The sequence below is a fragment of the Nocardioides agariphilus genome (genome assembly GCF_015352445.1).
GTDB classification, from domain to species: Bacteria; Actinomycetota; Actinomycetes; order Propionibacteriales; family Nocardioidaceae; genus Nocardioides; species Nocardioides agariphilus.
The window spans coordinates 171,826-229,161 of the sequence record NZ_JADKPO010000002.1 but is presented as its reverse complement, the minus strand read 5'-3'; the positions used below and the strand labels follow the sequence as shown (position 1 = coordinate 229,161).

Sequence of the window (57,336 nt, the reverse complement as noted above, 5' to 3'; positions counted from 1 at the left end):
GATGCTGCGCTCCTCGCTGCTGGCCGGTGGTCTCCTGGCCTTCGCGCTCAGCTTCGACGAGATCATCGTGACCACGTTCACCGTCGGCCAGGGCATCCAGACCCTGCCGATCTGGATCTACCAGAACCTCTTCCGCCCCAACCAGGCTCCCGTCGTCAACGTGGTCGCAGCAGCCCTGATCGTGCTGTCGGTCGTGCCGATCTGGATCGCCCAGAGGCTCGCCGGCACCGACGAGAGCGTCGCCGCGGCCCACTGAGCCCAGCCGTCAGCGCGGCCACGGCTGGTCTGCACCTGTCCATTGGTACGACAGCGCTGCTGGTCACCTGCTCCCTACGCTCAGGCGTTCACCCCCCACACAACTGGAGCACCACATGGAACTGATCACCACCGGACGACGCCTCAGTGCCGTCCTCGCCGCGCTCGCCGCAGGCGGCCTGCTCACCATGGCCCAGCCGGCGAGCGCCGCCAGCCGGGACTCCGACCACGACGGGATGCCCAACCGCTGGGAGGTCCGTCACCACCTCAACCCGCTGCGCGCCAACGCCAACGGCGACCGCGACCACGACGGGCTGCGCAACCTCGGCGAGTTCCGTCACCACACCGACCTGCTCGACGTCGACTCCGACGACGACGGTCTCGAGGACGGCGACGAGTCCCACGACTGCACCACCGCCACCAACCCCGATGACGCGGACACCGACGACGACGGCGTCGAGGACGGCGACGAGGACGGCGACCACGACGGTGTCGACAACGCCGACGACGACTCCGACGACGAGTGCGACGACTCCGGCGACGACTCGGGCAGCGACTCCGGCGAGTGACCCTGGCAGTGACCCTGGCAGTGACCCCTGGCCGGTGACTCCGTGGAATGGAGGGTGAAGTGATCCGTCCCCTCCCCTAACCTGAGCGAGGTGCGGCTCGACGTGGTGGGAGGTCCCACGGTCACCGGTCCGGGCGGGATCGTGGCGGGTGGTCAGCTCGGTGGTCGTCGCGCGCACGTGGTGCTGGTCGCGCTGGCCCTCGAGGGCGGCATCCTCTCCGGGGAGCGCCTCGCCGACCTGGTGTGGCACGACCGGCCGCCGACCACGTGGCCGGTCGCACTGCGTGGGGTCGTGGGCGGACTGCGCGCCGTGCTCCGGACCGTCGGCATCGACGACTCGGCGTTCCTGCAGACCGTTCCCGGCGGCTACCGGCTCGCGCCGGATGTCACCGTCGACGTCGTCGAGGCCGACCTGCTGCTCGACCGGGCAGACGAGGCGATCCGGGACGGACGACCCCGAGCGGCCCGAGACGTCGTCGCACGACTCACCCGCTGGCGCGGCGCGGACGTGCTTCCCGACGCGGAGTCCGGCTGGCTGCAGGTGCACCGCGAGCGGGTCGACACGGTGGCCCGGCGGGCCTGGGACCTCACGGTCGAGTCCGCGTCGGCCGACGGCGACCACCGACAGGCCGTGGCCTCCGCCCAGCAGTGGGTGAGCCTCGCACCACTCGACGAGCGAGCCCATCGCGCCCTGATCGCCGCCCTCGACTCCGCCGGTGACCGGGCCGGTGCGGTCCGTGCGTACGAGGCGTGCCGCAGCCTGCTGGCCGACGAGCTCGGCGTCGATCCCACGCGGGAGACGGTCGAGGTCTACCTGAAGGCGCTCGGCGACCAGCGCAGCCTCTCGCAGGCTCCGGTGCCGCGGGCGACGACCACCTTCCACGGGCGGGCCGACGAGGCCGAGGAGCTGTCCGGACACCTGCTCGAACCCGGGCTCGTCACGGTGGTCGGGCCCGCTGGCGTGGGCAAGTCCCGGGTCGCCGCTGAGGTCGCCCAGGCGCTGGTCGCCAAGGGCGCGCGCGAGGTGCGCTGGGTGCCGCTCGAGGTCGTCGCCGAGCAGGAGCTGGTGGGGGCCAGCGTTGCCATGGCGCTCGGCGTCCCACCCGGTGATGACCCGGTGCAGTCGGTGGTGGGTGAGCTGTCGCCGTACGGTCCGCTGCTGCTGGTGCTCGACGGCTGCGAGACAGCTCTCGACGGCGTCGCCACCCTGGCGGGTGCGCTCGTGGCCGGCTGCCCCCAGCTCACCCTTCTCACCACGAGCCGGATCCCGCTGGGCCTCCAGGACGAGGTCGTCGTCCGGCTCGCCCCGTGGCCCGTGCCGGACGTGGAGACCGACGTACCCGCCGCGGGACCGGCGCTCGACCTGCTGGTCGCCCGCTCCGGCGAGGGCAGCGACGCGGTCCGTCACGCAGACGCAGCGATCGTCGACAGCCTCCTGCGGCACTGCGGCGGGATCCCGCTGGCTGTCGAGCTGGTCGCCGCACAGCTCTCGACGATGGCGCCGGGCGACCTCGCCGACCGCCTCGACCAGCTCCTGCACAGCGATGACGACCCGGTGCGCGGCGTCGCGAGCAGCAGCTACGCCTTGCTGTCGGACGAGGAGGCCGAGGTCTTCCGCCGCTTCGCCGCGCTCGACGGGGAGGTCGGGCTGGGTCTGGCCACGCAGGTGCTGGCCGGCGGATCCGTGACCGGCCCGAGAGTGGTGCGGATCCTCGGCCAGCTGGTCGCCTTCGGGCTGCTGCGCGTGGACCGTGGCTCCGAGCGCTGGCGATGGAGCCAGGACGACGAGCTGCACCGCTACGCCCGCGAGCTGCTCTCCGGCGCCGACCAGGCGGACGAGGAGGCGGCGACGTTCGCGCGCCTGGCCGGCGCCGTACGCGCGGTGCTGCCCGACGACCCGCGCGCGGCCCCGGGAGCGTACGCCGAGCAGGTCACCGCGATGCTGGCCTCGGTCCGGTCGCTTCTCGCGGCCGCCGTCGACGGCCGGGCCGACGGGGCAGCGGGGCTCGAGCTGGTCTTCCGGCTGCACCGCTACTGGGCGGCCACGAGCCTCGGCGAGGGGCGGTTCTGGCTCGGCCGTCTGCTCGAGGCCGAGAGCACGCGCGAGGAGTCGACCTGGCGTCCCTACGCGACCTACGCCCTCGGCTACCTGGAGTACTGGGCCGGAGACAGCGACCAGGCCATCCCGCGCCTGCGGCTCGCTGCCGAGCTGCTCACCGGCGTCGACGACCAGTACGTCGCCAGGACGCTGGTCTTCCTCGCCGGGCTCCTCGACGACACCGACCATCCGGCCGAGGCGGTCGCGGTGATCCGGCGATCGATCGGGATCGCCGAGCAGTTCGGGCCCGAGCTCCGGATGCCGACGCTGATGGGCCTGGGCAGTCTCCTGTCCGAGCGAGGGGACCCGGAGGCCGCCGAGCACGCCGCCCGCGCGATCGAGGTGTGCCGCGCCTCCGGAGAGGCCGACCAGCTCCGGATGGCCCTGCCGACGGCCGCGATGATCTGCTGGATGGTGGGCGCCGACGACCAGGCCCGCGCCTACGTCGCCGAGGCGATGCCCCTGCACGACGCCGGTCCGCGCATCGCCAAGGTCGTGCTCTACTCCGCAGCCGCCGGTCTCGCGCTGGCGTCGGGCGACGCGAGCACCGCCGCCGAGCTCGCCGCGACCGCCGACGCCGACGGCACCGAGCTGGGCGTCGAGCGCGAGCTGCCGCTGGCCAGGGCCATCTCGGCGCGCGCACTGCTGGAGCTCGGCGACCTGGTCGGCGCGGCCGACCGCGCCTGCGCCGCGCTCGAGGCCGCGATGACGATCTCCTACGACTTCCCGCTGGCCATCGGCCTGGAGACCGCAGCCCTGGTCGCCGACGCAGCCGCTGCGGGAACCCCCGAGCAGCGGGCCTGGCTGCTCGACAACGCGGCCGAGCTTCGTCGGCGAGGCGACCGGCCACCCCCGGCGAGCATGCCGACGCCGGCACCTCTCGACGACGTCGCCGCGGCGTCGTACGAGCCTCTCGACGCGCGAGCGGCAGCCTCTTTGGCCCGCAAGATCCTGGCGGACCTCTGAGGCTCACTGCGCAGAGGCCGTGAGCCGAGGCGTTACTCCGGCATTACGCCCGCGAGGTGGACTGCTCACCTGCGGTGGTCTCGACCGGGGCGCGACCACCGACGCAGCCCGTCACGCCAGGAGGAGCCATGCCACGTACGACCCGAAGGTCTCGGACCGTCGCCGCCGCACTCGCCGCGATCCTGACCACCTCGATGTTGAGCACGTCCATGCTCGGCGCGCCGGGGGCTGACGCCGCTCCACCCGGGCCGTTCGGCTCGAGCATCACGCTGGAGAGCCAGTCGTCCTACGCGGGCGTCGACGTCGCCGTCGATCCATCCTCCAACACGGCGTACGTCGCCTGGATCGGCGACGACAACGGGCCGAACCCGCGCCAGGTGCACCTGTGCGTGGTCCCGCTCAAGGCGTCGAGCTGCTCGGGCGGCATCAAGACGATCAGCGCGATCGACGGGTCGTCGGCAGCGGGCATCCAGGTGGAGGTGACCGCGCCGGGAGTGGCGACGCTGGTCTGGTGGCACCAGTCCGGGCTGAGCAACGCCAAGGTGGCCACCGCGACGTTCACCGGTGGCGTCCTCTCCCCCGGCGTCGACGTCGCGGATGCTCCCAGCAACGGCGTCCTCTTCGATGTCGTGGCCGCCCCCGACGGCCAGCTCTGGTCCGTGACGCGCGACTTCGGCAGTGGGCAGACCCTGCAGCTGCGGCCCGGCCTGACCGGCTCGCCGCAGAACGTCACCGCTCCCTGGATGGTGGGTCAGGCCTCGCTGGCGTTCTCCGGCACGACCCCGATCCTGCTGATCTCCCAGTACGGTCCGATCTCCGACCCGGTCTACTTCTCCACGGGCCCCGCCTGGGGCCCCTTCAAGGCCGTGCCGAAGACCTGGAACCTCGGCGTCTTCAGCGACATCGTCACCACCAAAAGGGGTGTGCGGATGATCGCCTCGGAGTCCAACGCGAACTACCGTCCGGTCGTCGGCAAGTGGACGGGCACGGCGTTCACCACCCCCGCGCTGATCGGCGAGAACAAGTCCTGCCCGGCCCTGACCTTCGACCTGGTCGCCGACGCCAGCGGCCGGATGGCCAACGTCAGCGAGCGCTGCGGCAAGCTCGGCATCTACAACCACCCGCTGACCACGAGGGCTGCGGTCACCTACTTCAGCTCAGGGGGCACCATCTCCGGCGCACCCCAGATCAGTACGACGGTGCGCGGCTACGCCTTGGTGGCGTGGGCGGTCCTCGACAACACGATCGGCGCCAACCTGCGTGCCCGGTGGGTGCGACTGCCCTCGCTGCTGGCCGTCAAGTCAGCCAAGGCCAGCGGCAACAAGGTCTCGGTCAAGGCGCCTGTCGGCTGCCTCACCCCGGTCTCCTACAAGGCCATCGCCAGGGCCACCGCGGCCCGCGGCTGGAGCGTCGTCTCGCGGTCGCTGAAGCTGGACGGCGTCAACAAGGGCGCCGACGAGGTCATCGACGGCGAGAAGCTCTCCTCCGGCAGCCACACGCTGATCGCCAAGGCCGTCTTCCGCAAGGGCGGCCAGCGGGCGACGGCTACCAAGAAGGTCACGTTCAAGGTCTGCTGACCGACCCGTGACGGGGACTCCCGGCCCGGCCACCGACCCCACATCGGTTGCCGGGCCGGGTGTGTCCCGACAACCGAGTCTCAGACGGCGAAGGACGCCAGCTCGCCGGCGAGTGCCTCGGTGGCACGGCCGGTGACCCGGGTGCCGTCGCCGGTGTGCTCCATCGACTCGATCTCGCCCTCACGGTGGAGGCGGTCGAGCAGGTCGCCGCGGGCATAGGGCACCAGCGCCTCGAACTCCACGCCCGGACGCGGCAGCTCGTCCTCGACCATGCGGAGTACGTCATCGACGCCCTCGCCGGTCTTGGCCGACACGACGACCGAGTGCGGCTCGCGCTGGCGCAGACGGGCGACGACCATCGGGTCGGCCGCGTCGACCTTGTTGATGACGATGACCTCGGGCACCTTGTCGGCGCCGATCTCGCCGAGCACCTGCCGGACCGCCGCGATCTGGCCCTCGGGATCGGGATGCGACCCGTCGACGACGTGCAGGATCAGGTCGGAGTCGGCGACCTCCTCGAGCGTCGAGCGGAAAGCCTCGACGAGTCCGTGCGGGAGGTCGCGGACGAAGCCCACCGTGTCGCTCATCGTGTAGACGCGACCGTCGGCGGTCGTCGTACGCCGCGTGGTCGGGTCGAGGGTCGCGAACAGCGCGTCCTCGACCAGGACGCCCGCCCCGGTCAGCCGGTTGAGCAGCGAGGACTTGCCGGCGTTGGTGTAGCCCGCGATCGCGACCGAGGGGATCTCGTTGCGCTTGCGCTCCTGGCGCTTGGTGTCGCGGGTGCCCTTCATCTCCTTCAGCTCGCGGCGCAGCTTGGCGATCTTGGTGTTGATGCGGCGCCGGTCGGTCTCGATCTTCGTCTCGCCGGGGCCGCGTCCGCCGATGCCGCCACCATCGGCACCGACCCGTCCGCCGGCCTGGCGGGACAGGTTGCCGCCCCAGCCACGCAGGCGCTGCTTCATGTAGTTGAGCTGGGCGAGCTCGACCTGCGCCTGGCCCTCGGCCGACTTCGCGTGCTGGGCGAAGATGTCGAGGATGAGGGCCGTGCGGTCGACGACCTTGACCTTCAGCCGGTCCTCGAGGTTCCTGAGCTGGCTGGGCGCGAGCTCGCCGTCGCAGATCACGGTGTCCGCGCCGGTGGCCTGCACCATCTCCTTGAGCCCGTCGACCTTGCCGCGACCGATGTACGTCGCCGGGTCGGGCTTGTCGCGCCGCTGGTAGATCGCGTCGAGCACCGTCGAGCCGGCCGTCTCGGCAAGCAGCGCGAGCTCGGTCATGGAGTTCTCGGCGTCCTCGACCGAACGGCTGGTCCACACCCCGACGAGGACGACGCGCTCGAGCCGCAGCTGGCGGTACTCGACCTCGGAGATGTCCTCGAGCTCGGTCGAGAGGCTGGCGACCCGGCGCAGCGCGTGGCGCTCGGCCAGGTCCTGCATGCCGACGGTGAGCTCTTCGGGTTCCTCGGGATCCGGCTCGTCGGCGTACCCGGACTGCCACCCGTCGTCCGCTGAGTCGAGGTTGATCTCGGACGCGGGGTCGTCGAGGTCCCACCCCGCCGTCTCGTCGAGCTCGGCCTGGAGGGAGAAGTTCTCGTTCTTCGCGTTCGTCATACCGTCCTCCAGGGTAGGCGCGAGTGCCTGACCGGAGCGAACCATTAGCCAACGGCCGCCCGACACTCGGCCACCAGGGTCGCGAGCGAGCCGGTGGCATCCCAGTCGTCCGGCTCGTGGACCGAGGGCCACGAGTCGACCTGCGCCCGCGCCCACCTGGCCCAGCGCAGGACCGTCAGCTCCTGCTCGACCTGCAGCCGCACGGCCAACGCGTTGAGGTGCATCCGCGTCGGGAAGGCCGGGTCGGCCACCCCGACGTCCACGTTGTCCGCCAGGTCCGAGACCCGCTGGACGGACTCGGCGACGATCCGGTCCAGCGTGGTCCGCAGCTGATCGAGGGTGCCAGCGTCGGCGAAGAACACCTTGACCAGCGCCTCGAACTCGCTGGACCGTGCCGCCGACGGCTCGTCGAGCCAGCGCGCGAGCTCGGTGCGCCCGGCGTCGGTGATGCCGTAGACCGTCCGTGGGCGCTTGCCCGTCGACCCGGAGGTCGCGGTCGCCAGGCCGTCGGCGACCAGCCGCTTGGGCTCGTCGTACAGCTTCCGCTCGGCCCGGGGCCAGAACCAGTGGAGGCTGCGCTGCACCTGTCTCGCCAGCTCGTACGTCGTCCAGTCACGCAGCCCGAGCAGGCCGAGCAGGGCGTACGACGTGGTGGTCCGCGGGCTCGTCACCCGCGCATCTTGACATAGTGCCCGGGGCAGTATCTACTCCTCTCAAATACTGCACAGGGCAGTATCTTGCGAAGGAGGCCCCGATGCCCACGACCACCTCTGCTCCACTCGCCGTCACCGACATCGGTACCGGTGGACCCGCCCTGCTCCTCATCCCCGGCTGGTGCGGTGACCGCACCGTCTTCGACCCGCTGCTGGCCTCGGCCGGCGGCCACCGGCGCGTGGTCAGCGTCGACCTTCCGGCACATGGCGGGTCGCCGGCGCCCGACGGCGACTTCGGTACCAGCGAGGTCGTCGACGCTCTCGTCGCGACCATCGAGGCGCTCGGCATCGACACCGTCGTACCGGTCGGCCTCTCGCACGCGGGCTGGGCGGCCCTCGAGCTCCGGCGGCGGCTCGGCCCCGACCGGGTGCCGGGCGTGGTGCTGCTGGACTGGATGGTCCTCGGGACGCCCCCGGGCTTCGCCGACGCCCTGGCCGGATTGCAGTCCCCGGCGTGGGCCGACGTACGCGCCGGCCTCGCGGCCATGTGGACCGACGGCCTCGACGTGCCGGCGCTCACCGAGTATGTCGCGTCGATGACCACCTACGGCGAGCGGCACTGGCAGCGCGCCGGCCGGGAGATCGCCGCGGCGTTCGAGGAGCACCCGGTGCCGCTGCAGGCGCTGGAGGAGCTGCAGCCCTGCCCGGCGCTCCACCTCTACGCCCAGCCGGCCGCCGATGAGGTGCTGGCCGCACAACAGGAGTACGCCGCGACGCACCCGTGGTTCTCCGTGCAGCGGCTCGACGCCCGCAGCCACTTCCCGATGTTCGAGGTGGCCGACGACATGGTCGCCGCCATCGAGGCCTTCGTTCCGGGAGTCGTGCACCTGAGCGTGAGCGTGAGCGCACCCTGAACCGCACGACCCTCTGAGAGAGTGCTCCCGTGGCTGCCGAACTACCCGCTCGCGCTCGCGTCGTCGTCATCGGGGGCGGCGTCATCGGCGCCTCGATCGCCTACCACCTCGGGCACCTCGGCTGGGGCAGCGACGTGGTGCTGCTGGAGCGCGACCGGCTGACCAGCGGTACGACGTGGCACGCAGCGGGACTGATGACCTGCTTCGGGTCGTTCTCCGAGACCTCGACCGGGATCCGGCTCTACTCCCGCGAGCTGTATGCCCGTCTGGAGGCCGAGACCGGCCAGGCGACCGGGTTCAAGCCGGTGGGGCTGATCGAGGCGGCGGCCGATCGCGACCGGCTCGAGGAGTACCGACGCGTCGCGGCGTTCCAGCGCCACCTGGGCCTGGAGGTCGAGGAGATCTCGCCGGCGGAGATCGGCAAGCTGTTCCCTTGGGCGAGGACCGACGACCTCCAGGCCGGCTTCCACGTGCCGGGAGACGGCCGCGTCAACCCCGTCGACCTGACCACCGCACTCGCCAAGGGCGCCCGGATGAAGGGCGTCCGCGTCGTCGAGGGCGTCACCGTCACCGACGTGGTCACCGAGCAGCGCGGGCAGCTCGACTCGGTCACCGGGGTGCGGGTCGCAGACAGCGTCATCGACTGCGAGTACGTCGTCAACGCGACGGGGATGTGGGCGCGCGAGCTCGCCCTCAGGTCGGGTCTCAACGTGCCCAACACCGCAGCGGAGCACTACTACCTGATCACCGACACCATCGACGGGCTCGGCCCGGACACCCCGGTCTTCGAGGACCCCGCGGCGCACGGCTACTACCGCGAGGAGGGCGGCGGGATGATGGTCGGGCTGTTCGAGCCGCGGGCAGCCGCGTGGCACCCCGAGGGCGTGCCGGCCGGGTCGTCGTTCACCAAGATCCAGCCGGACTGGGACCGGATGGGACCGTTCCTGGAGACCGCGATGGCGCGCGTGCCGGTGACGCTGGAGGCCGGAGTACGCACGTTCTTCTGCGGCCCCGAGTCGTTCACCCCAGACCTGTCGCCGATCGTCGGCGAGGCCCCCGGGACCCGCGGGTACTTCGTCGCCGCCGGCATGAACTCCGTCGGCGTGCTGTCTGCCGGCGGCCTGGGCCGCGTGGTCGCGCAGTGGATCGTCGACGGCAAGCCCGACGTCGACGTGACCGGCTTCGACGTCGACCGCTTCCGTGACTACCAGGCCGAGCAGACCTACCGGGCCACGCGCACCACCGAGATCCTCGGCACGGTCTACGCCGCCCACACGCCCGGCAAGCAGCTGTACTCCGCCCGCGGCGCCAAGCTCTCCCCCGTCCACGACCGGCTGGTGGCCAACGGTGGCTACCTGCGCGAGGTCTCGGGCTGGGAGGGCGCCGACTGGTTCGCGGGACCCGGGGTGACCCCGACCGCGACGCCGACGTGGGGGCACGCCGACTGGTTCGCGCAGTGGCAGGCCGAGCACCGCGCTGTCCGTGAGCGCGCCGGCCTGATGGACATGTCGTTCATGACCATGCTCCGGGTGACCGGCGCCGACGCGGGCCGCGTGCTCGACCACGTCTCGGGCGGTGCCGTCGACGGCGAGTCCGAGCAGATCACCTACACCCAGTGGCTCGACGACGCCGGCAAGCTGCAAGCCGACCTCACCGTGACCAAGCTCGCCGACGACGACTTCTGGGTGGTCGCGTCCGACACCGCCCACGGACACGTCCTCGCCTGGCTCCGTCGCCACATCGGCGACGGTGACGTGACGATCGACGACGTCACCGAGCAGTGGGCGCAGCTGAACGTGCAGGGGCCGCGGTCCCGCGAGCTGCTCGCCACCCTCACCGACGCCGATCTGTCGAACGACGCCTTCCCCTTCCGCACCGCACGCTTCGTCACGCTCGGCGGAGTGCGGGTGCTGCTCGTGCGCATCACGTACGTCGGGGAGCTCGGCTACGAGCTGTACCTCCCGTCCGCCGGCGCGCTCACGGTGTACGACGCCGTCGCCGCGGCCGGCGCCGAGCCCGTCGGCCTCAAGACGCTGGCCAGCTGCCGGATGGAGAAGGGCTATCGCGACTTCGGCCACGACATCGACAACACCGACAACGTGATCGAGGCCGGCCTCGGCTTCGCCGTCGACCTCGACAAGCCGTCGTTCATCGGTCGCGAGGCCGTCCTCGCCATCAAGGCCGCGGGCATCCCGCACCGCCGGCTGGTCCAGGTGCGGCTGACCGACCCCGACCCGTTGCTGCACCACGGCGAGCTGGTCCTCCGCGACGGCGAGGTGGTCGGGTACGTCCGCGCCGCGTCGTACGGCTGGACCCTCGGCGGCGCCGTCGGCCTCGCGCTCCTCGACGCCGGCGAGCAGCCGCTGACCGCCGACTGGCTGAAGGCAGGCACCTGGACCGTCGACGTAGCCGGTACGACGCACGACGCGGTCGTCTCGCTGCGCCCGATGTACGACCCGACCAACGAGCGCATCAAGTAGCCGAGTCGGCGCAGATCGCCCCTTCTGTAGCGCCGAGTCGGCGCAGACAGCCCTCCAATGGGGGCGATCTGCGCCGACTCGGCTACTTCGGGGGCATGCGGATGCCGCCGTCGACGCGGACGGTCTCGCCGTTCATGTAGGTGTTGGTCAGGCAGGCCACGATCATGGTGGCGAGCTCGTCGGGGGTGCCGAGGCGCTTGGGGAAGAGCACGGAGGCGCCCAGCTGCTCCTTGAACGCCTCGGGTTCCGGGGCGAAGTCGTAGATCGGGGTGTCGACCAGGCCGGGAGCGACCGTGTTGAGCCGGATCGCCGAGGCGGCGAGGTCGCGCGCCACCGGCAGCGTGAGGCCGACCAGGCCGCCCTTGGACGCGGCGTATGCCGCCTGGCCGATCTGGCCGTCGAAGGCTGCCACCGATGACACGTTGACGATCGCGCCGCGCTCGCCGTCGGCGTCGAGGTCGTTGCGGCTCATCGCCGTCGCGGCGATGCGCACGGTGTCGAAGGTGCCGACCAGGTTGATGGCGACGACCTTCTTGAACACCTCGAGGTCGTGCGCCGACTCGTAGGCCCCGTCGCGACCGACCGTGCGCTGTGCGGACCCGATGCCGGCCGAGCACACCAGGGCTCGCAGGCTCCCCAGCTCGGTCGCGCGCTCGACGGCCGCGATGATCTGGTCGGTCCGGGTCACGTCGACCGAGACGAACACCCCGCCGATCTCTTCGGCCAGCGCCTCACCCTTCTCGGCATTGAGGTCTGCGATGACAACGGCTGCGCCGAGCGCTGCGAGCTGCCGCGCGCTTGCTGCGCCGATGCCCGACGCGCCTCCGGTGACGACGGCGGATGCTCCCTGGAAGTCCATGGGTGGACCCTATGGGGTGTGGTTGCGAGGCTCGCAGGCTCGCACCTCAACCACCGATCACAAGCTCGTCCTCCCGGTGGCCACGATGACGGCCGGTCCGGTCAGCAGCACGTGGTCGTCCTCGGTCCAGGTGAGCGAGAGGGTGCCGCCAGGGACGTCGAGCTGGTAGGTCGCGGGCCTGGGTGCGTTGTCAGCCTGCGCTGCTGCGACCAGCACGGCGCCGGCCCCGGTGCCGCACGAGCGCGTCTCGCCGGAGCCGCGCTCGTGGACGCGCATCGCGACGTGCCGCTCGCCGCGGCGCACGACGAGCTCGACGTTGACTCCGTGGGGGTATGTCGCCTCGTCGTGGCCAGGAGGCCGCGTGAGGTCGAGGCCGGCCAGGGTCTCCTCGTCGTCGACGAAGGCAACCGCGTGCGGGTTGCCCATGTCGACGTTGGTGGCCGACCAGGTGCGGTCGCCGATCGAGACCGAGGTGGCGGTCAGGACCTGCGGGATGCCGAGGTCGACGGTGACCCGGTCGCCCTCCACGAGCAGGGTCTTGTTGCCGTCGCGCGTGCCGACGTCGATCGGGAGTCCGGGGGTGACCAGGCCCTCGTCGACCAGGTAGCGGACGAAGACGCGGATCCCGTTGCCGCACATCTCCGCGATCGACCCGTCGGCGTTGCGATAGTCCATGAACCACTCCGAGCGCGAACCCTGGGTCGCGACGAGCTCGGCCGGCCTCATGCGGCTGGTGCGGACGACCCGCAGCACACCGTCGCCGCCGATGCCGGCGCGGCGGTCGCACAGGCGCCGAACCCGCTCGGCCATCTCGTCCTCGCTGAGGCCACCATGGGTGTCGCCCTCGAGGTCGGGCAGCAGCACGAAGTCGTTCTCCGTGCCGTGTCCCTTCAGGAACGGGTAGTCACTGGCGGCCTGGCCCACCTGCCCATGGTCCCACGGCGGCAAGAGCCTGCTCGACGCGTCGAGGGTCGTCGTACCTCACCCAGACGATGCGCGGATCCTTGCGGAACCAGGAGTCCTGCCGCCGGGCGAACCTGCGGGTCGCCACCACGGTCCGCTCCCTCGCCTCGTCGAGGGACAGCTCGCCGTCGAGGTACGCCGCGACCTCGCGGTAGCCGATGGCCACGGCAGCCGTGCGTCCCTCACGCAGGCCCTCTCCGATCAGCCGCTCGACCTCGTCGACGAGACCGTCGGCAAACATGGCGTCGACGCGTTGTCCGATCCGCTCGTGCAGGGCTGGTCGGTCGATGTCGACCCCGATCTGCACGGTGTGCGCGTCGAGGTACTCCAGCTTCGGCAACGTCGCGGAGAAGGGCCGGCCCGTCAGCTCGACGACCTCGAGGGCGCGCACGATGCGGCGGCCGTTGTCGGGCCGGATGTTGGTGGCGGCCTCGGGGTCGAGCCGGCCGAGGCGCTCGTGCAGCGTTGCTGGGCCGACCGCCGCCAGCTCGGCCTCGAGGCGGCCGCGCACCTCCTCGTCGGTGCCGGGGAACTTGAACCGGTCGAGCACCGCCCGGGTGTAGAGGGCAGACCCGCCGACCAGCACGGGCACCCGCCCTCGCGACCGAACCTCGGCGATGACGGCGCGGGCGTCCTGCTGGAACTGCGCGACCGTCAACGGCTCCTTGACACCGAGGTAGTCCAGCAGGTGGTGCGCGATCCCACGCCGCTCGGCGACGGGCGTCTTCGCCGTACCGACATCCATCCCCCGGTAGACAGCCATCGCGTCGGTGTTGACGATCTCGCCCCCGAGCGCCTCAGCCAGGTCCAGGGCCAGCTCACTCTTGCCCGAAGCCGTGGCGCCGACCACGGCCACGATCGGTGGCTCCACCCGTTGGTTGAGGAGGTCACCCGGCGACCGTCTCGACACCACCTCGTCCGACACGAGCAACAGTCTTCACCCCGGGAGGTGGTTGAACCTGTCGCCGTGGCTGGTTTGGTGGAAGGCAGAGGGAGTGATCAACCAATGACGACGACACCAGCACCAGAGCACGACCCGAGCCAGCCGCGGCCGGACGAGCCGATCGTGCCCGGCCACCCCAACCCCGAGGTCGTGCCTTCGGGCGACCCTGGCGAGCGGCCCTTCGCGGACCCAGAGCCAGAGACCCAGCCGGAGGTCCGGCCGTGATCGACGTCGGCGACATGCCCACGCCTCAGGTCGAGGAGCCCGAGCGCTTCCCGGGGGGCGCCGACGCACTGAGCAACCAGGCGAAGTACGGCGAGATACCCGACGGTCCGATGGGCGTCGACCTGCCGCCGGACAAGAACCCCCTGACGGCGCTCGCCGACGACCGCGTGCCCGAGGTCAGCGAGCCTGACGACAAGTCCCAGGAGCCCGAGACCGCTGGTTGAGGAGGGCGCTCTGGCGCCCGTCTCGAAACCCGGTGGGCAACTCAGGCTCGCCAGTCGAGCAACCTCGCGGTCGCCAGCCTCGTCAGGCGCTCGACGTCCGCGAGATGCGTCGTGCTGGCCTCCCAGCCACGCAGCTCCAGGAACGTCACGGCGTCACCGACCTGCACGACCACCACGTAGGAGTCGATGTAGGCCGGTCCAGAGTCCGGCGGCGAGCCGAAGAGGTACTCGAAGGACGTCGAGACCTTGATCAGCATGGCGCGGTCGGCCCGGGCGCCGGAGGTCGCAGTCGGCGGCTCCTCCAGGGAGTAGCGGACGGCACCGCTCTCGAGCTCGGACTCCTCGGGGCAGTCCTTGACGGCCTCCTGCATGAGGAACCAGAGCGCGGCGGCATCCTTCTCGCTGCCCATCACGACGATGGTCTGGGCGATGGTGCCGTCGGGAGTATTGACGGCTGGAGTGCCCGGAGAGTGGTAGTTCCCCAGCCTCGTGGCCTCCGAGTGCGGGGAGCCATCGAACTGGTCCGACACCAGCGGCGAGCGTCCGCACGGCGCGAGCACGTCGGCGGTGTCGCGGCCCCCCAGGGCGAAGCCCAGGTCGTCCTTGCCCAGCCAGGCCTGCGCCGAGATCACCTCCGGCGGCGGACTCGAGTGGATCGTCTCGGAGACCGTCGGGCTGACCGTGGGCGTGCCCACGGGCTCGAGCCCCGCACTTCTGGTCAGACCGTTGGCGGTGACGGCGATACCGGCAACCGCGACGACGGCCGCCACGGTGCCGACGGCCGCACGCACCGCCGTACGCCGGTCGCTGCGGCGGCGCAGCTCGCCCGGCTCGGGCAGGTGCGCACGGTGGGCGTCGTCGCCCAGGCTGCGGAACAGGGCGCGCTCATCAGGCTCGTGCACCATCAGGCACCTCTCACTTCGGCTGAGTCGTCGGGACCCGCCAGCTGGGCGGCGAGCGCTGTGCGACCACGCGACAGCCAGGACTTCACGGTGCCGACCGGCACCTCGAGCTCGAGCGCGATCTCGCTCACGGGCAGGTCGAGCAGGTAGTGCATCGCCAGTGCGCGTCGCTGGTCAGCCGGGATCTGCCTGAGCGCGGCGGTCAGCGCGACCACGTCCTCGCTGGGCGGGTCGGCGGGGGCGGGCTGGCCCGTGCGGGTCACGGCGCGTCGCAGACCGGCTAGCCGGCGCCAGCGGTCGGTCGCCAGTCGCGACGCCGTCAGCCGCAGCCAGGCCTCGGGCGCCGGGTGCGCCGAGACCTCGCGCCAGTGTCGCCAGGCCCGCAGGTAGGTCTCCTGCGCAACGTCTTGTGCTTCCCCGAGCTCGCCGGTGAGGGCGTAGCAGTAGCGGAGCAGCCGCGGTGACGTCGACCGGTAGAAGTCGTCGTACGCGTTGGCGTCTCGCACCTTCCCACCCTCCTCGGTTCTCACTGTCCTGCCCACGGTCGTGCCCACGGTCGTGCGTGGTCACCCTCTAACACGGGCGACTGTGCACCCAGGTTGCAGCAGGGTGTCGAGGACTTCTGGCGCCACTAGGCTGGCCGGGACGTGGCCATCGGGGCCACCGCACGAGAGGGCGAACCCATGGGTTTCCTCGATGACGCAGTCGACAAGGCCAAAGACCTCATCGACGACAACGACGAGAAGGTGGACGACGCCATCGAGAAGGGCGGCGACCTCCTCGACGACAAGACCGGTGACAAGTACGCCGGCCAGGTCGACAAGGCACAAGACTTCCTGCAGGACAAGACGGGGTCGGGAGACACCCACTGAGCAAGCCTCGTCCAGCGGGCACCATCGGCAGGTTCGTCGTGGTGCCCGCTGCCTATGTGTTCTTCCTGCGCGAGGACCACGTCCTGCTCCAGCTACGCCACAACACCGGCTTCATGGACGACCACTGGGCTGCCGCAGCAGCCGGGCACGTCGAGCAGGGCGAGACGGCCTACGACGCCGCTCGGCGCGAGGCCCTCGAGGAGGTCGGGCTGTCAGACCTCGAGCTGGAGTTCGTGACCGCCATGCAGCGCACGCAGGGCGGCGCGCCCATCGACGAGCGCATCGACTTCTTCTTCACCTGCCGCTCGTGGTCCGGCGAGCCGCGCATCGTCGAGCCCCACAAGTCGGCGGCCATGGGGTGGTTCCCCTTGTCGGCGTTGCCGGATCCCGTCGTCCCGCACGAGCTCGTGGTCCTGCGCGGCCTGACCGAGGGCATCGAGCCCTACTCCACCTTCGGCTTCTGAACGGTGGATCGCTGGTTGAGGTGCGAGCGCAGCGAGCCTCGAAACCAAGATCCTGGGTACCGCACGATGATGAGCGACCTCCAGGACTCCACGCCCGGATCGGCGGGCAAGCACCGCGCCGAAGGCGACATGGGCGTCAGCAGCGAACGTACGGGCCCGACCGGACCCGACCAGCACACCACCGACGGCGTCCGCGACACCTCCGTCGACCGGCCGGACGGCGATGACGGGCCTCCCGAGCAGCGTCCCGGCAACGAGGAGACCAACCCGGAGGGCATCGAGCCCAAGGCGGGCTACCCGTCGAAGGACCCCCGCGACGACTAGGCGGGAGCGCCCACTTTCGGCATCCCCAAGCCGACGACGGGGGCGGCCGGAGCCGCCGTACGCGCCTGCCAGGCATCGCCCGAACGAGTACGCCGAACGGCCAGCACCCCGCCGTCGGCCACGAGGTGGTGAGGAGCGGCCCGGGTGATCTCGACGGTCACCATGTCGCCGGGGCGGATCGGTGCCGTGTCGGCCGAGCCATCGGTGGTCGGGCCAGCGGTGGTCGGGCCAGCGGTGGTCGGGCCAGCGGTGGTCGAGCGTGTCGAGACCACGGGGTCGAAGTGCACGAGCCGGTTGTCGGGTCCTCGCCCGGAGAGCCGGTGGGTGGCGGCATCCTTGCGGCCCTCGCCCTCGGCGACCATCAGCTCGACGGTGCGGCCCACGAGTCGCTTGTTCTCGTCCCAGGCGATGTCGTTGACCAGCTCGACGAGGCGCTCGTAGCGGTGGCCTACGACGTCGGCCGGGACCTGGTCGGGCATGGTCGCGGCCGGTGTGCCGGGCCGGATGGAGTACTGGAAGGTGAAGGCACCCGAGAAGCGAGCCGCCGCGACGACCTCCATGGTCTGCAGGAAGTCCTCCTCGGTCTCGCCGGGGAAGCCCACGATGATGTCGGTGGTGATCGCGGCATCTGGCATGGCGGCTCGGACGCGGTCGATGATGCCGAGGTACCTCTCGCGGCGGTAGGAGCGACGCATGGCCCGGAGGACGCGGTCGGAGCCGGACTGCAGCGGCATGTGCAGCTGCGGCATCACGTTGGCGGTCTCGGCCATGGCCGCGATCACGTCGTCGGTGAACTCGGCCGGGTGAGGGCTCGTGAACCGCACCCGCTCCAGGCCCTCGACCTCGCCGCAGGCGCGCAGCAGCTTCGAGAAGGCCTGGCGGTCGCCGAACTCCACGCCGTAGGCGTTGACGTTCTGCCCCAGCAAGGTGACCTCGCTGACGCCCTCAGCGACCAGCGCGCGCACCTCGGCCAGGATGTCGCCCGGCCGGCGGTCCATCTCCTTGCCACGCAGGGCCGGGACGATGCAGAAGGTGCAGGTGTTGTTGCAGCCGACCGAGACCGAGACCCAGGCGGCGTACGCCGATTCCCGCCGGGTGGGCAGCGTTGAGGGGAAGACCTCGAGCGACTCGAGGATCTCGACCTGCGCCTCCTCCTGCACGCGAGCCCGCTCCAGCAGCGCCGGCAGTGAGCCGATGTTGTGGGTGCCGAAGACCACGTCGACCCACGGCGCCTTGCGGGTGATCTCGCCGCGGTCCTTCTGGGCCAGGCAGCCGCCGACCGCGATCTGCATGCCCGGCGTCTTGGCCTTGACCGGCGCGAGGTGACCCAGGTTGCCGTAGAGCTTGTTGTCGGCGTTCTCGCGCACCGCGCAGGTGTTGAACACCACGACGTCGGGCGTCGAGCCATCGGCCGCGGCGACGTACCCGGCGTCCTCGAGCAGACCGGTCAGCCGCTCGGAGTCGTGGACGTTCATCTGGCACCCGTAGGTGCGGACCTCGTAGGTGCGCGCCATAGCCGGAACAGCGTACGGCGAGCGGCCCGGACCCGGCGTATCGCCGGTCGTGTCCTCAGGCGCCCTGAGCAGCGACCTTGGCGCGGACGTCGTCCATGTCGAGCGCGCGGACGGCGTCGATCAGCTGGTCGAGCATGGGGGCGGGCAGCGCACCGGGCTGGCGGAAGACCATGATCCCGTCGCGGAACGCCATCAGCGTGGGGATCGAGCTGATCTGCAAGACGCCCGACAGGTCACGCTCCTCCTCGGTGTTGATGCTGCCGAAGGTGATGTCGTCGTTGGCCTCGGAAGCCGCTTCGTAGATCGGTGCGAACATCCGGCACGGGCCGCACCAGGAGGCCCAGAAGTCCAGCAGCACGATGCCGTCCTGCTCGATGGTGTCGGTGAAGTTCTCCGCACCGACGGTGACGGTGGCCATGACGTGCTCCTCGGTTGGTGACGCGGTCCATCATGCCAACGCACGACCCTGGCGGATGCTTCCCGGGTCGCGTCCCCGGGGGCCGAGGACGGACGGTCCCACCTCAACCGCCGGAGCCAGAGAGGTGCTGGACCAGGAACTCGATCGCGTCGGGGTAGGCGTCGAGCCGGTTGGCGCGCTTGGCCAGGCCGTGGCCCTCGTCGGGGTAGACCCGCAGCTCGCAGTCGACACCCTTGTCGTCGAGGGCGGCCTTGATCTGCTCGGCTTCCGAGAGAGGCACGCGCGGGTCGTTGGCGCCATGGATGACGAACAGCGGCGCGACCAGGTCGTCGAGGTAGGTCAGCGGCGAGGCCTTCTCGAGGAACTCGCGGTGCTGGTCGAGGAAGCCGTACTCGCGCTCGCGGTAGGCCCGCCGGTAGGCCGAGGTGTTCTCCAGGAACGTCACTAGGGAGGAGATGCCGACGATGTCCACGCCCGCGGCCCAGCGCTCCGGCTGCATCGCGAGGCCGGCCAGCACCATGTACCCACCGTAGGAACCGCCCCACAACGCCGAGCGCGACGCATCGAGGCCGACCGTCGGCAACCAGTCGTGGATGGCGGCCAGGTCGGCCACGGAGTCCAGTCGCAGCTCGACGTCGTCGAGCGAGACCCAGCGCCGCCCGTAGCCCGAGGATCCGCGCACGTTGGGCACGAGGACCTCGAAGCCGCACAGCGCCAGCGCCTGCCAGACCGCGGAGTACATCTGGACCGCCTCGGACTCCGGTCCGCCGTGGATGTGCAGCACCGAGGCCCCCACGGATGCCCGGGCGAGTGCGGCGTCTGACTCGTCACCCGTCGGGGCGGCCGCGAACCGGAAGCACGGCACCTGCTCGCCGTCCGGGGTGGGGATCCGGTGGACCGTCGGGGTGACCAGACGCTCGCGCAGATCCGGCGGGATGCTCTCGCGCCCGTCGACCAGCAGTGTCACCGCACCCGTGTGGGCATCGACGCTGAGGATCGACCCCGGGTCGGTCGGCGTGGTCGCGGCGACCACGAACCGTGAGCCGTCGGCCGACCAGCGCACGATGAGCGGATGCACCGGCCCGAGGTCGACGTCGACCCGGTGGGTGCCGTCGGCCTCGTGGACGGCCAACGTGTCGGCCCCGTCGACGTGGTGCATGACGACCATCGCCGACCCGTCGCGCGACAAGGTCGCGGCCACGTCGTGGTCGTCGCTGGTGACCAGTGACCGCCACGAGCCGTCGAGCCCGAGCGCCCAGACACCGTGGAACTCCTGGGCGTGGTCGGAGCTCACCACCAGGGACTGGTCGTCGGCGGCCCAGCCGGCGACGAAGTGGCTGGCGGGCTCCTCCGCATCGGTGAGAGCCACCGACGACGACGGCCCTGCCACCGAGACCAGCGTCGAGGCCGGCACCAGGGACAGCCGGGTGACGGCCACCGACCGCTCGTCGTGAGAGACCGACGAGCCGATCACGTAGCCGCCGTCGTCGAAGACGACCGACTCCTGCCCCGTGTCGAGGTCGCGCACGACGATGTCCATGTCGACGTCGTTGCGCCGGTTGGTCGAGTAGATGAGGGAGGCCGACGTGACGTCGTACAGGACGTTCATGTGGTCGGGATCGCTGACGACCGGCGTCAGGTCATCGAGCCTCGCGGGTCGACCCAGTGGTGTCGTGAGGTCCAGCAGCGAGATCTGCCACTTCTCGTCGCCGCCGTTGTCGTGCTCGACGAGCACCTGACGACGACCCGGCACGTAGCGGCCCGCACACCGAGAGGGCAGATCGGTCAGGGCGGTGGTGGTGCCGTCGGGGTCCACCTCGACGAGCTGGAGGCTGCCGAGGTCGTCGTTGCCGGCGAGCACGCGACCTTCGGCGTCGATGTCGAAGGCGGCCCAGAGCCGGATGTCGAGCAGGGAGCGCACGGTCCCCGAGACGCCGCTGTCGGTCACCGGGCGACGCTAGCACCGGGGCTGCCTGGCACACTCGGCCCCATGTGCAGCCCCGTCCGCTGCCGCACCTGCGGCAAGATCACCTGGTCCGGCTGCGGCGACCACGTCGACGAGATCAAGGCGATGGTCCCCGACGAGCTGTGGTGCCCGGGCCACGACAACGACGAACCGGCCACCAACCTGTTCGTCTAGCGAGCCGCCAGCACCTCGACCCGGTTGCCGTGCGGGTCGTAGGCGTGGAACCTCAGGAAGCCGGCAAAGCTCTCACGCTCCCGCTCGTCGACCTCGAAGCCTCTCTCGCGCAGCCGAGCAGCCACGGCGCCGAGATCGTCGACCACGAACGCCGGATGAGCCTTGCGGGCGGGGGCGAACCCGTCCTCGACGCCGACATGCAGCTCAGCGACGACCGCGCCGTCCTCGTCGTAGGCACGAAACCACGCGCCACCGCGACCTCGTAGGTCGGCCGGCTTCTCGACCTCGAGGAGCCCGAGGCGTCGGCGTAGAACGCCCGCGCGGCATCCTCGCCCCCTGGCGGGCAGGACACCTGCACGTGATGCAGCGCGATCATGACCCGGCTCCCACGCGGGCGACCACGAAGATCCGGCGGAACGGCAGCACCACGCGCCCGTCTCGTGACGGGTACGCCGCCCGCAGCCGCCGCTTGAACTCCTCCTCGAAGCCCGGCCTCAGGTGGTCGGGCAGCGCTTGCAGCGTCGGACGCGCACCCGTGCCGGAGACCCAGGTGAACACCGGGTCATCGCCCCGCAGGACGTGCAGGTACGTCGTCTCCCAGGCGTCGACCTCGCACCCGAGGCGCTGCAGGGCATCGAGGTAGACGACGGGGTCGTGCGAGTCCGGATGCGAGGCGCCGGCGGTGTGCGCGGCGTACGGCTCCTGTGCCGCGAGCTCGGCGCGGATGGTGTGGCTGGGCTCGTCGAAGTTGCCCGGCACCTGGAAGGCCAGCCACCCACCCGGCCGGAGCCGCGCGACCAGGCTCTCCATGAGCTCGAGATGCTCCGGCACCCATTGGAGCGTCGCGTTGCTCACGATCACGTCGATCCGGTCGCTGGAAGGCGCCCACGCCCACTCCCGGAGGTCCTGGACGCGGAACTGCACCGCTGGCGTCGTCGCGCGAGCCTTCTCGACCATCTCGACACTGGAGTCGAGGCCGACCACCTCGGCTCCCGGCCAGCGCTGGGCCAGCAGCGCGGTGAGGTTGCCGGGGCCACACCCGAGGTCGACCACGGTGCTCGGCGAGGTGGCGCCGATGCGAGCGACCAGCTCGGCGAAGGGCCGCCCTCGCTCATCGGCGTAGGTCAGGTAGCGCTCGGGATCCCAGGTGTGCACGATCCGACCATGGCATCCGAATTATCTTGATGTCAAGATTCTTGACCCATCGCTACACTGCCGCCCATGCGCGATGAGGTCGACGAGCTCGCCGATGCGTGGGCACGCGAGCGCCCCGACCTCGACCTTGCCCCCGTGGCGGTCTTCAGCCGCATCAGCCGGCTGGCGCGTCATCTCGACCTGGCCCGCCGGGAGGCGTTCGAGGCCCATGACGTGGAGTCGTGGGAGTTCGACGTACTGGCCGCCCTGCGGCGCGCGGGGGCACCCTATGAGCTCTCGCCCGGGCGGCTCCTGCGCGAGACCCTGGTGACCAGCGGCACGATGACCAACCGCGTCGACCGGCTCACGGCGCGCGGCCTCGTCGAACGCTCCCCCGACCCTGACGACCGCAGGGGCGTCATCGTGCGACTCACCCCCGAGGGCAAGGCCACGGTCGACGGCGCGTTCACCGCGCTGCTCGACGCCGAGCGCGGGCTCCTGGCCGACCTCCCCGACCGCGACCGTCAGCGGCTGGCCGGCTTGCTGCGCACGCTGCTCGCGCCCTTCGCCCGCGAAGACTGACACGGCAGGACAGGAAACCGGACGGGAAACAGGACGGGAAACAGGACGGGGAAGACGGGGAGGCCGATGGACGACCAGCACTTCTACATGATCCGCGGCGGCGTCGAGGGCCGCGAGCGACTCCGGATGGTGGCCCGCGTGATGCGGCCCGGCACCCTGGCGCTGATCGAGCGCGCCGGCGTCGGGGCCGGACTCCGCTGCCTCGACGTGGGCAGCGGAGGTGGTGAGGTGACCTTCGACCTCGCCGCCGCGGTCGGACCTACCGGGAGTGTGGTCGGCATCGACGTCGACCCGGTCAAGGTGGAGCTGGCGGCTGCGGATGCCGAGGCGGCGGGCGTCGGCAATGTCGAGTTCCGGGTGGCCGACCTGGTCGACGGACTGGGCGAGGCGGAGTACGACGTGGTCTACGCCAGGTTCGTGCTGTGGACCCTCAGCGACCCGACGAGCGCCCTGCGCGACATGGTGCGTGCGCTCAGGCCGGGCGGCCGGCTGTTCGTCGAGGACATCGACTTCGCGGCGTCGCTGTGCTCCCCGACCTCTGCGGACTTCCAACGGTCGGTGGAGGTGTTCCTCGAGACCGCACGTCGCATGGGCGTTGACGCCAACTTCGGCCGCCGTGTGCCCGAGACAGTGCTCGCCGCCGGCCTCGTGGACGTGCAGACCAACATCGTCCAGCCCGGTGGTCTCGAGGGCGAGGCCAAGGTGCTCCACCCACTGTCGTTCGAGAACATCAAGGCGATGGTGGTCCACCACGACGTCGCCACCGCAGACGAGGTCGACCGCATCGTCGATGCGCTCTACGACCTGGCGCGCGACCCCACGACGTACATGCTGTGCCCGCGGATCGTGCAGGCCTACGGCGACAAGCGTTAGTCGAGCAGCTCTGCGGCTGCCAACCACTCCGACTCGACCTCGTCGCGCTGGGCGCCGAGGACCTGGAGCTCGGCGGCCAGGGCGGCCAGGCGTTCGTAGTCCTGGCCCGCTTCCACGATCGCGGCGTTGAGGGCAGCTTCTTGCTCGCCGATGCGCTCGAGCTGCTTGTCGAGGCGGGTCAGGGTCTTGCGTGCGGCTCGCTCCTCCGCGCTCCCCGGGCGCGCCTTGGCAACCGCGGTCACGGGCGCTGACGCAGGGGCTGGAACGGCTGGTACGGCGGCCGCGAGCTCGGCCGCGCGCCGCTGCAGGTACTCCTCCACGCCGCCCGGCAGCATCGAGATCTGCCCGTCGCCGAGCAGCGCCCAGACGCTGTCGGTCACGCGCTCCAGGAAGTAGCGGTCGTGGGAGACCACCACGAGCGTGCCTGGCCACCCGTCGAGGAAGTCCTCCAGCACGTTGAGCGTGTCGATGTCGAGGTCGTTGGTGGGCTCGTCGAGCAGCAGCACGTTGGGCTCGGTCATCAGCAGCCGCAGCAGCTGGAAGCGACGCCGCTCCCCGCCCGAGAGGTCCCCGATCCGGGTGGTCAGCCGGTCACCGGAGAAGCCGAAGCGCTCCAGCATCGAGGAGGCCGTGATCTCGCCGGTCGTGGTCCGGGTCACGCGGCGGACGGACTCGAGCGTCGGCAGCACGCGGCCCTCGGGGTCGAGGTCGTCGAGAGCCTGGGTGAGGTGTTGCAGGGCGATCGTGCGGCCGTGCCGCACGCGGCCCGCAGACGGCGCGAGCGACCCGTCGAGCAGGCCGAGCACCGAGGTCTTGCCGGCGCCGTTGACGCCGACGATGCCGACGCGGTCGCCGGGCCCGAGGCGCCAGGTGGCGTGGCGGAGGAGCACGCGCTCGCCGCGCACGAGGTCGACGTCCTCGACGTCGATGACGTCCTTGCCCAGCCGCTGGGTGGCGAACCGTTGCAGCTCGAACCTGTCTCGCGGCGGTGGCACGTCCTCGATCAGCGCGTTGGCGGCGTCGATGCGGAACTTCGGCTTCGAGGTCCGCGCCGGCGGACCGCGCCGGAGCCAGGCCAGCTCCTTGCGGGCCAGGTTGAGCCGGCGCTCCTCGGTGGCGGCGGACTGGCGCTGCCGCTCGGCGCGAGCCAGCACGTACGCCGCGTACCCGCCGTCGTAGGCGTCCACCGCACCGTCGTGCACCTCCCAGGTCGACTCGCAGACCGCGTCGAGGAACCACCGGTCGTGGGTCACCACCACGAGGGCCGAGGACCGGGCCGCCAGGTGGCGGGCCAGCCAGTCCACGGCCTCGACGTCGAGGTGGTTGGTGGGTTCGTCGAGCACGATGAGGTCGTGCTCGCCCAGCAGCAGGGCGGCCAGCGCGCACCGGCGTCGTTCACCGCCGCTGAGGCCGAGGACGGCGCGGTCGAGACTGACACCGGCCAGCAGCTCCTCGACGATCTCGCGGGTGCGGGGGTCGGCGGCCCACTCGTGGTCGGCTCGTCCCGCCAGCACCGCCTCGCGGACGGAGTGCGTGTCGACCAGGGCGTCGTGCTGGTGGAGGAACCCGACGAGGAGGCCGCGGCTGTGCGACACCCGTCCGGAGTCAGGGGGCACCTGCCCGGTCATCACCTCCAGCAAGGTGGTCTTGCCGTCGCCGTTGCGACCGACGACGCCGATGCGCTCACCTACGGAAATGCCGAGCGAGACCTCGGAGAGCAGTGGGCGAACGCCGTAGGCCTTGGAGACGCGTTCGAGGTTGACCAGGTTGCTCACAGCACGTGGGCCCCGGAGACCGGCCCGTTGGCCACCAGCACGACGGGCAGGTCGTCGCCCTGCAAGCGGTCGGCCAGGGCGCGGGCGTGGTCGCCCGACTCGCACAAGAACAGCACCGTCGGACCCGAGCCGGAGACCAGGCCCCGCAGGGCGCCCTCGGCCTCGCCATGAGCGATCAGCTCGCCGAGCTCGGGCCGCAGGTCGATCGCGGCCGCCTCGAGGTCGTTGTGCAGCGCGGCGGCCAGGTGGGCGGGCTGTGCAGACGCCAGCGCCGAGACGACGGCGGCCGAGCTGGCCGGCGTGGCCGGGGCATCCGGGAACATCTCGTCGAAGCGCCGATAGACGGCGGGAGTCGAGAGCCCCTCGTGCGAGGGGACGACGACCCACCACCAGGTGACGGGGTCACGCAGGGCCTGCAGGCGTTCGCCGCGACCCGTTCCGTGCGCCGTACCGCCGAGCAGCGAGAACGGCACGTCGCTGCCCAGCCTGGCCGCCAGGTCCAGCAGCACGTCGTCGGCAGTCTCGAGGTCCCAGAGCCGGTCCAGGGCCACCAGCGTCGCGGCTGCGTCGGCCGAACCGCCGGCCATGCCGCCGGCGACGGGGATCCGCTTCTCGACGAGGAGGTCGACCCCCGGGAGCTCGGTGCCCTCGTCGGCCGTCTCGGCGAGCAGTCGCGCCGCCGTGCTGACGATGTTGTCGGCGGGGTCGGGGAGGGCTCCTACGGGGAGGTACGACGCGGCCTCGATGTCGATGGCCCCGTCGCCGTCGGCGGCCCGCACGTCGTCGAAGAGGCCAACGGCCTGGAACACGGTGTCGAGCGGGTGGAAGCCGTCATGGCGCGGGCGGCCCACACCGAGGTGCAGGTTGATCTTGGCCGGGGCGCGCACGGTGACCGAGCGCCGCTCCTCGGGCTGGATGGAGAGTGTCATGCCGGCAGCACCTCGACCAGGTTCTCCGCGATCCGGGCGAAGTCCCCGACGACCAGCGACTCGCCTCTGGCCAGCGGGTCGATCCCGGCCCTGCCCAGAGCCTCCTCCGCACGCTCGGCCGACCCGGCCAGGGTGCGGAGAGCTCCCCGCAGGCCCTTGCGGCGTTGGGCGAACGCCGCGTCGACGACGGCGAAGACCTGCTCACGCGTCGCGGTCGTCGCAGGAGGTTCGCGTCGGGTCCACGCGACCAGCCCGGAGTCGACGTTGGGCACCGGCCAGAACACCTGACGACCCACCGCCCCCGCTCGGCGTACGTCGGCGAACCAGGCCGCCTTCACCGAGGGGATGCCGTAGGCCTTGGACCCAGGGCCGGCCGACAGGCGGTCGGCAACCTCGGCCTGCACCATCACCAGTCCGCGCTCCAGGCTCGGCAGCAGCGTGAGCAGGTGGATGAGCACGGGCACCGACACGTTGTAGGGCAAGTTGGCCACCAGCGCCGTCGGCTGGTCCCCCGGGAGCTCGGTGACGCGCAGCGCGTCAGCCGTCACCACCTCGAGCCGGTCTGCGGAGCCGGGGGCCCGCTCCGCCACGGTGCGGGGCAGCAGTCGGGCCAGACGTGGGTCGATCTCGACAGCGACGACGCGGGCACCGACCTCGAGCAGCGCCAGCGTGAGGGAGCCCAGCCCGGGACCGACCTCCACGACCACGTCGTCGGGACCGACGCCCGCCTCGCGAACGATGCGGCGGACCGTGTTGGCGTCGATGACGAAGTTCTGCCCGCGCTGCTTGGTGGGACGCAGGTCCAGCTCGGCCGCCAGCGAACGGACCTCCGCCGGCCCGAGCAGCGTCGAGCCGGCGGCGGACATGGTGGCCAATCTAGTCATCCGTCTGGTCAGCCGCCGGTGGGCGAACGGTCCGCGTCAGGTGGGCAGGCCGAGCGAGCGTGCGCACGCCGGCCACGCGACGTACCCGCCGGAGGCGTCGCGCACCTTGGTCGCGATGGCGATCTGGGTCTCACGGCTGGCCTGGCTGGGCAGCCCGGAGCCGCCGTAGGCCTGCCAGGTCCCGAGCGAGAACTGCAACCCGCCGTAGTAGCCGTTGCCGGTGTTGGTCGCCCAGTTGCCGCCGGCCTCGCACTGCGCGAGGCGGTCCCAGACGGTGCTGCCGCCGGCGAAGTTGGTCGTCGCGACCTCGCGGGTGCCGACCTCGACGATCGCGGCGACGGGGCGGTCGAGCCAGGTCTGGCGCAGTACCTTGCGGACGGCGAGCCTGCCGTTGCGGTAGGTGATCGCGTACGTGACGTCGCGCAGGCCGTCCTCGCCCGAGCGGATGACGGTGGTGTCGCCGACGTAGGCCGAGTCGTCGTCGCGCTCGATCGTGCGGAAGTCGACCACCTCTCGCTTGATGCGCTTGGTGACCTTCTTGATCCGGGTGACCACGACCTCGGAGCCGTCGTCGATGTCGGCGCCGAGGCGGGGCGTGACCCGGTCGTCCCGGTCGACCTGCACACCGAGCTGGTCGAGGAGGTCGCGCACGCTGAGCGCCGCGACCGTGCGCCTCTGGGGCTTGGCCGCACCGATCTTGACCGTGATCGTCTTGGGGGTCGCGACCTCGATGTCGATACCGCCGCGGTCGATGCCCGCGCCACGACTCACCGAGAGGGCCGCGCCGTCGTAGGCACGGCCGATCTGGTCGAGCGCACCGTCGACGTCGGTGGCGGTCACCCAGTACGTCTGGGTGTCACCGTCGACCGTGAGCTCCAGCGGGCGACCGAACCGGACGCTGATCCTGGTCCCGTCACTGACCTCCTGGTCGAGCGACGGTGCTACCTGGTCGTGGGCGCCGACCTCGATGCCCTCGGCGTCGAGCACGTCACCGACGGTGCCGCCGAGGGCGGACACCTCGTGCGCCTTGCCGTCGAGGGAGAGGGTCACCGACTTGCTCATCGCGGCGTAGGCGAGGGTCGTGCCGACGACCGCGGTCGCGACGATGGCCACGAGAACGGCCATCAGGCCACGCTTGCGACTGAGCTGATCCAACTTGAGAAGCAAAACACTCCGAACGTCGAGCTCTCCGGATCGTGTGTCCTGCTTCCCCCGATCGATCCAGCCAACAGTCACGAGACGATAACGACGACCGGATGGGGCGACAATTCGTCAGACAACTTCTCGGCGCTCCCGACGCTTCTCGGTGAGGTTCTCAGCCCTCACCAGGCGCCGCCGTACGCCGCATCCGTGGCGGAGTTCACACTCGCGCAGAGTTCCTCGAGGTCATCCCCGCGCACCTGCGCCATCGCTCGCATCGTGAGCGGCACGAGGTACGACGCGTTCGGGCGCCCGCGGTAGGGAGTCGGCGTGAGGTACGGCGCGTCGGTCTCCACCAGCAGGCGGTCGGGAGGTACGACGAGCAGCGCCTCGCGCAGTGCCGCAGCGTTCTTGAACGTCACGGTGCCGGCGAACGACAGGTAGGCGCCGCGGTCCAGGCAGGCGCGGGCGAAGTCGGCGTCCCCGGAGAAGCAGTGCATCACCCAACGTTCGGGCGGGCCCTCCTCGTCGATGACGGCCAGCACCTCGTCATGGGCCTCGCGGTCGTGGATGACCAGCGTCTTGTCGAGCCGCTTGGCGAGATCGACGTGCCAGCGGAACGAGGCGACCTGCGCCGCCTTGCCCTCCGGTCCGGTGCGGTAGTTGTCGAGCCCGGTCTCCCCGACCGCGCGCACCTTGTCGTGGGCCCGCGCCAACCGCTCGATCTCCTCGAGGGCGGCGTCCAGCTCGCCGCGCGCGGCCAGCCGCGGCGCCTCGTTGGGGTGCAGCGAGACGCCGGCCACCAGAGCGTCGTACCTCACCGCCGCCTCCACCGCCCACCGGGCACCCTCGAGCTCGCAGCCGATCTGGACGATCCGCGTCACTCCGACCTCCGCCGCCGAGGCGATCGCCTCCTGCGTCGGCAGCCACGCCTGGTCATCGGTGCCCCTGGCGATGTCGAGGTGGCAGTGGTTGTCCACCACCGGGTGCGGCAACCCCTCCGGCAACGGCGGCCGCTCCCTGTCTTCGGTCACGCCCGCGACCTTATCCACCGGCCCGCCGGGGTACTCCCGTGCAGTTGACGGGTATGGAAGCGCTTCCAAGGCGTCAACCGCACGGGAGTACGCCGAACGTCAGGGCTTGTGCACAGCGTCGTAGACGAGGCGCTTGGGGACGGCGGCGGACTTTGCGACCTGGGAGATGGCGTTCTTGCGGGGGGTGCCGGCGGCTTCGAGGTCGGCGACGGCGCGGCGCCAGTCGTCGGGGGTCGGGCCGACGGAGGGGGCGGCAGGGGCGCCGGCGACCACGATGGTGACCTCGCCGCGTACGCCACCGGCGGCCCAGGCGACCAGCTCGGCGAGTCCTCCCCGGCGCACCTCCTCATGGGTCTTGGTGAGCTCGCGGCAGACCGCAGCCGCGCGCTCGGGGCCGAAGGCCTCGACCATCGCCGCCAACGCCGCCCCGGTCCGGTGCGGTGCCTCGAAGAACACCATCGTGCGCGGCTCCGTGGCGAGCTCGGCCAGTCGGCGCGACCGCTCGCCGGCCTTGCGCGGCAAGAACCCCTCGAAGCAGAACCGGTCGGCCGGCAGGCCCGACACCGCGAGCGCCGTCAGCACCGCCGACGGCCCAGGTACGGCGACCACGTCGACGCCTGCCTCGATCGCGGCCGCCACGAGGCGGTAGCCCGGGTCGGAGACGCTCGGCATCCCGGCGTCGGTCACCAGCAGCACCCGCTCGCCGGCGACCAGGGCAGCCACCAGGCCGGGGGTACGCGCCGACTCGTTGCCCTCGAAGTACGACACCACGCGCCCGCCGACGCTGACCCCGAGGTCGCGGGCCAGTCGGGCCAGGCGCCGGGTGTCCTCGGCCGCCACGACGTCGGCCGTTGCCAGCTCGTGGGCCAAGCGCGGCGAGGCGTCGTCGACGCGCCCTATCGGGGTCGCAGCCAGCACCAGCACACCCACAGTCTCACCGTAGGCTTGCCGACCGTGACGACCGCCGCTCCGCAACGAGCGCCCGCAGGCGACACGCGGACCGGCCTCTCACGCACCGCCGACGGTCGCGAGGTCCCGAGTGCCGCCGCCCGCACCCGGTCCAGGCTGCGCGGCGAGGACCCCTTCATCGGCTGGGTCACCGCGCTGTCGATCGGCCTCCTGGCCCTGTTCCTGCGGCTCTGGAAGCTGGGCTCGCCCCGGGAGTTCCTCTTCGACGAGACCTACTACGCCAAGGACGCCTGGTCGCTGCTGCACTTCGGCTACGCCCGCGAGTACGTCGACGGCAAGAAGGCCAACGCCGAGATCCTGGCCGGCCACACCGACGGCCTGTGGAAGGACAAGGCCTCGATGGCCGTCCATCCCGACGTCGGCAAGTGGCTGATCGGGCTGGGCGAGAAGGTCTTCGGGATGGACCCGTTCGGCTGGCGGGTCGCGTCCGCGGTCGTGGGTGCGCTGATGATCGTGGTGATGGTCCGGCTGGTACGCCGGATGACGGGCTCGACCTTCATCGGCGCGGTCGCCGGCCTGCTCCTGTGCTTCGACGGCATGCAGTTCGTGCTCTCGCGGCTGGCCCTGCTCGACATCTTCGTCGCGTTCTTCCTGCTGATGGCCGTGCACTGCCATGTGGCCGACCGCGACTGGACCAGGGCACGCCTGGCCACGCTCCTGTCCACCTCGGGTGGGCGAGTGACGAAGGGCTCCGGTCCGGTCCGCGGCCTGCTGTGGCGACCGTGGCTGGTCGGCGCAGGCATCTGCTGGGGCCTGGCGTGCGGGACCAAATGGGAGGCCGTCTACGCGATGGCCGCGTTCGGACTGCTCACCTTCTTCTGGACCGTGGGAGCCCGACGCTCCTTCGGAGTGCGCGGCGCGCTCGCGCGCTCCGTGGTCGTCGACGGGATCCCGGCGTTCGTCAGCGTGGTGCTGGTCGGGCTCCTGGTCTACGTCGCCACCTGGACGGGCTGGCTCGTGCACGCCGGCCAGTACGAGAAGGACCTGTCGTCCTCGCAGTACACCCGCTACTCCGGCCAGGGACACTGCGACGGCAAGACCTACGTCTCGGAGAACCCGAACGACGACGCACGATGGCCGACTGCCAGCGAGCCCGACGCGTCCGGGGTCGGGGAGGTCGTCCAGTCGCTGCGCTCCCTGTGGTACTACCACCAGGACGTCTACACCTTCCACACGCACTTCCTGAACTGCTCGACCCACCCCTACGAGTCCAAGCCGTCCGGCTGGCTGCTCCTGAACCGGCCCGTGGGCGTCGACGCCGACACCAAGATCCAGCCGGGGACCCAGGGGTGCGATGCCCCCACGGGCAGCGACTGCCTGCGGGTCATCACCCTGCTCGGCACACCCATCTTGTGGTGGGGCGGCTGCCTGGCGGTGATCGCCGCCGGCGCGCTCTGGATCGGCACCCGCGACTGGAGGTACGGCGTCGCCGTCATCGGCACGCTCTCGACCTGGCTGCCGTGGCTGCAGTACGACGACCGACCGATCTTCATCTTCTACGCGATCATCACCATTCCGTTCATGGTGATGGCCATCGCGCTCCTGATAGGCGCTCTCTTGGGCCGTACGACGGCCCCCACGCCCCGACGTACGGTCGGGGTGATCGTCTCGGGCGCCTTCTTCGTGCTGGTGCTGCTGAACTTCGCCTGGTTCTGGCCCGTCTACACCGACCAGCTCCTCACCCACCGCGAATGGCTCGACCGGATCTGGTTCACGCGCTGGATCTGACCAGACCAGTGCCGAAAATGACCCAGATCTAGTCCCAACTGACTAGGCGGACACCACCGAGGGGTCAGTCGAATTGACCCGAAATGATTGCCGGTTTGCCCTGCCAGATCCCCCATTCTCCCGCAGGATGGTGCTGCTGTAACGGTTCAGCAGTACGCATCCGCTGGTCTGGACCGTCCCGGGATCTGAGCGGGTCCAGCACCAGAAATCGCGTTTTTGACCGGATTCGCCACGCTTCGGTCACACTGACGCGTATGGATGCCCGTCAGGCTGACCTGCTCAGGAAGCTCGACCCGATCGAGCTCGGTCAACGGCTGCGCGCTGCGCGCGTCGCCAAGGGAATGACTCAGACCGACCTGGCCGGCGCCGACGTGTCGGTCGGCTACGTCTCTCGCATCGAGGCCGGGCACCGACGTCCGAACCTCCAGGTGCTCACCGACCTCTGCGTCCGGCTCGGCACCCCGGTCGAGCAGCTGCTGATGGGCGTCGCCCCGCAGGAGCTCGAGCAGATCAAGCTCAACCTCGACTTCGCCGAGCTGGCGCTCGAGTCGGGCCAGGCCGCGAGCGCCGAGCTCCAGGCTCGCGACGCTCTGGACATGGCGGTGGCCGCCTCGCTCAAGGAGCTGGCCTACCGGAGCCGCTTCCTGCTGGCCCGGGCACTCGAGGCCCAGGGCATGGTCGACGACGCCATCATCGAGCTCGAGGGACTGCTCTCGCCGCGGGTCGGCAACGTCTTGCAGATCAAGGTCGGCATCGCGCTGAGTCGCTGCTACCGCGAGTCGGGCGACTTCTCCAAGGCCGTCGAGGTCGGCGAGATGATGCTGGAGCACCTGGCTGACACACCCCTCGACGGCACCGACGAGGCCGTCCAGCTCGCGGTGACCTTGGCCTACGCCTACCACACCCGCGGCGATGTCTCCCAGGCCGTGCGCGTGTGCCGTCGGGCGGTGGCCAAGGCCGAGACCCTCGACTCATCGGTCGGCCGGGCCTCTGCCTACTGGAACGCCAGCATTCTGGAAGCCGCTCGCGGTTCGGTGCGCGACGCGATCCCGTTGGCCGAGCGCGCCTTGAAGCTGCTATCGGAAGGACAGGACGCTCGCAACCTGGCCAATCTCCGCACGGCGCTCGGCATGATGCAGCTGCGCATGGACCCGCCCCAGATCAGCGAGGCGCAGGAGAACCTGAAGCTCGCGGCGGAGGAGTACCAATGGTGCAGCGCCAGCCCGGCTGACATCGGTCGCAACGAGCTTGCCCAGGCGCGGGCACACTTCCTGGCCGGCGATGTCGAGACCGCCGAGGTGATGAGCCGGCACGTGCACGAGAGCATCAAGGTCTTGTCGCCGCTGACCGCGGCCGATGCGAAGTCGCTCGAGGGCCAGGTGCACGCTGCCCAGGGAGACATCGAAGCAGCCGCGCGCTCCTACCATGAAGCGGTGTTCGCGCTGACCGGTCTCGGATCGGACCGCGAAGCAGCGGAACTGTGGTTCGAGCTCGCCGGCCTGCTCGAGGACGTCAACGAGTTCGATGCAGCACGCCATGCCTACCGAAGTGCGGCAGCGGCATCAGGCGTGCAGAGTCGTCCGAGAGCTACGACGAGAAAGTTGTCAGAGGAACTGCGGTAGAACGGGTCAGCAGCAGGCTGGCCAGTCCGACTTCCTCATCTGCTTGATAGCGGCGTCCGGGGACGCGGCCACCGAGGTGGCACCCAGGGTGGCGACGAGTGCAGCGACAACGGCTGCAACTGCGAACTTGCTGCGACGCATGACGGATCTCCCTCTCACAGGTGACCGGCTGACTAGTCCGGTCGGAGACCATCGTGGAGTGGTCTGGTCAAAAAGTCGATCTTGACTTTTGACGCTCGTCCAGCATCGCTACCCCCAGGCACCCTAGGGCTGCACGTTTTCGCAGGTCAGAGGCCGTTTAACAGTGTGCTAGACCACCTCTTCGAGGGGGCCCCGAAATTCTCGTTTCCGCCCCCGAGAAGTGCCACCGCTGTAAAGTTGAGTCAACATCGGGAGGCAAACCAAGACCCCGCCTCCCGATCGAAGTGAACAAATCTCGCGGGCGTCAAACCCCCCCGGCAACCGTGAGATTCATGCACTGGACTCCCCCCAACCAGTGCTAGCGACCCCCTGTGGCCCCCCGCAGGGGGTCCTTCATATTTCGGGGGTCATGCCTGCGGCGCCGGCCACAGCTGCGTCCAGCCGGCGCCTGGGAGGTCTCAGAGGCAGACTTTAGAGTGTCACTCTAAAGTGGCACTCCAGTAGGCTGGCAGCATGACCTCCCGCGACGACACTCGGCGCCCGATCGACGTCAAACGCCAGCAGAAGCAGGCCAATCGCGACGCCATGGTCGAGTCTGCGGGAGGCCTCTTCGCCACGGTCGGCTTCGCGGGCACCACCATGGAAGCCGTCGCGGCGGGGGCAGGGATGTCGGTGCAGAGTGTCTACTTCGCCTTCGGCACCAAGGCCGCCTTGCTGCGCGCGGCCATCGAGCGGGCCACGCCGGCCCCGACCGGCCGGATCGCCGAGTCCGATGCGGATCGCGCCCTCACGATCCTGGTCGACGAGGCGGTCCGGGCGCTGGACGCCACGGGTGCGCTCGCACTTGCGGCCACCTCGGCAGCTGGAGCCGACGAGGCGGTCGAGGAGGTGTGCGCCTGGCAGGACGCCGCGCGATCGCAGGCGGCCACGCACCTGGTGCACCGGCTACGGGCCCTGCGGCCGTTGGCGCGCGGCGTGACGACCCGACGTGCCTCCGACGTCGTCTACGGCGTGCTCAGCCCTCAGCTGCACGCGGTGCTCGTGCGCGAGCGGGGGTGGCCCTCGAAGAGGTACGCCGCGTGGGCCGCCGACCTCGTCGGGCGCGCACTCTGGGGATGACGCGCTCGTACAGCTCGTGGACGCCGACGCCGACCGCGAGCGCCGCCAGCACCGCCAGGTAGGGATGACCCGCGTCCTCGATGCCGGGGTAGACCTGCCACTGGGTGAGGTAGATCCACAACGACGCGGCGGCCACCACGTGGACCACGCGGCCCAGCAGCCGCGGCACGGGCACGGCCCGGTCGACGAGCAGCAGCGCCACTCCTGTCACGACGATCAGCTCACGCTGGGCGTCGCCGAAGAAGCCGATGGCCGACACCACGGCGAGCACGGCGACCAGCGCCCTGCGACGCAAGGTGCCCGCCACGGCCGCCGCCCAGCCAAGGGCCAGGCACCAGAGCACCGCGGCCGCCTCGTACCGCTCGACGGGCCCGGCCTGCACCCCGACGACCGCGAACCTCACCAGCAGCGCGACTGCGAGCGCTGCCAGCGCCACGCCGAAGGGGGATCGCCGCGACCATCGGAACACGCCTGGCACTGCCATCACCGCCGCGACCGCCAAATAGCTCCACACCAGTGCCTCGAGGAACCAGAACTGCCAGTCGTCGCTCCAGCGCGAGGTGCCGGTGAGCCCGTTGAGGAACAGTGCGGTCTGCCACCTGTACTCGCCGGCGACCACGGCGACGGCACCGATCCACACGGCTGTCGGTATGGCAACGGCCGCCGCCGACCTGAGGATCCCGCGCACGCGCGCCACCCGGTCGGACATCGCGAGCTGGAACCGGGCCAGGTTGTAGCCGGCGACGGCCAGCAGGACGTGGGCGCCCCCTTGTAGCTGGGCGATGTCGGCATGGCTGACCAGGATGAGCAGCACGGCGACCGCACGCAGCACGACCGAGAGGTCGACAGGCATCGTGAAGCGGCGTCGAGGGCGGCGTGCCGTGGAGAGAGCCGTCGGCGAGAGCCGCTGCCAACCCGCGGGCAGCGTGCCGAGCACCCGGCCCAGACGCGTGGAGACCTCCACGTAGGACAGGGAGTCACCCCCGAGATCCACGAAGCTGTCGCGCACGGTCGCGTCAGGTCGGCCCAGGACCACGGCGAAGAGGTCGCGGATGCCCTCGGCGCCGGCACCGGGGTCGTCGGTGCTCGTCTGCGAGGCCACCTGGGTCGCGTGACGGGTCAACGCACCGTAGTCGGGCTTGCCCGAGGTGGTGCGGGGCAGCGACCCGAGCCTGACGACCCGGATGGCCGAGACCGGCAGTCCGGTGAGGTCGACCACCGCGCGCAGGGTGCGCTCGACCGAGCGCGCCTGCTCGGTGAACACCCAGAGACGCTCGTCGTGGACCAGGACGCGGACGGGCCGTCCGCGGTCGGCCAGGACCTGCTCGACCCGGTCGAGATCGAGCCTGAGACCGAACAGCTTCGCGTGCCGGCCGAGCCTGCCGACGACCTCCCACAGCCCGTCGTCGGCCTGCCTGGCCAGGTCACCCGTGCGCAGCTCGGCCAGCTCGGCGCCTCGGGCCAGGTCGGCCGGTGTCTCGGCGTACCCCATCATCACGTTGGGGCCCGTGTAGACCAGCTCGCCGACGTGCACGGGTGTCCCGTTGACACCGGCCAGGCGGAAGCTCCCGCCCGGGATCGCGATGCCCACCGCCTCGGGTCGCTCGAGGGCAAGGTCAGGTGGGAGGTAGGCCATCCGCGCCGTGGCCTCGGTCTGGCCGTACATCACGAACAGGTCGAACCCGCGCTCCCTGCCCAGCTGCGCCCACTCGCGTACGCGGTCGGGTGCCATCCGGCCGCCGGCTTGGGTGAGGTAGCGCAGGTGCGGCAGATCGCGGTCGCCGAAGCCGGAGGCGTCGAGGAGGTCGAAGGTGTAGGGCACCCCCGCCAGGCTCGTCACCCGGGCCTCGGTCGCGAGCGCCCAGAAGCACTCGTCGGAGACCGAGAGGTCGGTCAGCACGACCGCCGCTCCCCCGACGAGATGGCTGTTGAGGACCGACAGGCCGTAGCAGTAGTGCAGGGGCAACGAGGTGATCGCGCTGTCCGCGGCGCGGATGCCGAGGTAGTCGGCGATGCTCTGCGCGTTGGCGACGACATTGTCGAGCGACAGCCGCACCAGCTTGGGCGACCCGGTCGAGCCGGACGTGCTCAACAGCACGGCGAGGTCGGGGTGCAGGTCGTGCGCAGAGCCCTCACGTACCTCCCGCAGCGCCGCCCCGGCGCGGTGGATGACGTCGGGTCGGTAGGCCTCGGCCAGCTCGACGTGTCGGTCCACGTCGCCCGGCGCCGCCAGCAGCACCGGATGGCGGCCCGCGAGCGCCGCGAGGTAGGTCACCACACTCTCGACGTCGTTGGCGGCCTCGACCAGCACCAACCGGCGGGTGGTCCCGAGGAGGGCCGAGCGCCGGTCGACGCGCTGGGCCAGCTCGGCATACGTCACGGTCTCGGCAGTACTGCGCAGCGCGAGGTCTCCGGGGCGTCCCCCGAGAAGCGGACAGGCGTCCAGCCGTTGCTCGACCGTCAACGCGGGCCCTCGAGCGGGAAGGCCAGGACCTCGCCCGACACGCGCAGGCACACCGAGGTGCCGGGGGCCGGAACGCCGCCGGCCGGGACCCGCGAGATCACCACGGTGTCGCGGTCGTGGATGCGTGCGCGCAGCGTCGCGTCGTGCCCGAAGTAGCTCACGTCGAGGACCTCGGCGCGCACCCCGTCGGCCCCGTCGGCCCCGCCGGCACCGCTCGAACGGTCGGGGATCACGTTGACCTGCTCGGGGCGTACGACGATCAGCACCGGTCCCGAGGCGTCCGCGAGCAGGCCGAGCTCGCCCAGGTCGCACCTCGCCGTGCGTCCGCCGGCGGTGCCCCGCAGCTGGGTGGCGTGGCCGACGAAGGCCGCCACCTCTGGCGAGGCAGGGCGCAGGTAGATCTCTCCTGGCGGTGAGATCTGGAGGAATCGGCCAGCGGCCATCACCGCGACCTGGTCGGCCAGCGACAGCGCCTCACCCTGGTCGTGGGTGACCAGCACGGCCGTCGATCCGCTGGCGCGCAAGGCACGCGCGACGGCGCGGCCGGTGTCCTCGCGCAGCCCCGCGTCGAGGGAGGAGAAGGGTTCGTCGAGGAGGACCAGACCCGGCTGTGGTGCGAGGGCGCGGGCCAGCGCCACCCGCTGCTGCTGGCCACCCGAGAGCTCGTGCGGCTGACGGTGGGCAACCGAGGAGGGCAGCTCGACGAGGTCGAGGACCTCGCGCACACGCGCCGACCGACGCTCGCCGCGGGCGAGCCCGAAGGCGACGTTGGCGGACACGTCGAGATGCGGGAACAGCGCGCCCTCCTGCGGCACGTACCCGACGCGTCGCCGGCGGGCCGGCACGGGACGTCCCCCGCCCGCGACCATGCGGTCGCCGATGGTGATGGTGCCGCCGTCCGGCTCGAGGAACCCCGCGACCAGACGGAGCAGGGTGGTCTTGCCGCAGCCCGACGCACCCAGCACGGCGGTGATGCCGTCGGGCACGTCGAGGTCGACACCATCGAGCACGACGGTGTCGCCGAACGACTTGCGCAGGCCCTGGACCCGAAGGCCGGCAGCACGCCCGGGTCCCGCGGTCATGACACGGCTCCCAGGGGGCGGAGGGCCGACCTCAGCCCGCTGCTGTTGGCGGCTCGCGAGAGCAGCCACGTGGCGGGGATCGACAGCAGGATCAGGAGCGCCGCGTAGGGGGCGGCCGCGCCGTACTCGACGGAGTACGCCTTCTGCCAGAACTCCGTGGCCAGCGTCGAGGTGCCGATCGGCGAGAGGAGCAGGGTCGCGGTCAGCTCGGTGCTGACGGCCAGCGAGACGAGAGCCAGGCTGGCGCCCAGGCCAGGCAGGACGAGCGGCAGGGTGACGCGTCGGGCCGCAGCCGCGTCGCTGCAGCCCAGGGATCTCGCCACGTCCTCGAGCACCGGCGGGGCGAGCTCGAGGGTGCCGCGCACGCTGACGACCGCGCGCGGCAGGAAGAGGATGACGTAGCCGAGCACGAGCAGCGGCACGGTCTGGTAGAGCGCCGGCACCGACCGGATCGACACCGTGACCAGCGCCAGCGCCACGACGATGCCCGGGAGCGCGTTGGCCGGGTAGACGCTGCGTTCGAGGGTGGTGGCGAACAGGCCGCGGTGGCGGACCGCGAGCCACGCCACGGGCAGCGCGGCGATGGTGGCCACGACTCCGCCGGCGAGCGCCAGGCCGACGGTGGTGCCGGTGGCGGCGACCAGGTCGCCGAGCGGGAACTCGGTGGACGCGCCGCGCACCAGCCATCGGCCGAGGCTCGCGAGAGGCACGCCGAGGGCCAGCACCACCAGCCCCCCGACACCGGTGAGTACCACGGGGCTCCACGCCCCGAGCCGGACGCGCGTCGCTGTCCTGCTCACCCCCGATCCGACTCGCGAGTGTCGACGGCGGCCGCGGGCGAGCAGCTCGACCCCCAGCAGCAGCAGGCAGAACGCCACCAGCACGAGAGCGAGCAGCGTCGCCGCCGGTCCGTTGAAGCTCGTGCGGTACTGGTCGAGGATCCCGGTCGTCAGCGTGGGGTAGTTGAGGATCTGCAGAGCGCCGTACTCGCCCAGCAGGTGGAGCCCGACGAGCAGGGCGCCACCCAGCACCGCCGGGCTGATCGCCGGCAGCACGACCCGCGCGAAGCTCGCGACCGGGCCGTGGCCCAGAGCCGCGGCGACCTCCTCCAGACCGGGGTCGAGCCGACGCAGCGCAGCGACCGTCGGCAGGTAGACGAGCGGGTAGTACGACAGGCTGACGACCAGCACCGCGCCGCCGTAGGACTGCACGGCGTGGGTGGTGGACACCCAGCCGTAGCCGTTGACGAAGGCGGGTACGGCGAGCGGAGCGGCGAGCACCCCGTGCCAGAGGTGGCCGGCTCGGAGGTTGGTGCGGACCACCAGCCAGGCACACCCGACGCCGATCACGACGCTGAGACCGACGCCGGCGACGAGCAGCCGGGTTGTGTTCCAGAGCAGCTGCCCGACCCGGGGTCGCACCAGGAAGTCGACCGCCTCCCCGGCGCCGAGCTGGGCGGAGGAGACGACGACGTAGCCCAACGGGAGCAGGCAGGTCGCCGCGACGACCAGACCGAGCACGGCCAGGACCACGCCCGGCCCCGGGTCACGCTCCCGGGTGTGCGGACGGTCGGCGGCGAGCAGCGTGCTACTCAGAGGAATCCCGCCTCGGTCATCAAGGCGATGACGGTGGCGCCGTCGAGGTCGGAGATGTCGATGGCCGGCGGCTGCAGCTCCGAGAGCGGCTTGACGGACGGGTCGAGCGAGACCGCGGGGTTGAGGGGGTACTCCAGCGCGTAGCTGTCGGCCAGCGCCTGCTGGCCCTCCTCACTGGTCAAGAAGGCGACGAACTTCTGGGCATCATCGGCATGGTCGCTGGACTTCAGCACCCCGGCCCCGGAGATGGACAAGAATGCACCGGGGTCCTGGTCGCCGAAGAAGTAGAGCGAGCTGTTGTCGCTGTTCTCGCCGGACTCCTTGTGGTCGCGGTACCAGTAGTAGTGGTACTCGATGCCGATCGCGGACTCACCGGCGTTGACCGACTCGAGCACGACGTTGTTGCCGTCGTAGACGGTGCCGTTGGCCTTCAGCCCGGCCAGCCACTCGCGCGTGGCGTCCTCGCCCTCGAGATCGAGCACGGCGGCGACGATGGCCTGGAAGTCGGCACCGGTCGGCGAGAACGACACCTTTCCGGCATACTCCGGCTTCGCGAGGTCCAGGATCGAGCTCGGCAGCTCACTCTCGGAGATCAGGTCGGGGTTGTAGACCAGGACCGTCGAGCGGGCCACGAAGCCGGTCCACAGGCCGCTCTCGGGGCGGTACTGCGCCGGGATCGGCTCCAGTGCTGCTGGGTCCAGGGGGGCGAGCAGCCCCGCACGCTCGACCGCCGACATGGCCGGTGAGTTCTCGGTCAGGAACACGTCGGCCGGCGAGGCGTCGCCTTCTTGCACCAGCTGGGCCGAGAGCTCTGCGTCGTCGCCGCTGCGCAGCTCGACCTTGATCCCGGTCTGCTTGGTGAACAGCGGGGCGATCTCCTCGAGCAGCTGCTCGTGCTGGGCGTTGTAGACCACGATCGAGGGCCCGTCGTCGCCCGAGCACCCGGTTGCTGCCACGGCGGTCACGAGCGACAGGGCGACAAGACGCAGAAGGACGGCGGGGCGCTGCACGGCAACCTCACAGGGGAAGCTGGATGTTAGGGCAGCCTAACCATACTCATGCTTCTCGGCTGACTGCCACCGCCTCGACCTCGACCAGCTGCTCCGGGTACCCCAGCACGGCCACGCCGAGCAGGGTCGATGGGGCGTCGTGCTCACCGAACGCCGCGCGCACGACGTTCCATGCAGCGACCAGGTCCGAGCGCGTCGAGGACGCGACGTAGACCGTCGTCTTGAGCACGTCGCCCAGTCCGCAGCCGGCGGTGCGCAGCACCTCCTCGAGGTTGGCCATCACCTGGGCGGCTTGGGCAGGGATGTCTCCGGGCGCGACGACCTGCCCGTCCTGGTCGAGCGGGCAGGCCCCGGCGGCGTACACGGTCCCTGCCCGCGTGACCGCCGCGTAGGCGTAGGGGACGTCTTGGGTCAGCGTCGGGACGCGCAGGAGCTCCATCCGCCCCATCGTGCCCGCCGGTTGTTCAACCCGTCGCGGGGTTTTCGTCCTGTCGAGTCTCGACTCGCCGTCAGCGGCCTGGTTCTCACGCGGCGTGCGACACGATCGACAACCTCAGCACGACCGCGCTGGACATCAACTCCGATGCCATCGCCTTCGCGATGCTCAGCTACGCATCGGGACTGGCGGTGCTCAACTGACGACAGCCTGAACCCGGCCGGTCCTCCCGTACGCCGCGGCGTACGGGAGGGGCGGCCCCGTGGTGTTCGGTCTCGATCGGACTCGTTCACCATCTCGTCACCCGCAGTTCGCTGCCGAGGGGCACAATGCGGCGTATGGGCATCCGAGCTGTCTTCATCAACGCCAACGAGCAGCGTGCGGTCGCCGCCGGCGACGCCGTGTTCACCGAGGGTGACGCCGGCGCCGAGATGTTCGGCCTGATCTCGGGCGCCGTCGAGCTGCGCAAGGGCTCGCACTCGCTCGCCGTGCTCGAGCCGGGCGACACCTTCGGCGAGCTGGCGCTGGTCGACGACTCGCCGCGCAGCCTCTCGGCGGTCGCCACCGAGGACTCGGTGCTCGCCGTCATCAACGACAAGGCGTTCACGTACCTCGTGCACGAGACGCCGATGTTCGCGCTGCAGGTGATGCGGTCGATGGCGCAGCGGATCCGCGAGCGCGACCCTCGCGAGCTCTGAGCGCGGCTACTGCTCGCGTCGCAGTAGCGGGAACAGCACCGTCTCGCGGATGTTGGCGCCGGTGAACAGCATGACCAGCCGGTCGATGCCGAGACCGAGACCGCCCATCGGCGGAGCGCCGTACTCGAGCGCGCGGAGGAAGTCCTCGTCGAGCTCCATCGCGTCGGGGTCTCCCCCGGCGGCCTTGAGGGACTGGGCCTCCAGCACCTGGCGCTGGATGACGGGGTCGATGAGCTCGCTGAAGCCGGTGCCGCGCTCGACGCCGCCGATGACCAGGTCCCAGGCCTCGATCAAGCCGGGCTTGTCGCGGTGGGGCCGCGCGAGAGGCTGGGCGATCGCGGGGTAGTCGTAGAGGAAGGTCGGCTGGAGGAGCGTGGGCTCGACGAGCTCGCCCAGCAGCTCGAGGAAGACCTTGTCGGCCTCGGCCTTGGGGTCGATCTCGACGTCGTGCTCGCGGGCCAGCCGGTGCAGGTCCTCGGCGGAGGTGTCGACCTCGACCTTCTCGCCGACGGCCTCGCTGACGGCGTCGTAGACCGGTAGCCAGGTCCACTCGCCGTCGAGGTCCACCACGCCCTTGTCGGTCTCGATCTGGTGCATGTCGAGGGCGTCGGCGGCAGCCAGGTAGAGGGCCCGGATCAGCTCGGCGATGCTGGTCTGGTCCCCGTATGCCTGGTAGGCCTCGAGCATCGTGAACTCGGGTGAGTGGGTGGCGTCGACACCCTCGTTGCGGAAGATGCGGCCCATCTCGTAGACGCGGTCGACGCCGCCGACGACGGCCTTCTTGAGGCTCAGCTCCAAGGCGATGCGCAGCGACATCTGCTGGTCGAAGGCGTTGAGGTGGGTGTGGAAGGGCCTGGCTGCGGCACCGCCGTGCACGAGCTGCAGCGTGGGCGTCTCGACCTCGAGGTAGCCACGTTCGTCGAGACACCCGCGGATCGCCCGGAGCACGGCGGCCCGGGTGCGCACCATGTCGCGGGCCTCCTGGCGCACGATCAGGTCGGCGTACCGCTGCCGGACCCGCGTCTCGGGCGTCAGCTCCTTGTGGAGCACCGGCAGCGGGCGCAGCGCCTTGGACACCATCTGCCAGTCGCCGGCCAGGACCGACAGCTCGCCCCTCTTGCTCGAGATCACCCGCCCCTGCGCGAACACGTGGTCGCCGAGGTCCACATCGGCCTTCCAGGACTGCAGCTTCTCCTCGCCCACCTCGGCCAGGCTGAGCATCACCTGGAGCCGCGTGCCGATGCCCTCCTGCAGCGTGGCGAAGCAGAGCTTGCCGGTGTTGCGGATGAAGATCACGCGCCCGGCGACACCGACGACGTCGTCGGTCTCCTCACCGGCCTCGAGATGGCCCCACGTGTCGTGCACCTCGGCCAGTGTGTGAGTCCGGGGTACGGCGACGGGGTAGGGCTGCCGGCCAGACGCCAGGATCCGCTCACGCTTGGCCAGTCGCTCGTCCGTCTGGGACGTCGTGGCGGCGGTCGGTGGGGCGTCGTCCATGGCCGCAACGCTAGCGTGCGCGGATCGGCTCGCTCGCCTCGGTTTCGCGGCGCGATCGCGGGCAATGGACGGTCCCCGGCAGTGTCAGCGGGTGGAGCCGAGCTCCTCCAGCTCAGCCGAGCGCACGACCGATCGCCATCACGCGGTCCGGGTCGTAGGTCCGCACCGCGCGCCGCAGCCGGGCCGAGGTGAGCTCGTCATAGGCGTCGCGGTAGTCGTCGGCCGCGAAGGTGAAGTTGGGCAACCGACGCCCACCGGTCCACGGCGCCATGGCCTCGAGGATCGCCTCCGCGTGGGTCTCCAGCCCGGGGGTGCCGGCGATGCCGACGAGCAGGAGGGAGTAGGCCACGTCGCGCGAGCTGAAGGCGCTGTCATGAGCGCCGCGGCGCGCGACCGCCCCGCCCATCTGGCGGACCTCGACCAGGACCTGGGGTGACCCGGAGCCGGGACCCGCCGTCGCGAGCAGGGCCTGGGCCGCCTCGGCCGGGAAGTCGGTGAGCACCGACGCGGCCTCGTGCGCAGGCAGCGGGTCCAGCGGGTCGGTGTGCACCGAGTCCACCTCGGTGTACGGCTTGAGCGCGACGTCGTCGAGGAGCACCGGCGCGGCCTCGCGCATCGAGGCGAACCATCGCTCGCCCTCCGTGGCGTCGCCGGTCCACAGGTACCGGACCGACAAGGTGAGGCGCTCCGCGAGCACGGGAGGTACGTCGGGCATCGCCGGCAGCTGGAACAGCGCGAACGAGGTGGTAGCCGCTTCGGGGAGCTCGTCGGACCACGCCCGCCACCGCTCGATGACGGCGGCGGCGTGCTCGCCCTCGAACCACAGCGAGCCGCCGTAGAAGGTCGGCTGGTGCACGAGGTCGAACTCGATGGCGGTGACGATGCCGAGCATCCCCTTGCCGCCGCGCAGGCCGAAGAAGAGCTCAGGGTCCTCGGTCGGTGTCACCCGCCGCAGGACGCCGTCACCGGTGACGACCTCGATCGCGCGGACGCGGTCGATGGCCAGGCCGTAGGTGCGGGCCATGGGTCCGAGGCCGCCGCCGGTCGTGTAGCCGACGATGCCCACGTCGGTGATCGACCCGGACAGCGGCGCGAGGCCGTGGGGCGCGGCAGCCTGCACGACGCGGATCCACTTCACGCCGGCGCCGACGCGGGCCCAGCCCTCACCCGGCCCCTCGACGTGGACGACGCACTCGTCCAGTCCTTGGGTGTTGACCAGGATCGCGCCGACGAGCTCGGCGATGGGCCCGTGGCCCGTGGCCTGCGGGGTCACCAGCAGGCGGTGGCGGCGGGCGAAGCGCACGGCCTCGACCACGTCCTGCGCGGTCCGCGCGGCGAGCACGGCCGCCGGACGGACGGCGATGGCCAGGTTCCAGGGCGAGACGAGGGCGTCGTACTCCTCCTCGCCCTGCACGGCAAGGGTGCCGGTCGTGGACGAGTCGAGGTCGGCGTAGGGCACAGCGGCGGGGACCAGGTCCTCGCGGGGTTCGACGATGGTCACTTCTTCTCCAAGGTTCGTGGTGGTCGATGTGGCACCACGGTGGCCCAGGAGTCTTGAGGCCTACTTACGGACGACTTGAGGCCTCCCGGCCGCGAGTCTCAAGTCCGCGGGCGCGGCGGGATGAACAGCCCGTCCGGGTCTGCCGCCGCGCGCACCGCTTCGAGTCGTTGCGCGGCCGCCGAGGACCAGCCCCTGCGCTCGTCGACCTCGCCGTCGGCCATCAGGAGGTAGGACGCGCCGCTGTCCCAGCGCTGCAGAGCCCTCATCACGCGGTTGGTCTCGTCACGCACGGACGACAGGCCGACCCCATCGGCCAGTCCCACGCCCAGCACGAGGAAGTCACCTGTGATGCGGTCCAGCACCCCGGGACGCTGGGCAGGTCGCGACAGGGCCCCGCCCAGGTGGCGGATCTCGACGAAGAGCAGCGGCGAGTCGGCATCTGCCCCGGCCGCAGCGACGAGCGCGTCGATCCCCGACTCCGGCAGGTCGTCGAGCAGCACGCTGTTGGCGTAGACGGCGGCAGGCGCCTCCGGGTCCAGGTGCATGTCGGCCATCGAGGAAGGAGGTACGACGTCGAAGGTGTCGATCTCGGGCTTCAAGGCCCGCAGCGGCTCGAGGAGACGCGCACCCTCGTCGACCTCGCCGATCAGGGCGCCGTCGATGACGACGAGCCGCCGGCCGCGCACGTCTGCGGGGAGCCAGGGCTCATCCGGCGTCCGGAACAAGCGGGCGACGGTGGTGAAGGCCTCGGGTAGGGTCTCGGTCCACGAGCGCCAGGCGCGGAGAACCCGGTCGCCCTCGGCCCAGCTCCACGCCAGCATGCCGGCGTAGGCGCTGCTCACCGGGAGCAGGTCGAACTCCAAGGCGGTGACCACGCCGAAGCCCCCGCCACCACCGCGCGCGGCCCACATGAGGTCCGCGTCGCTGTCGTCGGTGGCCCGCACGAACGTGCCGTCGGCGAGCACCAGCTCCACGGCGGTCAAGGCGCTGCACTGCAGGCCGCCGGGGCGGGCGTACCAGCTCAGCCCGCCGCCCAAGGAGGTGCCCACGACGCCGACCCCGGCCGCCGTGGTGTGCCGGGCGGCGAGACCGTGCGCACCGGCGCGCGCGACGACGTCACCCCAGAGCACCCCGGCCCCAGCGCGGGCGATGCGCCGCTCGGGATCGATGCGCAGCTCGGTCATGGCCGAGGTGCGCAGCAACACGGCCTCACCCAGGCGACCCGAGAGCGGGGGCGCCCCGTGACCGGTGCCCTGGGGCGCAACCCGCAGCCCGGCAGCGGCTGCCGCCCGCAGCACCGAGGCCACCTCGTCCGGGAACGCCGGATAGGCCACGGCGGCCGGCCACGCCTCGACGTCGAGGTGCCAGGGCATCCGGGCCTCGTCGTAGAGGGGGTCGCCTGGCACGTGCACGGCGCCGCCGCACAGGCCCCGCAGGACGTCGAGTCTCGCGGCGGCGGTAGGCGGAGTGCTGGGCAACGGATCTCCTCACGATCGGTGGGCGCCAGGGTGGCACCCACGACTTGAGAACAACTTGAGCCTGGTCACGGCGGACCGCCACTGGCGGCCTCGAGGAGCGCGCGCACGGTGCCCGGCGTCAAGAACAGCGCCTGCGCCACCTCGTTGACGTCGAGACCAGCGGCAGACAGGTCCAGGACGCGGCGTTCGCGCGCCGAGACCCGCACCGGGCCGCCAGTCGCCGGGTCCTCGGGGCGGTGGCCGCGCACGGCGAGCTCGTCGAGGGCGTCCCTGGCGACCCCGCGCGCTCCGCACGCCTGGGCCGTGGACAAGGCGGCCCGGAGCAGCGTCACGGCTTCGCCGTCGGCGACCTCTGGATGCCGGGCGAGGGCTACCTGGGCGCGAGCGAGCTCCACCGCGGCCGTGGTGCCGGTCAGCACCTCGACCGCCTCCCTCAGGTCCGTGACACCCGACCGGCCGCGCAGCGAGCCGAGCAGCCGCAGCGCCGGGCCGAGCGAGGTGGGCGCTCCCCAGCGCCGCAGGAGTGCGACCTCGTCCGCGGCGAGCTCGACGGCCTCCTCCATCCGGCCGAGCCCCGCCATGGCCCCGGCCTTCAGGCCGCGCCACCCGGCCCAAGCCGGGTTGGCGATCCCGGGCCGGACCACGTCCTCGGTCAGCCCGCCGAGCGCTTCGGCAGGGCACCCCTGCGCGAGGAAGAGCCGGGCCGCCGACTCGGCGAGCAGCCTGCCGCCCTCACCCACCCAGGGGAGCCGGCGCGCGGCCGTCAACGTCTCGGTCGCGCCGTCCAGGTCGCCCTGCTCGACCTGGACGGCCAGCGTGAACGCCGCAGCATAGGTGGCGGTGATCCCCGACGCGCCCCACATCTGGAGCTGTTCGGTCCCGTCGGCCAAGGACTGGAAGGCGTCCTCCAGCTGCCCGTGCCGCAGCTGGGTATATCCCCGCCACAGGTTCACCGACAGCACCGAGAACAGGCCACCCGTCGCGTGGGCGCGCGCCAGCGCTCGGTCCCAGAAGTCGCCGAGGTCGGCGTCGGCGAGCAGGAGGACGTTCGCGGCGACGATCCACAGCAGGCCGTTGTCGACCTCGAGCAAGCGGTCGTCCTCGAGCGCGAAGCGCGCCAGCTCGATCGCCCGCGCCCGGTCCTCGCCGTCGCGCAGCACCTCGTAGCAGAGCGTGGCCGCGAGCATCCGGGCCCCGTCGCCGGACCCGCTGACCTCGGGAGTCGGTCCCGCCCGGTAGGACTCGGGAGGGAGCCGGTGCATGTATCCCGACATGCGCCGCAGGGCGACCAAGCCCTGCCGCTCGTCATCGAGACCCTCGGGCAGCACCTGCTCGGCGGCGACCGCGAACTGGGTCGCCACGCCCGGCGCCGAGGCGAACACATGGGTGCGTACGACGAGCATGGCGACGCGCGCGCGCTCGGCCGGATCCGCGAGGAGCTCGTAGGCCTCCGTGAGGTGGGCCGCGCCGGCCGGACCGTCCAGGAGCGTCTCGACCAGTCCCAGCTCGATGAGCACCTGGGCCCGCGCGTCGGGCTGCACGGGCTCGTCGAGCGCCCGCCGGAGCAGGACGACCGCGGAGTCCGACGCACCGCGTGCCATGGCCGTGCGTGCGGCGGCGCGGAGCGTGTCCACGGTCTCCCGGCTGCCCCGACGCGGAGCGAGCAGGAGGTGCGCGGCCACGACCTCCGGGGCGGCCGCCTGCTCCCGCAGCAGACGGGCAGCACGCTCGTGGAGCAGCGCACGGTCGGCGGCCGGCAGGTCGCCGTACACGGCGTCGCGGACGAGCGGGTGGACGAACGTCAGGGGCAGCCAATCGGCGAGGATCTCGCCACGGGTCAGGGTGTCCAGAGCCGCTGCGGTCTCCGGCTCGCCCAACGCCGCCAGCTCGGCGATCGCAGGAAGCAGAGCCTCCTCGCCGAGGACGGCGACAGCGCGGGCGATGGCGGTAACGGCCGGCGGCATCCGGCGAAGGCGCAGCATGACCAGCGACGACACGGCTCGAGAGCCCACGGCGCGCACGGTGTCGACGTGGGACACGTCCGGCTGCACGCCTTCCTCCTCGAGGGCGCGCAGCAGCTGGCGGAGCAGGAGCGGGTTGCCCGAGGTCATCCGGTGGCAGGCACGGACGAAGGAGTCCGCGCCCTCCCCGAGCACCTCGCTGACGAGGGCTCCAGCAGCCTCGGCGGACAGCGGCCGCGGGCGGAGCACGGTGACGAACGGGTCGTGTGCCAGCTCGCCGTGCAGGGACTCCTCGAGCCCCTCCTCGCCGGAGCGCACCGTCATCACCACCAGCACGGGCAGGCCTTCGAGCCGTCTGACGAGGTAGGCCAAGAAGCGCAGTGACGCGGCGTCGCACCACTGCGCGTCGTCGACGGTGAGCACCAGCGGCGCCTCTCCCGCCAGGTTGACGGTGAGCCAGTAGAGCCCGTGCAGCACCGCGAAGTTGCCGTGGGAGGGGCTGTCGGTCCCTGCGAGCCCGTCGAAGACCGCCCGAGCCCCACCGGCCGCGGCGCCAAGCAGGACGTCTTGGCGATCCGGGTCGCGCAGCGCGGGCTCGAAGAGCTGCCGGACGACGCCGAACCCGTAGGAGCGCTCGAGCTCGCTGGCGCGCGCTGCCAGCACCCTGGCCCCTGCGAGGTCGGCCAGCCGCACGGCTTCGGCGAGCAGCCTGGTCTTGCCGATCCCGGCAGGACCCTCGATGAGAGCGCAGCCCGGACCACCCGCTGCAAGCCCGTCCACCAGCCGCCTGAGCGTCGCGGTCTCGCGCACCCGGTCGACGAGGTCCGTCGGCTCGCGCGGGATCGGTGCACCGTCCACCGGAGCCGACAGCGGGGCCCGTGGGGCGTCGAGCGTCGGTGACTGGGCCAGCACCTCGGCCTCGAGCTCCCGCAGCGCTGGGCCCGGATCGACGCCCAGCTCGTCGGCGAGCAGCCCGCGGGCCCTCCGCAACGCCGCGAGCGCGTCGGCCTGTCGCTGCGCACGGTAGAGCGCGAGCACCAGGAGCCGCCAACGCTCCTCGCGAAGGGGGTCCTCGGCGACGAGTGCCTCCAGATCGCCGACCAGCAGGGCGGCGTCCCCCAGGTGCAGGCGCGCCTCGAGCAGCCGCTCGCGCGCCACGGCCCGGAGCTCGTCGAGCCGCGCCACCTCGGACTCGACCCACGACTCGCTGGCGTACTCCGCATAGGCGGGGCCACGCCAGAGGCGGAGGGCGTCCTCGAGCACGCGAGCCGACTCCGCGGCGCTCAGGCCGGGCGTGGAGTCCACTGCACGCTCGAAGCTCCACGCGTCCACCGCATCGGGCGGGAGACGGAGCTGGTAGCCGTTGCCGGCGCGCGCGATCACGTCACCCCTGCGACGCGCACCAGCCTCCGGTTGCAGTCGTCGTCGCAAGTGGCTCACATAGGCCTGGAGGGCGCCCGCCGGGTTCGCCGGCGCCCGATCACCCCAGACGAGGTCGGCCAGGCGGTCTGCGGCGACAACCTGGCCCCGGTGGATGACCAGAGCCGCGAGCACGGCTCGCTGTCGTCTCCCGCCGAGGTCCACCGGCGCGCCGTCTCGCGCAGCCGTCAGCTCTCCGAGAACGCGCAGGCTCAACATCGGGTCCAGGTCCACCCCACTCCCTCGTCGTCGGGTCGAAGGATACGGCGACCAGGGGTGCTCACGCTCGGCTCAAGTCGCTCACAAGTCGGCTTCAAGAGCGGCCGGGCAGCGTACGGCCATCCGATCCCTGACGAACAAGGAGAAGCACCATGTACGCACGTACCACCCTCGCCGCGGTTCTCGCCGCAGCCACTGTCGTCCTCGTGACCCCGACCGCCCAGGCGGCGTCGGTCGACCGGTTCGACCGCAGTACCTTCGACAGCACTCCGGAGGTGACGGCGTCCGGATTCTCGATGGCCGGTGACACGGCCGGCGAGCTCGGCGGACACCTGAGCCTGTCGCTGCGGGCCTCCGACGGCACGCTGCCCGCCCAGGGCCAGTGCGAGAACGCCGATGTCAGCGCCGTCCTGACGGTCTCGCCGGGCGAGACGTTCACCATCAACACCATGGGCGAGCTCTGCAGCCACTTCATCGACGGCACTCCCTCGCTGAACGCCTACTTCGGGGCCAAGCAGGTCTCCTACTCCGGCAGCCACAAGCGCGCCCGCGTGACCGACGGCAGCATCGGCTTCTCGAACGGCTTCCTCGGAGCCTTGGGCCAGGTCGGTCTCACCGTCCGCTGGTGAGCGCGGCGAACGGGTTCGGGCGGTGCTGCTGCACCTGTCCGGTTGACCGTTCGAGGGTCATGGCCCTGCGGCTTCGGCAGGTCTAAATTGCGCTCGTGACCCTCCGACGTACGGGGTGTCGTAGCTGGGTCGTCGGGGGCCTCGTCGCGGCATCGACCTTGGTCGCCCCAGCACCTGTCATGGCATCGGCAACGTTGAACAACTGTGATGCGACGGCGTTTCGCAACGCGGTCATCGCGGGCGGCACGGTCACCTTCGCGGTGACCTGCTCGCCGATGGTGATCACCCAGTCGATCCCGATCCCGTCCGGCAAGACCGTGACGATCGAGGGCAACGGGTCCACGCTCGACGGGCAGTGGGCGACCCGCTTCTTCGACGTCACCGGCGGGACGTTGACCATCCACCAGCTGACGCTGACCAAGGGTGCCGCCACGGGCACGGTGGGGGTCACCGGAGCCGCGGGTGCGACGGGCGCCGACGGCGCGAACGGTACGGCGGGACCCGCCGGCCAGGCCGCGACGTGCGTAGGCGCGACCGGCGCCCCCGGTGGGGCCGGCACCAACGCCGCGGCCGGTGCAGCGGGCGGAGACGGAAAGCCGGGGACAGCGGGCGGCAGCGCCGAGGGCGGCGCGATCCGGATCACCTCAGGCACCGTGACGCTCGACCACGTGTCGATCACCAACAGCCGCGCGACCGGTGGGCCGGGCGGCGGCGGTGGTGCCGGGGGCAACGGCGGCCACGGTGGCCGCGGCGGCAACGGCGGCGACGGCGGCCAGGGCTCGGTCAACCCGATCACCGGACAGAAGTGCACGACCGGTGGGCCCGGCGGCAAGGGCGGCAACGGCGCCAACGGCGGGGCCGGCGGCGCCGGCGGAAGCGGCGCAGCAGGGGGCTTGGCCCGCGGTGCGGCCATCAGCAACGCGGGCACGCTCACGCTGATCGCGTGCACGCTGTCGAGCAACCAGACCGTCGCCGGTTCCGGAGGTCACGGTGGCCCCGGCGGCAAGGGTGGCACCGCTGGTGCCGGCGGTGACGGAGGGTTCGGCGGGCCGGGCGCCAACGGTGACGGCGGCAGCGGCGGCATCGGCGCGCCTGGCGGCTCGAGTGGAACCTCGGGTGCGGGAGGTACGGGCGGCAACGGTGCGCCCGGCGCCCCGGCCGCCGGATCGGACGTCTACAACACCGGGACGCTGACCATCGTCCAGGGCACCGTGACCAACGCATCGCAGACCATCGGCGGCAGCGGAGGCTGGGGCGGCAGCGGAGGCGACGGCCAGACGACGACCCCCTTCCGCGGAGGCGACGGTGGCGGCGGAGGCGGCGGGAGCGTCGGCTTCGACGGGAGCGCCCACTCCGGCGGCGACGCCGGCTTCGGCGGTCCTGGCATCCATGGCGGCAAGGGCGGCACTCCCGGCAACGCTGCGGCCGGCGCCTCGGCCGAGGGCGGCAGCATCGACAACCTGGGCACCCTGACGCTGCACGACTCCTCCATCACGGGCATCGCGAAAGCAGGGTCCGGCGGTGGAGGAGGCACGGCCGGGATGGCCGGCATCGGCGGGTACAGCGGGTCCGGGGGTCGTGGCGGCAACGGGTCGATCAACGGCGGGTCGGGCGGTGCCGGTGGGGCATCGGGAGCCAACGGATCCAACGGCGTCACGGTGGGCGGCGGTCTCGCGGCCGCAGGCGCCGATGCCTACGGCGGCGGCCTGGCCAACCGCGGCATGGTGACCGTCACCTCCTCCCTGGCCCCTGGCACCACGAGGAGCAACTTCCACGGCGAGGTCGACGGAGGCCCCGGTGGCCCCGGTGGGGCCGGCGGTAGCGCTGCGGTCGGTCTCGACACCAACAACCGCGCCGCAGGCCGAGGCGGCGACCCCACCAGCGGCGCACCTGGCGGCTCGGGTGGCGGCGGAGGTGCCGGTGGCTCGGGCGGGGCAGCCGGTGCCCTGTTCGCAGGCGGCAACGGCAACGCCGGCGCCGCCGGGGGCGCCGGTCGTGGCGGCGGCATCGCCAACCTGCCGAGCGGCTCCTTGTCCCTGGTCGACGCGTACCTCAACGGCTCCGCGCTCGGCGGCAACGGCGGCGGCGGTGGCAACGGCGGCTCGGGCGGCGGCAGCTTCGACGCCAACGGCGACGGCGGCTCGGCCGGCGCCAGCATCGGCGGCGGCCCGCCCGGTCCCGAGAGCAACGGCACGGTGGGCACCTGGGGAGCCGGCGCGGACGGCGCCGACGGCGCGGGAGGTACGGCGGGCGCCATCGGCGGCATCGGCGGCCCGGGCGGGCTCGGCGGACCCGGCCAAGGCGGCGGTGTCTACAACGCGGGGAGCCTCGTGGCGAGGTCGAGCATCGACTTCGCCAACGACTTCTACCTGAGGTTCGACGGGGGCCTGGCCTGGGGCGGCAGCGGAGGCAATGGAGGAGCGGGCGGAGCAGGCGGCCGTGGCGGCGCCGGCGGCGACGCCGGCTCGGGTGAGCCCGGAGATCCGGCGAGCACTCCGGGCGGCGCCGGCGGTGGAGGTGCCGGCGGCGACGGTGGCCATGGCGGAACCGGCGGGGACGCCGGGGTCGGACAGGGCGGCGGCCTCTACAACTCCTCGACCGACTGGACGCTCCACGCGGGCTACATCAGCGGCAACACCGCCCGGTCAGGAAACGGCGGGACGGGTGGCGGCGGTGGCTCCGGCTCCATCGGTGGCGATGGCGGCGACGGCGGCGTCGGCGGCCAGCCCTACCAGCCCGACCACGACGGGATCGACGGCTCCAACGGAGGTGCCGGGGGCCAGGGAGGCGATGGCGGCAGGGGCGGCGATGGCGGCAAGGGAATCGCACCTCGCGGCGGAGGCGTGTTCACGACCGAGCTGGCCGTGCTCTACGACGCCAACGAGTACTTCGTCGGCGGCCTCGACGGCGGGCTCGGAGGAGGCAGCCCGAGCGGGGCGCCGTTCGGCCTGGGCGGCCAAGGAGGCTCAGGTGGATCGGGCTCGTTCGGCACCAACGCGCCGACGCAGGACGACCCGCACCCGGGAGCGGGTACCAACGGCACCAACGGTGTCGACGGCGCCAACGGCAACCCCGGTGGCTCCGGCACGGGAGGTACGTCGGGGGCGATCGACCAAGCCCACCGGGACTGCTCGGGTCCGTGCGTGTCCGCACCGCAGCTGACGACCGCCCTGCCCACCATCAGCGGCACGGCACGGGTCGGCTCCAAGCTCACCGCGAACCCGGGCACGTGGGGCCCGGCGCCGGTGACCTTCACCTACCAGTGGTACGCCGACGGCGTCGCGATCGCCGGCGCCACCAACCCGACGCTGGTGCCGCTGGCCTCGCTGCTGGGCGACAAGGTCACCGTCAAGGTCAAGGGCGCCAAGGTCGGCTACGCGCCCGGCACCCGCACCTCGGCTGCAACGGCTGCGGTGGCCAAGGGACTTCTGTCCGCGCCGAAGCCCAAGATCTCCGGCACGGCCAAGGTGGGCCTGGTGCTCAAGGCCCAGCCCGGCACGTGGGGCCCGTCGCCGGTGAAGCTCAGGTACAAGTGGTACGCCGGTTCGACGGTCATCAAGGGGCAGGTCGGGAAGAGCCTTCGGCTCACCAGAGCCCTGATCGGCAAGCGGATCAAGGTGAAGGTGACCGGCAGCAAGACCGCCTATGTGACGACCTCCAAGACGTCAGCGGCGACCGTCGCGGTCAAGCGGTAGGCCGTGTGAAGAGCCTGCTGACACTGCGCACGTCCGGCCCCAGCCGGCGTACGTGGGTCAGCAGGTCGTCGGCTGCGGCCATCAGCGCTTCGTCCGTCATCGGCGCCAGGGCGTCGAAGATGAACAGCGCGCTGGTGGTCTCGGGCGTGAGCTGCGTACGACGGCCCTGCCGCCAGTTCCACCGCCGACAGGTCACCCCGTCGTCGTCGCACCACACGACCTCGCCGGCCTCAGGGTGCTCGATGACCGTCTCTCCGTCCGCCGTGGTGTCGAACGTCTCGTCGCCGCTCGCCCGCACCAGCCGGGGGCTTCCGGCGTAGCGAGCCAGGTCCTCGCCGCCGACCGGCACCTGGTGTCGAACGGAGACGGCGTTGTAGACGTCGGTGAGGCCGTTGACCCGCGGCAGCCCGGTGGCAGCGCGGCGAGTAAGCGCCTCGAGGCTGTTGCGGGTGCGCTGCGGCTTGGTGCCGAAGGCACGGTAGGCCTCCCGCCAGGCCGCGATGTGCGGCAGCTCCTCGACCGCTGCCTGGCTCACCAGGCCGGCCGCGGCGTTCTCGGCATCCCGCAGCAGAGCCTCGCCTGCCGCGTCGCCACTCCCGGGCTCGATGCCGTCGACCGCTACCAGGAGGGCGCGGTAGTCCGGGCGCAGCTCGTAGACGGCGTCGTCCACCGCTGCGCCAGCCAGGAAGCTCTCGAGTGAGGTCACCCGGGGATTGTCAGCACCCGGCTCCGGCAGCGCAACGTGGACTCGGGCAGGCTCTCACGGCAACTGGGACATCACCGCTGACAAGGGCACGAGGTGGTAGCCCGCGGCCCGGAGCTCCCGGATGACCGTCGGCAGTGCGTCTGCGTCCAACGTGCTGGCGTCCTGAGGGTTCGCCCCGACGTGCATCAGCACGATCGCGCCCGGCCGGGCTGCGTCGACCACCCGGCGTACGACCGAGGCGACAGTGACGCCTGAGGACGTCCCCTTCCAGCCGAGGGTGTCCACGGTCCACCGGAACGCGACGTAGCACCGTCGGTTCACGATCCGGATCGCTCTCACGTCGCGGGCGCCGAAGGGGAACCGGAAGAACCGTCGCGGGTCCTGGCCCGTCTCCCGCACGATGGTCTCTTGTGCCCGCCGCACCTCGACGCGGATCTCGTCGTCCGAGAGCGTGGTGAGGTCGGGGTGGGTGTCGGTGTGGTTGCCGACCAGGTGCAGCTCGGCGATCCTTCGCGCCCGCCCGGGGAACCTACGCACGAACGCCCCGGTCAGGAAGAACGTGGCCTTCACCCGCTGACGACTCAACGTGAGCAGGATCGGGTCGACACCTGCGGCGTTCGCTCCGGCGTCGAAGGTGAGCGCGATCTTCTTCGCGGCCAGTGGCAGCTGCTCGAGGTCCTGGCCAGCGAACCGGGCCGGGATGGCGCAGGCCGCTGGCGGCGGGCTCGTGGTGGCCGTCGACGTCGGCGTGGCCGGTGGCGAGCCGGGCGGCTGCGACGCGGTCGGGCGGGGCCCCGTCGGTGAGGCCGTCGGCAGGGGCTCGGCGCGGGCGGGGTCGGACGACGCATCGGGGGTGCACCCGGTGAGGAGCAGCGCGCACGTCATCCAGGCCGAGACCACGACCCGCACGCTCCTCACGAGTGACCTCTCAGATAGGTGCACCTGCCCTCCGCAGGACTCACTTCACGCTCCATCCGCTGAGGCGGCGCACGCCAGGGTCATTGGTCATCCACCGGCCTTGCCGTGGCGCCCGAGGGAAGGGGACCTTCGGGGTGGACCCGAGGACCTTTCGCACTGGGCCACACCGCGGCGACGGCGTGAGGCTGGTGCGGTGGGACCCGCGTGGATGCGCAACACCGGCGTGGTGGTGGTCGCCGTGCTGGCGCTCCTCGGCTGCGCGACCACACCTCCGGCATCGCAACCCGGACGGGCTGCCGTGCACCAGGGGACGCAGTCACCGCGACCGGCCGCCCGACACGAGTTGCGCGCCGGAGGCAGCGCCTGGGTCTCGGTGTCGGTGGCCACGGTGTGGCGCTCACCCCGGTCGCCACGCCCGGTTGACTCCCCAGCGCTGCAGAACCCGGTGGCGATGGTCCGCTGGCTGTCGGGCATGAGCCTCGACCAACGACGTGACCTCAGCGGTCGGGCCGACACACAAGCGCTGATGGGCGACCGGGTGCGCGTCCTCGGCGTCCGCGCGGGCTGGGTACGGGTCGCGGTGCCGGGACAGCCCAGTCCACTGGACGCGCGCGGCTACCCCGGCTGGGTACCTCGGCGCCAGCTGACCGCACGGCCGCCCACGGTCACGCCCTCCTGGGCCACCGTGACCCGTCGTACGGCCTGGCTGAGGACCGACGCGGCGGAAGGCCGGCGCCGGGTCCGGGTCAGCTACGGCACCCGGCTTCCCGTCGTCGGGAGGACTGCTCGTGAGCTGCGCGTCGCCACGCCCGACGGCACCGTGCTGCGCGTCGCCGCTGGCGATGTGGTCGAGCACCCGAGGAGCCGGCCTGCCCTGGCGCCGTCGTCCGCGAGCCTGGTCTCGGCGGCCACGTCGTTCGTGGGACTGGCCTACCTGTGGTCCGGAGCCTCCGGCTTCGGCGTGGACTGCTCGGGGCTGACCTGGCTGGTCTACCGCGTCCACGGGATCCGGATCCCCCGTGACGCCTCGCCCCAGTCCGAGGCGGGGACACCGGTGCGCTTCCTTCGACGAGGCGACCTGTTGTTCTATGCCGACGGCGGTCTCGTGCACCACGTGACCATGTACGTC

The 57,336-nt window shown here is 71.6% G+C and carries 51 protein-coding genes (2 of these 51 cut by a window edge); 21 read left to right on the top strand and 30 right to left on the bottom strand.

Features of this window, described 5'->3' with window-relative positions; genetic code table 11:
- The 4 genes from ISU10_RS02915 to ISU10_RS02900 all read left to right on the top strand — a co-directional run.
- Positions 1 to 256 carry the 3' portion of an ABC transporter permease gene (locus tag ISU10_RS02915; protein WP_370864641.1) on the top strand. 554 nt of this gene lie to the left of the window's left edge, so 256 of the gene's 810 nt are visible here — the last part of the coding sequence; its start codon lies beyond the left edge, outside the window; its stop codon occupies positions 254 to 256.
- 115 nt (positions 257 to 371) lie between these two features.
- A complete protein-coding gene (locus ISU10_RS02910; RefSeq protein WP_194694856.1) occupies positions 372 to 824 on the top strand; it encodes a hypothetical protein in 453 nt (150 codons plus the stop codon).
- 90 nt (positions 825 to 914) lie between these two features.
- Positions 915 to 3,887: an ATP-binding protein gene (locus tag ISU10_RS02905; RefSeq protein WP_194694855.1), complete on the top strand. Its 2,973-nt coding sequence runs from the start codon at positions 915 to 917 to the stop codon at positions 3,885 to 3,887.
- A gap of 128 nt (positions 3,888 to 4,015) precedes the next feature.
- Positions 4,016 to 5,464 (top strand): hypothetical protein, encoded by a 1,449-nt coding sequence (locus ISU10_RS02900; protein ID WP_194694854.1) that lies wholly within the window; start codon positions 4,016 to 4,018, stop codon positions 5,462 to 5,464.
- Between the two features lie 80 nt (positions 5,465 to 5,544).
- On the opposite strand, the gene hflX is transcribed toward ISU10_RS02900, so the two are convergent.
- Both hflX and ISU10_RS22815 read right to left on the bottom strand, forming a co-directional pair.
- Positions 5,545 to 7,074 (bottom strand): GTPase HflX, encoded by a 1,530-nt coding sequence (hflX, locus tag ISU10_RS02895; protein ID WP_370864638.1) that lies wholly within the window; start codon positions 7,072 to 7,074, stop codon positions 5,545 to 5,547.
- Between the two features lie 44 nt (positions 7,075 to 7,118).
- Positions 7,119 to 7,745, bottom strand: a complete 627-nt coding sequence (locus tag ISU10_RS22815; protein WP_370864636.1) for a PadR family transcriptional regulator — start codon at positions 7,743 to 7,745, stop codon at positions 7,119 to 7,121.
- Between the two features lie 83 nt (positions 7,746 to 7,828).
- On the opposite strand from ISU10_RS22815, the gene ISU10_RS02885 reads away from it, so the two are divergent.
- Entirely contained in the window at positions 7,829 to 8,641 is an 813-nt protein-coding gene (locus ISU10_RS02885) for an alpha/beta fold hydrolase (RefSeq protein WP_194694853.1), read from the top strand.
- 29 nt (positions 8,642 to 8,670) lie between these two features.
- Entirely contained in the window at positions 8,671 to 11,121 is a 2,451-nt protein-coding gene (locus tag ISU10_RS24005; protein ID WP_194694852.1) for a GcvT family protein, read from the top strand.
- Positions 11,122 to 11,203: 82 nt separating this feature from the next.
- Here the strand turns inward: ISU10_RS24005 and ISU10_RS02875 are convergent, their stop codons facing one another.
- From ISU10_RS02875 to miaA, 3 genes are read right to left on the bottom strand one after another with little or no spacing between them, the layout of a single operon-like run.
- Positions 11,204 to 11,980: an SDR family NAD(P)-dependent oxidoreductase gene (locus ISU10_RS02875; RefSeq protein WP_194694851.1), complete on the bottom strand. Its 777-nt coding sequence runs from the start codon at positions 11,978 to 11,980 to the stop codon at positions 11,204 to 11,206.
- 57 nt (positions 11,981 to 12,037) lie between these two features.
- Positions 12,038 to 12,904 (bottom strand): diaminopimelate epimerase, encoded by an 867-nt coding sequence (dapF, locus tag ISU10_RS02870; protein ID WP_194694850.1) that lies wholly within the window; start codon positions 12,902 to 12,904, stop codon positions 12,038 to 12,040.
- A complete protein-coding gene (miaA, locus tag ISU10_RS02865; RefSeq protein ID WP_370864648.1) occupies positions 12,885 to 13,814 on the bottom strand; it encodes a tRNA (adenosine(37)-N6)-dimethylallyltransferase MiaA in 930 nt (309 codons plus the stop codon). The genes dapF and miaA overlap by 20 nt, the downstream gene beginning before the upstream one ends.
- Positions 13,815 to 13,949: 135 nt before the next feature.
- Between miaA and ISU10_RS02860 the strand changes: the two genes are divergently transcribed.
- Both ISU10_RS02860 and ISU10_RS02855 read left to right on the top strand, forming a co-directional pair.
- On the top strand, positions 13,950 to 14,111 hold the full coding sequence (locus tag ISU10_RS02860) for a hypothetical protein (RefSeq protein WP_194694849.1): 162 nt from the start codon (positions 13,950 to 13,952) through the stop codon (positions 14,109 to 14,111).
- Positions 14,108 to 14,335 carry a hypothetical protein gene (locus ISU10_RS02855; protein WP_194694848.1) on the top strand — a complete coding sequence of 76 codons (228 nt, stop codon included), beginning with the start codon at positions 14,108 to 14,110 and terminating at the stop codon, positions 14,333 to 14,335. Before ISU10_RS02860 ends, ISU10_RS02855 begins: the two co-directional genes overlap by 4 nt.
- Before the next feature lie 41 nt (positions 14,336 to 14,376).
- On the opposite strand, the gene ISU10_RS02850 is transcribed toward ISU10_RS02855, so the two are convergent.
- Entirely contained in the window at positions 14,377 to 15,240 is an 864-nt protein-coding gene (locus ISU10_RS02850) for a hypothetical protein (protein WP_194694847.1), read from the bottom strand.
- The gene (locus tag ISU10_RS02845; RefSeq protein WP_194694846.1) at positions 15,240 to 15,743 is read right to left on the bottom strand and encodes an RNA polymerase sigma factor; all 504 of its coding nucleotides are present in this window, start codon (positions 15,741 to 15,743) and stop codon (positions 15,240 to 15,242) included. Before ISU10_RS02845 ends, ISU10_RS02850 begins: the two co-directional genes overlap by 1 nt.
- 177 nt (positions 15,744 to 15,920) lie before the next feature.
- Here ISU10_RS02845 and ISU10_RS02840 point away from each other — a divergent pair, with 177 nt between their 5' ends.
- From ISU10_RS02840 to ISU10_RS02830, 3 genes are all read left to right on the top strand, one after another.
- The gene (locus tag ISU10_RS02840; protein ID WP_194694845.1) at positions 15,921 to 16,109 is read left to right on the top strand and encodes an antitoxin; all 189 of its coding nucleotides are present in this window, start codon (positions 15,921 to 15,923) and stop codon (positions 16,107 to 16,109) included.
- Between the two features lie 41 nt (positions 16,110 to 16,150).
- Positions 16,151 to 16,573: an NUDIX hydrolase gene (locus ISU10_RS02835; protein WP_370864631.1), complete on the top strand. Its 423-nt coding sequence runs from the start codon at positions 16,151 to 16,153 to the stop codon at positions 16,571 to 16,573.
- A 69-nt stretch (positions 16,574 to 16,642) separates the two neighbouring features.
- Positions 16,643 to 16,897, top strand: coding sequence for a hypothetical protein (locus ISU10_RS02830; protein WP_194694844.1), 255 nt, complete (start codon positions 16,643 to 16,645; stop codon positions 16,895 to 16,897).
- Here ISU10_RS02830 and miaB read toward each other — a convergent pair.
- From miaB to ISU10_RS02815, 3 genes are all read right to left on the bottom strand, one after another.
- Entirely contained in the window at positions 16,894 to 18,411 is a 1,518-nt protein-coding gene (gene miaB, locus ISU10_RS02825; protein WP_194694843.1) for a tRNA (N6-isopentenyl adenosine(37)-C2)-methylthiotransferase MiaB, read from the bottom strand. The genes ISU10_RS02830 and miaB overlap by 4 nt on opposite strands.
- A gap of 55 nt (positions 18,412 to 18,466) precedes the next feature.
- Positions 18,467 to 18,829 (bottom strand): thioredoxin family protein, encoded by a 363-nt coding sequence (locus ISU10_RS02820; RefSeq protein ID WP_194694842.1) that lies wholly within the window; start codon positions 18,827 to 18,829, stop codon positions 18,467 to 18,469.
- A 103-nt stretch (positions 18,830 to 18,932) separates the two neighbouring features.
- Positions 18,933 to 20,777 (bottom strand): S9 family peptidase, encoded by a 1,845-nt coding sequence (locus tag ISU10_RS02815; RefSeq protein WP_370864629.1) that lies wholly within the window; start codon positions 20,775 to 20,777, stop codon positions 18,933 to 18,935.
- Between the two features lie 42 nt (positions 20,778 to 20,819).
- Here ISU10_RS02815 and ISU10_RS02810 point away from each other — a divergent pair, with 42 nt between their 5' ends.
- Entirely contained in the window at positions 20,820 to 20,969 is a 150-nt protein-coding gene (locus ISU10_RS02810) for a DUF8730 family Cys-rich protein (RefSeq protein ID WP_194694841.1), read from the top strand.
- Here ISU10_RS02810 and ISU10_RS24000 read toward each other — a convergent pair.
- Together ISU10_RS24000 and ISU10_RS02800 are read right to left on the bottom strand one after the other, a co-directional pair.
- Positions 20,966 to 21,172, bottom strand: a complete 207-nt coding sequence (locus ISU10_RS24000; RefSeq protein ID WP_228499357.1) for a VOC family protein — start codon at positions 21,170 to 21,172, stop codon at positions 20,966 to 20,968. The two genes, ISU10_RS02810 and ISU10_RS24000, sit on opposite strands and share 4 nt — an antisense overlap.
- Positions 21,173 to 21,341: 169 nt before the next feature.
- Entirely contained in the window at positions 21,342 to 22,124 is a 783-nt protein-coding gene (locus ISU10_RS02800) for a trans-aconitate 2-methyltransferase (RefSeq protein WP_370864626.1), read from the bottom strand.
- 66 nt (positions 22,125 to 22,190) lie between these two features.
- Between ISU10_RS02800 and ISU10_RS02795 the strand changes: the two genes are divergently transcribed.
- Positions 22,191 to 22,685 (top strand): MarR family winged helix-turn-helix transcriptional regulator, encoded by a 495-nt coding sequence (locus tag ISU10_RS02795; protein ID WP_194694840.1) that lies wholly within the window; start codon positions 22,191 to 22,193, stop codon positions 22,683 to 22,685.
- Positions 22,686 to 22,751: 66 nt separating this feature from the next.
- Positions 22,752 to 23,558: a class I SAM-dependent methyltransferase gene (locus ISU10_RS02790; protein WP_194694839.1), complete on the top strand. Its 807-nt coding sequence runs from the start codon at positions 22,752 to 22,754 to the stop codon at positions 23,556 to 23,558.
- Here ISU10_RS02790 and ISU10_RS02785 read toward each other — a convergent pair.
- The 6 genes from ISU10_RS02785 to rsmI all read right to left on the bottom strand — a co-directional run bounded on the left by ISU10_RS02785 (position 23,555) and on the right by rsmI (position 30,250).
- Complete coding sequence (locus ISU10_RS02785; protein WP_194694838.1) at positions 23,555 to 25,333, bottom strand: ABC-F family ATP-binding cassette domain-containing protein; 1,779 nt, start codon at positions 25,331 to 25,333, stop codon at positions 23,555 to 23,557. The two genes, ISU10_RS02790 and ISU10_RS02785, sit on opposite strands and share 4 nt — an antisense overlap.
- The gene (locus tag ISU10_RS02780; RefSeq protein ID WP_194694837.1) at positions 25,330 to 26,262 is read right to left on the bottom strand and encodes a 4-(cytidine 5'-diphospho)-2-C-methyl-D-erythritol kinase; all 933 of its coding nucleotides are present in this window, start codon (positions 26,260 to 26,262) and stop codon (positions 25,330 to 25,332) included. Before ISU10_RS02780 ends, ISU10_RS02785 begins: the two co-directional genes overlap by 4 nt.
- The gene (rsmA, locus tag ISU10_RS02775; RefSeq protein ID WP_194694836.1) at positions 26,259 to 27,128 is read right to left on the bottom strand and encodes a 16S rRNA (adenine(1518)-N(6)/adenine(1519)-N(6))-dimethyltransferase RsmA; all 870 of its coding nucleotides are present in this window, start codon (positions 27,126 to 27,128) and stop codon (positions 26,259 to 26,261) included. Before rsmA ends, ISU10_RS02780 begins: the two co-directional genes overlap by 4 nt.
- 54 nt (positions 27,129 to 27,182) lie before the next feature.
- Positions 27,183 to 28,271: a resuscitation-promoting factor gene (locus ISU10_RS23740; protein ID WP_306442070.1), complete on the bottom strand. Its 1,089-nt coding sequence runs from the start codon at positions 28,269 to 28,271 to the stop codon at positions 27,183 to 27,185.
- 197 nt (positions 28,272 to 28,468) lie between these two features.
- Entirely contained in the window at positions 28,469 to 29,320 is an 852-nt protein-coding gene (locus ISU10_RS02765) for a TatD family hydrolase (RefSeq protein WP_370864622.1), read from the bottom strand.
- A 99-nt stretch (positions 29,321 to 29,419) separates the two neighbouring features.
- The gene (gene rsmI, locus ISU10_RS02760) at positions 29,420 to 30,250 is read right to left on the bottom strand and encodes a 16S rRNA (cytidine(1402)-2'-O)-methyltransferase (protein WP_370864620.1); all 831 of its coding nucleotides are present in this window, start codon (positions 30,248 to 30,250) and stop codon (positions 29,420 to 29,422) included.
- Between the two features lie 24 nt (positions 30,251 to 30,274).
- Between rsmI and ISU10_RS02755 the strand changes: the two genes are divergently transcribed.
- A complete protein-coding gene (locus tag ISU10_RS02755; RefSeq protein WP_194694835.1) occupies positions 30,275 to 32,017 on the top strand; it encodes a dolichyl-phosphate-mannose--protein mannosyltransferase in 1,743 nt (580 codons plus the stop codon).
- A 254-nt stretch (positions 32,018 to 32,271) separates the two neighbouring features.
- Positions 32,272 to 33,639, top strand: a complete 1,368-nt coding sequence (locus ISU10_RS02750; RefSeq protein ID WP_194694834.1) for a helix-turn-helix domain-containing protein — start codon at positions 32,272 to 32,274, stop codon at positions 33,637 to 33,639.
- A gap of 6 nt (positions 33,640 to 33,645) precedes the next feature.
- Here the strand turns inward: ISU10_RS02750 and ISU10_RS23460 are convergent, their stop codons facing one another.
- Complete coding sequence (locus ISU10_RS23460; RefSeq protein WP_267239100.1) at positions 33,646 to 33,780, bottom strand: hypothetical protein; 135 nt, start codon at positions 33,778 to 33,780, stop codon at positions 33,646 to 33,648.
- Positions 33,781 to 34,293: 513 nt separating this feature from the next.
- On the opposite strand from ISU10_RS23460, the gene ISU10_RS02745 reads away from it, so the two are divergent.
- Positions 34,294 to 34,899, top strand: coding sequence for a TetR/AcrR family transcriptional regulator (locus ISU10_RS02745; protein ID WP_194694833.1), 606 nt, complete (start codon positions 34,294 to 34,296; stop codon positions 34,897 to 34,899).
- Here the strand turns inward: ISU10_RS02745 and ISU10_RS02740 are convergent.
- From ISU10_RS02740 to ISU10_RS02720, 5 genes are read right to left on the bottom strand one after another with little or no spacing between them, the layout of a single operon-like run.
- Positions 34,796 to 37,363: an AMP-binding protein gene (locus ISU10_RS02740; protein WP_194694832.1), complete on the bottom strand. Its 2,568-nt coding sequence runs from the start codon at positions 37,361 to 37,363 to the stop codon at positions 34,796 to 34,798. The genes ISU10_RS02745 and ISU10_RS02740 overlap by 104 nt on opposite strands.
- Complete coding sequence (locus ISU10_RS02735; protein WP_194694831.1) at positions 37,360 to 38,445, bottom strand: ABC transporter ATP-binding protein; 1,086 nt, start codon at positions 38,443 to 38,445, stop codon at positions 37,360 to 37,362. Before ISU10_RS02735 ends, ISU10_RS02740 begins: the two co-directional genes overlap by 4 nt.
- Positions 38,442 to 39,977 carry an ABC transporter permease gene (locus ISU10_RS02730; protein ID WP_370864616.1) on the bottom strand — a complete coding sequence of 512 codons (1,536 nt, stop codon included), beginning with the start codon at positions 39,975 to 39,977 and terminating at the stop codon, positions 38,442 to 38,444. The genes ISU10_RS02735 and ISU10_RS02730 overlap by 4 nt, the downstream gene beginning before the upstream one ends.
- A gap of 59 nt (positions 39,978 to 40,036) precedes the next feature.
- Positions 40,037 to 41,050 (bottom strand): iron ABC transporter substrate-binding protein, encoded by a 1,014-nt coding sequence (locus ISU10_RS02725; protein WP_194694830.1) that lies wholly within the window; start codon positions 41,048 to 41,050, stop codon positions 40,037 to 40,039.
- Between the two features lie 46 nt (positions 41,051 to 41,096).
- Positions 41,097 to 41,489 (bottom strand): RidA family protein, encoded by a 393-nt coding sequence (locus tag ISU10_RS02720; protein WP_228499279.1) that lies wholly within the window; start codon positions 41,487 to 41,489, stop codon positions 41,097 to 41,099.
- A 335-nt stretch (positions 41,490 to 41,824) separates the two neighbouring features.
- On the opposite strand from ISU10_RS02720, the gene ISU10_RS02715 reads away from it, so the two are divergent.
- A complete protein-coding gene (locus tag ISU10_RS02715) occupies positions 41,825 to 42,184 on the top strand; it encodes a Crp/Fnr family transcriptional regulator (RefSeq protein WP_194694828.1) in 360 nt (119 codons plus the stop codon).
- 6 nt (positions 42,185 to 42,190) lie between these two features.
- Here the strand turns inward: ISU10_RS02715 and lysS are convergent, their stop codons facing one another.
- The 4 genes from lysS to ISU10_RS02695 form a co-directional block, all read right to left on the bottom strand.
- Complete coding sequence (gene lysS / locus ISU10_RS02710) at positions 42,191 to 43,681, bottom strand: lysine--tRNA ligase (protein ID WP_194694827.1); 1,491 nt, start codon at positions 43,679 to 43,681, stop codon at positions 42,191 to 42,193.
- 112 nt (positions 43,682 to 43,793) lie between these two features.
- Complete coding sequence (locus ISU10_RS02705; RefSeq protein ID WP_194694826.1) at positions 43,794 to 45,182, bottom strand: FAD-binding oxidoreductase; 1,389 nt, start codon at positions 45,180 to 45,182, stop codon at positions 43,794 to 43,796.
- A gap of 98 nt (positions 45,183 to 45,280) precedes the next feature.
- Positions 45,281 to 46,660, bottom strand: a complete 1,380-nt coding sequence (locus tag ISU10_RS02700) for an FAD-binding oxidoreductase (protein ID WP_228499277.1) — start codon at positions 46,658 to 46,660, stop codon at positions 45,281 to 45,283.
- 65 nt (positions 46,661 to 46,725) lie between these two features.
- Complete coding sequence (locus ISU10_RS02695; protein WP_194694825.1) at positions 46,726 to 50,274, bottom strand: ATP-binding protein; 3,549 nt, start codon at positions 50,272 to 50,274, stop codon at positions 46,726 to 46,728.
- Between the two features lie 137 nt (positions 50,275 to 50,411).
- On the opposite strand from ISU10_RS02695, the gene ISU10_RS02690 reads away from it, so the two are divergent.
- Positions 50,412 to 50,888, top strand: a complete 477-nt coding sequence (locus ISU10_RS02690; RefSeq protein WP_194694824.1) for a hypothetical protein — start codon at positions 50,412 to 50,414, stop codon at positions 50,886 to 50,888.
- 179 nt (positions 50,889 to 51,067) lie between these two features.
- Positions 51,068 to 54,583 carry a hypothetical protein gene (locus ISU10_RS23455; RefSeq protein WP_194694823.1) on the top strand — a complete coding sequence of 1,172 codons (3,516 nt, stop codon included), beginning with the start codon at positions 51,068 to 51,070 and terminating at the stop codon, positions 54,581 to 54,583.
- Here ISU10_RS23455 and ISU10_RS02680 read toward each other — a convergent pair.
- A complete protein-coding gene (locus ISU10_RS02680) occupies positions 54,573 to 55,289 on the bottom strand; it encodes a B3/B4 domain-containing protein (RefSeq protein ID WP_194694822.1) in 717 nt (238 codons plus the stop codon). The genes ISU10_RS23455 and ISU10_RS02680 overlap by 11 nt on opposite strands.
- A 54-nt stretch (positions 55,290 to 55,343) precedes the next feature.
- On the bottom strand, positions 55,344 to 56,207 hold the full coding sequence (locus ISU10_RS02675; protein WP_370864612.1) for a polysaccharide deacetylase family protein: 864 nt from the start codon (positions 56,205 to 56,207) through the stop codon (positions 55,344 to 55,346).
- A gap of 193 nt (positions 56,208 to 56,400) precedes the next feature.
- On the opposite strand from ISU10_RS02675, the gene ISU10_RS02670 reads away from it, so the two are divergent.
- On the top strand, positions 56,401 to 57,336 hold the 5' portion of the coding sequence (locus tag ISU10_RS02670) for a C40 family peptidase (protein ID WP_194694821.1). 108 nt of this gene lie beyond the right edge of the window; 936 of the gene's 1,044 nt are visible here — the first part of the coding sequence; its start codon is at positions 56,401 to 56,403; the stop codon falls past the right edge of the window.

Excerpts from the sequence above, each read along its gene's own strand:
- hflX (WP_370864638.1), bottom strand. The coding sequence starts at position 7,074 with ATGACGAACGCGAAGAACGAGAACTTCTCCCTCCAGGCCGAGCTCGAC.
- ISU10_RS02900 (WP_194694854.1), top strand. The coding sequence starts at position 4,016 with ATGCCACGTACGACCCGAAGGTCTCGGACCGTCGCCGCCGCACTCGCC.
- ISU10_RS02735 (WP_194694831.1), bottom strand. The coding sequence starts at position 38,445 with ATGACCGCGGGACCCGGGCGTGCTGCCGGCCTTCGGGTCCAGGGCCTG.
- ISU10_RS23455 (WP_194694823.1), top strand. The coding sequence starts at position 51,068 with ATGGCATCGGCAACGTTGAACAACTGTGATGCGACGGCGTTTCGCAAC.
- ISU10_RS02830 (WP_194694844.1), top strand. The coding sequence starts at position 16,643 with ATGAGCGACCTCCAGGACTCCACGCCCGGATCGGCGGGCAAGCACCGC.
- ISU10_RS02690 (WP_194694824.1), top strand. The coding sequence starts at position 50,412 with ATGTACGCACGTACCACCCTCGCCGCGGTTCTCGCCGCAGCCACTGTC.
- ISU10_RS02750 (WP_194694834.1), top strand. The coding sequence starts at position 32,272 with ATGGATGCCCGTCAGGCTGACCTGCTCAGGAAGCTCGACCCGATCGAG.
- ISU10_RS23740 (WP_306442070.1), bottom strand. The coding sequence starts at position 28,271 with ATGGCCGTTCTCGTGGCCATCGTCGCGACCGCGGTCGTCGGCACGACC.
- ISU10_RS02910 (WP_194694856.1), top strand. The coding sequence starts at position 372 with ATGGAACTGATCACCACCGGACGACGCCTCAGTGCCGTCCTCGCCGCG.
- ISU10_RS02850 (WP_194694847.1), bottom strand. The coding sequence starts at position 15,240 with ATGGTGCACGAGCCTGATGAGCGCGCCCTGTTCCGCAGCCTGGGCGAC.
- ISU10_RS02810 (WP_194694841.1), top strand. The coding sequence starts at position 20,820 with ATGTGCAGCCCCGTCCGCTGCCGCACCTGCGGCAAGATCACCTGGTCC.
- ISU10_RS02720 (WP_228499279.1), bottom strand. The coding sequence starts at position 41,489 with ATGGAGCTCCTGCGCGTCCCGACGCTGACCCAAGACGTCCCCTACGCC.
- ISU10_RS02885 (WP_194694853.1), top strand. The coding sequence starts at position 7,829 with ATGCCCACGACCACCTCTGCTCCACTCGCCGTCACCGACATCGGTACC.
- ISU10_RS02795 (WP_194694840.1), top strand. The coding sequence starts at position 22,191 with ATGCGCGATGAGGTCGACGAGCTCGCCGATGCGTGGGCACGCGAGCGC.
- ISU10_RS02840 (WP_194694845.1), top strand. The coding sequence starts at position 15,921 with ATGGGTTTCCTCGATGACGCAGTCGACAAGGCCAAAGACCTCATCGAC.
- lysS (WP_194694827.1), bottom strand. The coding sequence starts at position 43,681 with ATGGACGACGCCCCACCGACCGCCGCCACGACGTCCCAGACGGACGAG.
- miaB (WP_194694843.1), bottom strand. The coding sequence starts at position 18,411 with ATGGCGCGCACCTACGAGGTCCGCACCTACGGGTGCCAGATGAACGTC.
- rsmA (WP_194694836.1), bottom strand. The coding sequence starts at position 27,128 with ATGTCCGCCGCCGGCTCGACGCTGCTCGGGCCGGCGGAGGTCCGTTCG.
- ISU10_RS02875 (WP_194694851.1), bottom strand. The coding sequence starts at position 11,980 with ATGGACTTCCAGGGAGCATCCGCCGTCGTCACCGGAGGCGCGTCGGGC.
- ISU10_RS02715 (WP_194694828.1), top strand. The coding sequence starts at position 41,825 with ATGGGCATCCGAGCTGTCTTCATCAACGCCAACGAGCAGCGTGCGGTC.
- ISU10_RS02820 (WP_194694842.1), bottom strand. The coding sequence starts at position 18,829 with ATGGCCACCGTCACCGTCGGTGCGGAGAACTTCACCGACACCATCGAG.
- ISU10_RS23460 (WP_267239100.1), bottom strand. The coding sequence starts at position 33,780 with ATGCGTCGCAGCAAGTTCGCAGTTGCAGCCGTTGTCGCTGCACTCGTC.
- ISU10_RS02790 (WP_194694839.1), top strand. The coding sequence starts at position 22,752 with ATGGACGACCAGCACTTCTACATGATCCGCGGCGGCGTCGAGGGCCGC.
- ISU10_RS02860 (WP_194694849.1), top strand. The coding sequence starts at position 13,950 with ATGACGACGACACCAGCACCAGAGCACGACCCGAGCCAGCCGCGGCCG.
- ISU10_RS02745 (WP_194694833.1), top strand. The coding sequence starts at position 34,294 with ATGACCTCCCGCGACGACACTCGGCGCCCGATCGACGTCAAACGCCAG.
- ISU10_RS02780 (WP_194694837.1), bottom strand. The coding sequence starts at position 26,262 with ATGACACTCTCCATCCAGCCCGAGGAGCGGCGCTCGGTCACCGTGCGC.